The organism is Bacillota bacterium (assembly GCA_012839765.1).
In the GTDB taxonomy this organism is placed as follows: domain Bacteria; phylum Bacillota; class Limnochordia; order DUMW01; family DUMW01; genus DUMW01.
The window spans coordinates 1-48,544 of sequence record DUMW01000045.1 but is presented as its reverse complement, the minus strand read 5'-3'; the positions used below and the strand labels follow the sequence as shown (position 1 = coordinate 48,544).

At 53.1% G+C, this 48,544-nt stretch carries 45 protein-coding genes, 7 tRNA genes and 1 other RNA gene; 13 read left to right on the top strand and 40 right to left on the bottom strand.

Going from position 1 to position 48,544, the window contains the following annotated elements:
* Positions 1–440 precede the first annotated feature (440 nt).
* The 6 genes from GXX57_04805 to GXX57_04780 form a co-directional block, all read right to left on the bottom strand.
* Positions 441–1,937, bottom strand: coding sequence for a sulfatase-like hydrolase/transferase (locus tag GXX57_04805; protein ID HHV43966.1), 1,497 nt, complete (start codon positions 1,935–1,937; stop codon positions 441–443).
* 276 nt (positions 1,938–2,213) lie between these two features.
* Positions 2,214–2,450: an IS3 family transposase gene (locus GXX57_04800; GenBank protein HHV43965.1), complete on the bottom strand. Its 237-nt coding sequence runs from the start codon at positions 2,448–2,450 to the stop codon at positions 2,214–2,216.
* Between the two features lie 105 nt (positions 2,451–2,555).
* Positions 2,556–3,386: an arsenite methyltransferase gene (arsM, locus tag GXX57_04795; GenBank protein HHV43964.1), complete on the bottom strand. Its 831-nt coding sequence runs from the start codon at positions 3,384–3,386 to the stop codon at positions 2,556–2,558.
* A gap of 116 nt (positions 3,387–3,502) precedes the next feature.
* Positions 3,503–4,516 carry a permease gene (locus GXX57_04790; protein ID HHV43963.1) on the bottom strand — a complete coding sequence of 338 codons (1,014 nt, stop codon included), beginning with the start codon at positions 4,514–4,516 and terminating at the stop codon, positions 3,503–3,505.
* Between the two features lie 124 nt (positions 4,517–4,640).
* Positions 4,641–4,877, bottom strand: coding sequence for a thioredoxin family protein (locus GXX57_04785; GenBank protein ID HHV43962.1), 237 nt, complete (start codon positions 4,875–4,877; stop codon positions 4,641–4,643).
* A gap of 453 nt (positions 4,878–5,330) precedes the next feature.
* Positions 5,331–5,711 (bottom strand): winged helix-turn-helix transcriptional regulator, encoded by a 381-nt coding sequence (locus GXX57_04780; GenBank protein HHV43961.1) that lies wholly within the window; start codon positions 5,709–5,711, stop codon positions 5,331–5,333.
* A gap of 1,386 nt (positions 5,712–7,097) precedes the next feature.
* On the opposite strand from GXX57_04780, the gene GXX57_04775 reads away from it, so the two are divergent.
* Complete coding sequence (locus GXX57_04775; GenBank protein HHV43960.1) at positions 7,098–7,241, top strand: hypothetical protein; 144 nt, start codon at positions 7,098–7,100, stop codon at positions 7,239–7,241.
* 315 nt (positions 7,242–7,556) lie between these two features.
* On the opposite strand, the gene GXX57_04770 is transcribed toward GXX57_04775, so the two are convergent.
* The 5 genes from GXX57_04770 to GXX57_04750 all read right to left on the bottom strand — a co-directional run bounded on the left by GXX57_04770 (position 7,557) and on the right by GXX57_04750 (position 10,681).
* Positions 7,557–7,631 (bottom strand) — tRNA-Thr (locus GXX57_04770).
* Positions 7,632–7,636: 5 nt separating this feature from the next.
* A tRNA-Gly gene (locus tag GXX57_04765) sits at positions 7,637–7,712 on the bottom strand.
* Positions 7,713–7,725: 13 nt separating this feature from the next.
* Positions 7,726–7,800: transfer RNA gene (locus GXX57_04760), tRNA-Val, on the bottom strand.
* A gap of 161 nt (positions 7,801–7,961) precedes the next feature.
* Entirely contained in the window at positions 7,962–10,355 is a 2,394-nt protein-coding gene (locus GXX57_04755) for a copper-translocating P-type ATPase (protein HHV43959.1), read from the bottom strand.
* A gap of 17 nt (positions 10,356–10,372) precedes the next feature.
* Positions 10,373–10,681 (bottom strand): metal-sensing transcriptional repressor, encoded by a 309-nt coding sequence (locus GXX57_04750; protein HHV43958.1) that lies wholly within the window; start codon positions 10,679–10,681, stop codon positions 10,373–10,375.
* A gap of 375 nt (positions 10,682–11,056) precedes the next feature.
* Between GXX57_04750 and GXX57_04745 the strand changes: the two genes are divergently transcribed.
* Together GXX57_04745 and GXX57_04740 are read left to right on the top strand one after the other, a co-directional pair.
* Positions 11,057–11,132, top strand: a tRNA-Glu gene (locus GXX57_04745).
* A 402-nt stretch (positions 11,133–11,534) separates the two neighbouring features.
* Entirely contained in the window at positions 11,535–12,515 is a 981-nt protein-coding gene (locus GXX57_04740) for an NTP transferase domain-containing protein (GenBank protein ID HHV43957.1), read from the top strand.
* Here GXX57_04740 and GXX57_04735 read toward each other — a convergent pair.
* A complete protein-coding gene (locus tag GXX57_04735; protein HHV43956.1) occupies positions 12,512–13,273 on the bottom strand; it encodes a TatD family hydrolase in 762 nt (253 codons plus the stop codon). The genes GXX57_04740 and GXX57_04735 overlap by 4 nt on opposite strands.
* Positions 13,274–13,347: 74 nt before the next feature.
* Complete coding sequence (metG, locus tag GXX57_04730) at positions 13,348–15,261, bottom strand: methionine--tRNA ligase (GenBank protein ID HHV43955.1); 1,914 nt, start codon at positions 15,259–15,261, stop codon at positions 13,348–13,350.
* Between the two features lie 568 nt (positions 15,262–15,829).
* Here metG and galT point away from each other — a divergent pair.
* From galT to GXX57_04715, 3 genes are all read left to right on the top strand, one after another.
* Positions 15,830–16,819, top strand: coding sequence for a galactose-1-phosphate uridylyltransferase (gene galT, locus GXX57_04725; GenBank protein ID HHV43954.1), 990 nt, complete (start codon positions 15,830–15,832; stop codon positions 16,817–16,819).
* 17 nt (positions 16,820–16,836) lie between these two features.
* Positions 16,837–17,991, top strand: coding sequence for a galactokinase (locus GXX57_04720; GenBank protein ID HHV43953.1), 1,155 nt, complete (start codon positions 16,837–16,839; stop codon positions 17,989–17,991).
* 141 nt (positions 17,992–18,132) lie between these two features.
* On the top strand, positions 18,133–18,402 hold the full coding sequence (locus GXX57_04715; protein HHV43952.1) for an AbrB/MazE/SpoVT family DNA-binding domain-containing protein: 270 nt from the start codon (positions 18,133–18,135) through the stop codon (positions 18,400–18,402).
* On the opposite strand, the gene rsmI is transcribed toward GXX57_04715, so the two are convergent.
* From rsmI to GXX57_04680, 7 genes are all read right to left on the bottom strand, one after another.
* Positions 18,399–19,274 carry a 16S rRNA (cytidine(1402)-2'-O)-methyltransferase gene (gene rsmI, locus GXX57_04710; GenBank protein HHV43951.1) on the bottom strand — a complete coding sequence of 292 codons (876 nt, stop codon included), beginning with the start codon at positions 19,272–19,274 and terminating at the stop codon, positions 18,399–18,401. The genes GXX57_04715 and rsmI overlap by 4 nt on opposite strands.
* On the bottom strand, positions 19,255–20,196 hold the full coding sequence (locus tag GXX57_04705; protein ID HHV43950.1) for a stage 0 sporulation family protein: 942 nt from the start codon (positions 20,194–20,196) through the stop codon (positions 19,255–19,257). The genes rsmI and GXX57_04705 overlap by 20 nt, the downstream gene beginning before the upstream one ends.
* A 32-nt stretch (positions 20,197–20,228) precedes the next feature.
* A complete protein-coding gene (locus GXX57_04700) occupies positions 20,229–21,200 on the bottom strand; it encodes a DNA polymerase III subunit delta' (protein HHV43949.1) in 972 nt (323 codons plus the stop codon).
* Positions 21,201–21,271: 71 nt separating this feature from the next.
* Positions 21,272–21,901 (bottom strand): dTMP kinase, encoded by a 630-nt coding sequence (gene tmk, locus GXX57_04695; protein HHV43948.1) that lies wholly within the window; start codon positions 21,899–21,901, stop codon positions 21,272–21,274.
* Between the two features lie 52 nt (positions 21,902–21,953).
* Positions 21,954–23,366: an arginine decarboxylase gene (locus tag GXX57_04690; protein ID HHV43947.1), complete on the bottom strand. Its 1,413-nt coding sequence runs from the start codon at positions 23,364–23,366 to the stop codon at positions 21,954–21,956.
* Between the two features lie 56 nt (positions 23,367–23,422).
* The gene (locus GXX57_04685; protein HHV43946.1) at positions 23,423–23,623 is read right to left on the bottom strand and encodes a sigma-G inhibitor, Gin; all 201 of its coding nucleotides are present in this window, start codon (positions 23,621–23,623) and stop codon (positions 23,423–23,425) included.
* Positions 23,624–23,898: 275 nt separating this feature from the next.
* A complete protein-coding gene (locus GXX57_04680) occupies positions 23,899–24,123 on the bottom strand; it encodes a hypothetical protein (GenBank protein ID HHV43945.1) in 225 nt (74 codons plus the stop codon).
* Between the two features lie 246 nt (positions 24,124–24,369).
* On the opposite strand from GXX57_04680, the gene GXX57_04675 reads away from it, so the two are divergent.
* Positions 24,370–25,656 carry a tetratricopeptide repeat protein gene (locus tag GXX57_04675; protein ID HHV43944.1) on the top strand — a complete coding sequence of 429 codons (1,287 nt, stop codon included), beginning with the start codon at positions 24,370–24,372 and terminating at the stop codon, positions 25,654–25,656.
* A gap of 340 nt (positions 25,657–25,996) precedes the next feature.
* Here GXX57_04675 and GXX57_04670 read toward each other — a convergent pair whose 3' ends face one another.
* The 13 genes from GXX57_04670 to tadA all read right to left on the bottom strand — a co-directional run bounded on the left by GXX57_04670 (position 25,997) and on the right by tadA (position 35,187).
* The gene (locus tag GXX57_04670; GenBank protein HHV43943.1) at positions 25,997–26,686 is read right to left on the bottom strand and encodes a hypothetical protein; all 690 of its coding nucleotides are present in this window, start codon (positions 26,684–26,686) and stop codon (positions 25,997–25,999) included.
* A gap of 443 nt (positions 26,687–27,129) precedes the next feature.
* Entirely contained in the window at positions 27,130–28,218 is a 1,089-nt protein-coding gene (locus GXX57_04665; GenBank protein ID HHV43942.1) for a Gfo/Idh/MocA family oxidoreductase, read from the bottom strand.
* Positions 28,219–28,239: 21 nt separating this feature from the next.
* Positions 28,240–28,911: a hypothetical protein gene (locus GXX57_04660; protein ID HHV43941.1), complete on the bottom strand. Its 672-nt coding sequence runs from the start codon at positions 28,909–28,911 to the stop codon at positions 28,240–28,242.
* A 31-nt stretch (positions 28,912–28,942) separates the two neighbouring features.
* Positions 28,943–30,097 carry a Gfo/Idh/MocA family oxidoreductase gene (locus GXX57_04655; GenBank protein ID HHV43940.1) on the bottom strand — a complete coding sequence of 385 codons (1,155 nt, stop codon included), beginning with the start codon at positions 30,095–30,097 and terminating at the stop codon, positions 28,943–28,945.
* 25 nt (positions 30,098–30,122) lie between these two features.
* Positions 30,123–31,136: a LacI family transcriptional regulator gene (locus tag GXX57_04650; protein ID HHV43939.1), complete on the bottom strand. Its 1,014-nt coding sequence runs from the start codon at positions 31,134–31,136 to the stop codon at positions 30,123–30,125.
* Between the two features lie 70 nt (positions 31,137–31,206).
* Positions 31,207–31,806, bottom strand: coding sequence for a recombination protein RecR (gene recR, locus GXX57_04645; GenBank protein HHV43938.1), 600 nt, complete (start codon positions 31,804–31,806; stop codon positions 31,207–31,209).
* A gap of 21 nt (positions 31,807–31,827) precedes the next feature.
* Positions 31,828–32,151 (bottom strand): YbaB/EbfC family nucleoid-associated protein, encoded by a 324-nt coding sequence (locus GXX57_04640; protein ID HHV43937.1) that lies wholly within the window; start codon positions 32,149–32,151, stop codon positions 31,828–31,830.
* 19 nt (positions 32,152–32,170) lie between these two features.
* The gene (dnaX, locus tag GXX57_04635; GenBank protein HHV43936.1) at positions 32,171–33,841 is read right to left on the bottom strand and encodes a DNA polymerase III subunit gamma/tau; all 1,671 of its coding nucleotides are present in this window, start codon (positions 33,839–33,841) and stop codon (positions 32,171–32,173) included.
* 92 nt (positions 33,842–33,933) lie between these two features.
* An RNA gene (ffs, locus tag GXX57_04630) (signal recognition particle sRNA large type) lies at positions 33,934–34,199 on the bottom strand.
* Positions 34,200–34,230: 31 nt separating this feature from the next.
* Positions 34,231–34,419, bottom strand: a complete 189-nt coding sequence (locus GXX57_04625) for a ferredoxin (GenBank protein ID HHV43935.1) — start codon at positions 34,417–34,419, stop codon at positions 34,231–34,233.
* Between the two features lie 47 nt (positions 34,420–34,466).
* Positions 34,467–34,556 (bottom strand) — tRNA-Ser (locus GXX57_04620).
* A 60-nt stretch (positions 34,557–34,616) separates the two neighbouring features.
* Positions 34,617–34,706: transfer RNA gene (locus GXX57_04615), tRNA-Ser, on the bottom strand.
* Between the two features lie 4 nt (positions 34,707–34,710).
* Positions 34,711–35,187, bottom strand: coding sequence for a tRNA adenosine(34) deaminase TadA (gene tadA, locus GXX57_04610; GenBank protein HHV43934.1), 477 nt, complete (start codon positions 35,185–35,187; stop codon positions 34,711–34,713).
* Between the two features lie 721 nt (positions 35,188–35,908).
* On the opposite strand from tadA, the gene lgt reads away from it, so the two are divergent.
* Together lgt and GXX57_04600 are read left to right on the top strand one after the other, a co-directional pair.
* On the top strand, positions 35,909–36,691 hold the full coding sequence (lgt, locus tag GXX57_04605) for a prolipoprotein diacylglyceryl transferase (protein HHV43933.1): 783 nt from the start codon (positions 35,909–35,911) through the stop codon (positions 36,689–36,691).
* The gene (locus tag GXX57_04600) at positions 36,684–37,331 is read left to right on the top strand and encodes an SGNH/GDSL hydrolase family protein (protein ID HHV43932.1); all 648 of its coding nucleotides are present in this window, start codon (positions 36,684–36,686) and stop codon (positions 37,329–37,331) included. The genes lgt and GXX57_04600 overlap by 8 nt, the downstream gene beginning before the upstream one ends.
* A gap of 46 nt (positions 37,332–37,377) precedes the next feature.
* Here the strand turns inward: GXX57_04600 and GXX57_04595 are convergent, their stop codons facing one another.
* The 4 genes from GXX57_04595 to GXX57_04580 form a co-directional block, all read right to left on the bottom strand.
* Positions 37,378–38,391 (bottom strand): methyltransferase, encoded by a 1,014-nt coding sequence (locus GXX57_04595; GenBank protein HHV43931.1) that lies wholly within the window; start codon positions 38,389–38,391, stop codon positions 37,378–37,380.
* Positions 38,392–38,720: 329 nt separating this feature from the next.
* Positions 38,721–38,796, bottom strand: a tRNA-Arg gene (locus tag GXX57_04590).
* A 114-nt stretch (positions 38,797–38,910) separates the two neighbouring features.
* A complete protein-coding gene (locus GXX57_04585) occupies positions 38,911–41,703 on the bottom strand; it encodes a hypothetical protein (GenBank protein ID HHV43930.1) in 2,793 nt (930 codons plus the stop codon).
* A gap of 258 nt (positions 41,704–41,961) precedes the next feature.
* Positions 41,962–42,495, bottom strand: coding sequence for a nitroreductase family protein (locus GXX57_04580; GenBank protein ID HHV43929.1), 534 nt, complete (start codon positions 42,493–42,495; stop codon positions 41,962–41,964).
* A gap of 173 nt (positions 42,496–42,668) precedes the next feature.
* On the opposite strand from GXX57_04580, the gene thpR reads away from it, so the two are divergent.
* Positions 42,669–43,184: an RNA 2',3'-cyclic phosphodiesterase gene (thpR, locus tag GXX57_04575; protein ID HHV43928.1), complete on the top strand. Its 516-nt coding sequence runs from the start codon at positions 42,669–42,671 to the stop codon at positions 43,182–43,184.
* Positions 43,185–43,196: 12 nt separating this feature from the next.
* On the opposite strand, the gene GXX57_04570 is transcribed toward thpR, so the two are convergent.
* A complete protein-coding gene (locus GXX57_04570; GenBank protein HHV43927.1) occupies positions 43,197–43,616 on the bottom strand; it encodes a hypothetical protein in 420 nt (139 codons plus the stop codon).
* Between the two features lie 248 nt (positions 43,617–43,864).
* On the opposite strand from GXX57_04570, the gene GXX57_04565 reads away from it, so the two are divergent.
* Genes GXX57_04565 through GXX57_04555 form a run of 3 tightly spaced genes read left to right on the top strand, consistent with a single transcriptional unit; the run spans position 43,865 to position 45,265 of the window.
* Positions 43,865–44,251, top strand: coding sequence for a desulfoferrodoxin (locus GXX57_04565; protein ID HHV43926.1), 387 nt, complete (start codon positions 43,865–43,867; stop codon positions 44,249–44,251).
* Positions 44,252–44,274: 23 nt separating this feature from the next.
* Positions 44,275–44,718, top strand: a complete 444-nt coding sequence (locus tag GXX57_04560; protein HHV43925.1) for a transcriptional repressor — start codon at positions 44,275–44,277, stop codon at positions 44,716–44,718.
* Entirely contained in the window at positions 44,690–45,265 is a 576-nt protein-coding gene (locus tag GXX57_04555) for a rubrerythrin family protein (protein HHV43924.1), read from the top strand. The genes GXX57_04560 and GXX57_04555 overlap by 29 nt, the downstream gene beginning before the upstream one ends.
* A 368-nt stretch (positions 45,266–45,633) precedes the next feature.
* Here the strand turns inward: GXX57_04555 and GXX57_04550 are convergent, their stop codons facing one another.
* Together GXX57_04550 and GXX57_04545 are read right to left on the bottom strand one after the other, a co-directional pair.
* The gene (locus GXX57_04550; GenBank protein HHV43923.1) at positions 45,634–46,446 is read right to left on the bottom strand and encodes a sugar phosphate isomerase/epimerase; all 813 of its coding nucleotides are present in this window, start codon (positions 46,444–46,446) and stop codon (positions 45,634–45,636) included.
* Positions 46,447–46,523: 77 nt separating this feature from the next.
* The coding region (locus GXX57_04545) for a diguanylate cyclase (GenBank protein ID HHV43922.1) at positions 46,524–48,544 on the bottom strand (2,021 nt) is incomplete at its 5' end.

Genomic DNA, 48,544 nt, shown 5'->3' with positions numbered 1-48,544 from the left:
ATCTCGCCCAACAATTGGCATTATTGACCCAGCGCCACCGGGCCGCACGGCCTTTACCAATCCTGGACGGAAGGATTCTTCGGGTTCAAAGAAGCTGCCACTATGGCTTACGCAAGACGGCATACTGGCCATTACAGCATACGTACAAAAAGTTCCTGGGAGGCTCAGTTTGCAATAACGACGTACCATATTTTGGTGTACATCACCAATACACTTCACATGAGGAAGCAAGAAACCACGGAAAGAAGATGAAAAGATGCCCGGCATAGGCTGCTGACGACGGCTAGCACGAAGAGCTCTCTCTCCAAGGTCTGTCAGGGCAATATGCCGCCACATCCTCCCGGTTATTGAACATCGGGAATCAGCAATGCTCAAAAGGGATCAACGGGCACCGTCAATGGTGCCCGACTATTCGTTCCTAAACCAGGCCTCGCTAGGCCTCAGTAGTACCTGCGACCAAAGACGCCACCGGGCTGGGGAATTTTAAACTCTTCCCTGGGATACACCACCAGCTCACCGTTTTCCAACATGGACTGGTCTCCATTTTCAATACACCATTGCCGCAAGTATTCCCGCATGCGGTGCCGCACCACCTTGATGGGAGCATCTTTACTATCGGCTAGATTGTTTAGCTCATGGGGGTCTTGCAGTTGATTGTACAACTCTTCAACACCACCCAGCTGGTGATAGATGTACTTCCATTCTCCATCCACCACCATATACTGCTGTTGTGGATGATCCATGCACTGCCCGACGTAATACTCCCTGATCGAACTGTCGTGTCCTTCCAACACCGGGGTCAAATCTTCCCCGTCCACCGGCCGATGCAGCGGCGTCCCCGTCAGTGACATCAGGGTTGGTAAAATATCCTGAAGTCCAACCAGTTCCCTTGAAATTCTTCCAGCCGCAACCCGCCGGGGATAACTTACTATGAAGGGAATTCGCACAGAGCCGTTGTAAAAATTGCGTTTGAAGAAAAGGCCGAAGTCACCTAACATGTCACCATGATCAGCAGTGTAAATGATGATTGTATCCTCTCTCAAGCCCTTTGCTTCCAAGAAGTCCAAGACCCGACCGATCTGACGATCTTGGAAAGAGACTAGGCCATAATAATGGGCTTTGATTACCCGTTTTGCCTCCGGCGATACCTTGTCCCACATGTGGTTGAAGTATTCCCGGACAAAAAAGTCGAGGCCCCTGTTTTGGATCTTCGAGAAATCACCGACCGGCGGTGAAATCGAACGGGGATCGTACATACTGTCATAGGGTCGCGGCGGGTCATAGGGAGAATGGGGTTTAGGGAAGGACATCCAAAGGAAAAAGGGGGTGTCGGGTTGTCCCTCAAGATGTCTTTCCAGATGGTAGATGGTTCTGTCCGCCACCCAGGCATCCACATAGTATTCTTCCGGAATGGGGCTTGCGGCGGCGAAGATATCGTTGTTCCCCAAGCCATGACCTCTGGTATAGCCTCCCCAGCCTACCGTGTACAAGTAATCATGGTAATCTTCCAATCCTTTCAGACAACCGTAGGGATCATACTTTTGCACGATTCTTCCCGACTCAGCCAGTTCAACCGTCTCAATCCCGTAGGTAGTCCGTTTTTCCCCCGGGGGTGTATAGGGTAAGTAGTGGAGCTTGCCTAGGGCATAGGTGCGGTAACCCCGTTGGTTCAGTTCTTCCCCAAGTAGAGGAAAGCCCGCCCTAATGGCACCTTTGTTGTCCTTAAAACCCGTACATCTATGAGGATAACAACCGGTGGTAATGCTTGCCCTAGCTTGCACACAAATCGGGTCCGGTGTAAAGGCATTGGTGAAACAGACGCCGCTTTGGGCCAAGCGATCAAGATGGGGAGTTTTCACGTCCGGGTTGCCGCTGCACCCCATGGCATCGGCACGCATCTGATCACTGGTGATTAGCAGTATGTTTGGTTTGCTCAACAGATTTCACTCCTGTTCCCTCGAACTTCCGCTTCAACAGTCTCACCCTCACCAGCAGTCACGAAGATCTTTCACAAACAGGTTTACTCTCCAATACTGCTCTTCGATTTCAACTACGTTTCGACCTGCCTGTCCCCCAAAGCCCTGGTAGGGAACAAAGTACAACAAGGACTACACAGCTACAAGAAGGAAAGGCCTGTGGGTGCCCCATGGTAAAGTAGTTCCGCTACACACTATGTACCACGGAAGAGATACGGAGCGGTAATATACGCAAGACTAGATGTGATTGCAACATACAAGTGACCCGCGGGGGCTGCGGATGTCTTCTTGAACTTGCGTGCTGCCCCATACCGCCAACCCGAGGCTGCATCGGTAAGTGATGAGACTCATACCCCCTAGTGATATTTTGATGCGTTCCTCATTGTACCATCTGAGGTAGTTATCAAGCCCTTCGATGAACTGCTCTACCGACACATTGTCCCACCAGCAGTGATAGAACATCTCGTTCTTCATCCGAGCGCCTTGGCAACACCTTGTGACTCCCGTGAAAGCTGAGTGTACTAGAGTTGCCTGGCAGAGGGCAGGACAGCCCCTAGGCTTTAGTGCTTCTCTAGCCGATTAGTTCTCTGTCTTGCGGTCCCCGGTGTCCTTGGGCTTGACAGCTTGAATTAGACAGGGGCTGACATACTCTGACAAGGAGTAAGGCGACCATGAGTCAATTATCTCTCCACTGTTATCGGGAAACTGCATCTGGACATGCTGAAAACCCACGGAATGGAGCAGCTGCCGCAGTTCATCAACCAATATGGCACCAGCCACACAACCCGAGAGCATGGCAGGATCGTCTTTGAGTTCCCTTGGTAAAGGCTTTAGAGCAACTATATCGGAAATACTAAGTCGACCGCCGGCCCGCAAAACCCGATAGATCTCTTTGAATACTTGCTCTTTCTCCGGGGAAAGGTTAATCACACAGTTGGAAATAACTACATCAACAGACTCGTCACGGACCGGCAGATACTCTATCTCGCCCAAACGAAACTCGACATTATCGTACCCTTGTTGCCTTGCCGTCTCCCGGGCTCGGAAAACCATCTCTGGCGTCATATCCACTCCGATTACCTTACCGGATGGACCCACCTTCTGCCGGGCAAGAAAGCAGTCTAACCCAGCCCCGCTACCCAAATCTAGAACCGTCTCTCCCTCCTCGAGAGAAAGCAGGGCCAAGGGATTACCACATCCTAGACCTAGATTTACTCCTTGAGGAATCTTACTCAGATCATCCGCGGTGTAACCTAGTTGCCTCGCCCGTTCTGCAACTGTCAACCCTCCCTGATCCTCACTTCCATGGCAGCTGCATCCACTTGCGCAGCAGCTACTCTGTTCGCCCCTGGCGATCCGCCTGTAGGTATCGAGAACCTCTTTTTTGCCTCCCTGTTCGTGGGACATCATTATATCCTCTCCTCCCGCGTTTCTAGCTACCTTCACTCAAGTCCCTTGCTCTAATCCCTCAGCCAGCTGCCCACCTGAAAGACATTAACGCTCTCCCTCTCCTCGCAAATCACCTTTCACAGAAACCAATGACCAACAGCGTTAAAGACATACCCTATAATCACAATCCCGACTATGACGATTCCGGTGAAAACCGCTAAGAGTCTAGGTTTCACTAGTCTTCTTAAGAGAATAAGGGACGGCAGCGATAAGCTAGTAACCCCCATCATGAAAGACAAGACCGTGCCTAATCCCACGCCCTTAGCCACAAGGGCTTCAGCTATTGGTAATGTCCCGAAAATATCCGCATACATCGGCACACCTACAACGGTAGCTATCAAGACTGAAAAGGCGTTTTCTCTTCCTAGTATAGCAGTAATAACACCCTCGGGTATCCAATTGTGGATACCTGCGCCAATACCAACTCCCAGTAGGACATAAAACCAAACCCGACGGATGATGTCCACTACCCGCTCCTTGGCAAACGTGAGCCGTTCCTGGCTGGTCATCTCTGCTACCTCATCAGCAGCAACTGCAATCGCCTGGTTCCGATAAACAAAGGACTCAACATAGCTTTCCAGCTTAAGTTTACTGATAAGGGTGCCGCCGGCGACAGCCAGAAGCACACCGACCAATACATAGGCTATGGCTATCCTCCAATTAAAGACACTGGCCAACAGCAGAATTGATGCCAAGTCCACCAGAGGTGATGAGATCAAGAAAGAAAAGGAGACTCCGATCGGCAGCCCCGCATTGGTGAAACCAATAAAAATCGGTATAGAAGAGCATGAACAGAAAGGAGTCACGGTTCCCATCAGCGCTCCCACGATGTTGGCCCCCACCCCAGTGAATCTGCTTAGAATCCTCCTGGTTCGCTCTGGTGGGAAAAAACTCTGGATATAGGAAATCCCAAAAATCAGGGTTGAGAGCAACACTAGAATTTTGATTGTATCATAGACAAAAAAATGAATGCTGCCACCTAGCCTAGTGGAAGCATCGAAACCAAGCACGTTCTCAACCAACGTCTTAACTAATGCTGAAAGCCATTCCATCTTCAGAAGTTGATCGTTCAGCCAGCCAAGGATAGCCATACTAATCATCTCTCCCTGCGTCATAATCAATCATTGAGAGAACCATCGCCGAAGATATGCAAATCCCTATTCTGCAGGTATTAATAGCTGGGTGCCACCCTTCAGCAGCACCACAAGAGAAGACTCATTGCCTACCCAACAATTCCTTGAGCTTGTCTTTGTTTGGTAGGGTCCCACTGGATACCACCTTGTCATCAATAACCAAGGCAGGGGTGGTCATGACCCCATAGCCCATAATCTCAATGAGGTCTGTAACCTTTTCTACTGTTGCATCAATCCCTTCTTCTTCCACTACCTCCCGTACCAGTTGTTCGAACTTATTGCACTTCGCACAGCCAGAACCCAGCACCTTGATGTTCACTTCCCACAACTCCTTTACCTGGAATATCAAATACGCTTTTCTCAGTAAATATCGGAGCGGCTGGTGGTGTTGTTCCCAGCTATACCCCCAGCCCATATTGCCCTGGGAGACTCCTTGAGCTTTTGGGTGATGTCATCCCGGATTTCCCTAAACTTGTGCCAACTACCTTAACTGAATCATCAAAACGCCATTGGAACCTCACCGATAACGGAGTCTGTGGGCAATGGTTACCAGCAATTCTTGATTGATGAAATCAGAGGTATTGCGGGATATATCTATCCCGACCTCGTTCATCGCGTCCGCCGCTCTGGGACTTAAACCGTGGGCCTTTAGACCTGAGCTTAAGGCCTGCATCTTCCCCAAGGGCGTTGACCAGCTCCTCAGCCATCTGACTTCAGCAGGATTACCTGTACATAAGAACATGATGCCAACCAGCCGCGTTCCCATTGCCAACTAACAACTGCCTGTAGAGCCTGATTTGCACGCTATCACAACCGGGTTTTCATCCAGATGCTGTGCCTTTTCTAACTCCTTGGCCATTTCCGGAATGGATGCTAGATCAGCGCTGAGGAAGCGAGAAAGATCCGCCTGGAACCCCCTAAGGGCTCCTTCGTCGGCTTTGTAGTATACCCACTGGCCTTCTCTTCGTTCAATTACAAAGCCAGCTGTTTTAAGCTTTCGCAAATGCTGCGATATCCCGGGCTGACTGATATCGATGATCTCCCTCAACTCACAAACACAATACTCCCTGCCGATAAGCAACTTCAGTATTCTCAGCCTGGTAATATCTGCCAAGACTTTCAACCTTTCGACTAATGCCGTAATAGCAACCACCGCCTTATATAATCATATGCTTATATACTAATGCATTGGACCCGCTACGTCAATGACTATGTGATCCACGAAACAACCATTTTTCCGAGCAGTTTCTTTGCAGGAAACGCAGATTTGAGTAGGCGAGTCCAAGCCCCTGTATAGGCCACCATTTTGCATTCCAACAACTCCAAGACGCCGGAGCGTTCTGCATGCGGGAAATGCCTAGGACGGCCCCTAGGGCATCTCAACCTACAGATCTAAGAAGGCCCCTACGAAGCCTCTCTTCGGCTTTCCATGGGGACGTGACCCTTGACTTGAAGGGAACAATCTCACATTAAATGCTGGATGGACGTGACCTATTATTCCACCAGCGTCTGACTTCCTCCTCCCAACAGCCCTTGTTTCGTCGCAGGGCCCTCTGATACTGGGCCCACTCCCTACTTGTCCACGATTGCCCCTCCCAGTAGACATGGACATCGCCCGCTAGGCCGCGGTCTCCTTCGGATTCTTCGAGCTGACTCGAAAAAAGGACCCGGACGTCGTCCTTCCTTTCAAGTCTACATAGCCACCTAAGCACCTTGACCTCCCACCCCCCATCGCCAGGCGCGGGCTCTCGGCCAAACGCTTCGTAAAACTTGTCCGAGAAAACCTCCATGGCCAAGGATAGCTTCTCGTAGCCTTTCAGCCCAACCAGCATACCCGTCTTTTCCACCAGGAACCACATGAGAAAAACAAGGCGAAAAAAGCAACAAAAGCTAGAACGCCTAACACCTGGAACGTGAATAGAAACTCAAGGAACTGTTCCATGGGTTAAACCTCCCCATCAGGAATAGGCCCTGTTCAGCCACCCTAACAAGAAGACCCGGGATTCTTTTCGCGCCTTAGCCAGTGAGTAGTAGTACTCCGCGCTTGGTATCTGAGGACCTGCACCAACTTCGTCCGCATTGGTAGCCGTCAGCGTCAATGGCCCCAGGATGCCGACACCAACTACCAGACAGTACAAGAGGCCTACGCGAACACATTAGCCAGTACAGAAGCCATATAAACTTCGGTTCTACCGGCAACGATTTGAAGACGAACTATTGCCGGAACTAGGCACTAAACGCCGTAAAGGCCTGACCGTCTTACACCTTCGAAAAGCCTTGGCAAGGAACCCAAGAATTGACCGACACAACAAGAGAGCCTTACAAGCGTCCTTGAACTGGTGCGCAAACCGAGACAAATGCCACCGACTCGATTTCCGCAAATTGGAGGTGACGTCACGCCCTAGACGAGACAGGGAAAGACGTCTGGAGTTTTGACGATGTGCAGAAGGTGTATTCCTGCTTGACGTTTGAAACCTCTACGACATATTCATTGGTACTTGGAGTAAAGTTGGATTTACGCCCCGGCGAGATACTTGCTTTGCGTTGGGAACGAATGCACCACCACGATATCATCATTGATGCCGCAGTCAAGGAGCGCACACCGGAGAATTCCGTCATTGGAGTTACCAAGACGGGGCGTTCGAGGTGCCTACCCACCACACCGTTTCTGTGGCGGCCCTAGCCCGACACAAGGCAGAGAAAGAGATATTAGAGGGTACAATGTTGGGACTAATCTTGTGGTGACTGATCGAACGGGGAATGTACCAGACATTGGCTATATTCGCAAGGCCCTCCGCATTCTTGCAAGGAATGTCGGGATCCATTATATTCCTCCAACGAAGACGTTGGGCACTCAGAAGGACCTGTGCAATCGTCTCCACAACAACTGTCAATTGGACTGGTCCTGCTCAACCGATTTCGGCCAAATGACCGGCTGATTCTTCTTTCTCCCTTTCAGGACAAAAAAAGAAAACCCCTGTAGAATCGGGGTTTTATCTGGAGCCGGCGATAGGACTTGAACCTACAACCTGCTGATTACGATTCAGCTGCTCTACCATTGAGCTACGCCGGCACAGCTGGAGCGGGCGACGGGGCTCGAACCCGCGGCCCTCAGCTTGGGAAGCTGATGCTCTACCAACTGAGCTACGCCCGCTCAAAATAAATAATGGTGGGCACGGCTGGTTTCGAACCAGCGACCTCTGCAATGTGAGTGCAGCGCTCTCCCGCTGAGCTACGCGCCCGCCTTGTGTTAACATTATAGCTCCCCTAGAATCCCAAGTCAAGAGTCTATTGAGATCTGCCAGCGACAAAACGTGCGAACGGGATCGAAGATCTTGTCAAGCTTTGAAGGAAGGTTCCCGAACAGAGCCTAGTTCCGTTCGGGAACCCTTTGGGTTAGTGTTTAGAAAGCAAAGGGATCGAACCGTCTTAGGAGCAGGGAGTTGGCCACCACCGAAATGGAACTCAGAGCCATGGCGGCACCCCCAATCACCGGTGTGAACACACCGAAGATTGCCAAGGGAATCACGGCTGTGTTGTAAACCACGGCCCAAAACAGGTTTTGCTTGATCTTACGCAAGGTCTGCCGGGATAACCGCACCGCGGCCGGAATGGCTCGCAAATCCCCTCGGGTTAGGGTGATGGAGGCACTTTCGATAGCAATATCGGTGCCCGTGCCAACAGCCAACCCCACATCGGCCGAGGCCAGGGCCGGGGCGTCATTGATCCCGTCTCCCACCATGGCCACCACCCGGCCTTGATCCTTCAGTTGGTTCACCTGGACTGCCTTGTCTTCAGGCAGCACTTGGGCCACTACATGTTGAATACCTACTTGTGACGCAATGGCCCGGGCGGTCCGCTCCCGATCTCCGGTGAGCATGTACACATCGATGCCCATCCGGGCAAGTTCCCGAATGGCCTCCGGTGCCGATTCTTTGATTCTGTCCGCCACGGCCAGCACGCCAATGGCCCGGTCCCGGTTAGCCACCAACACCACCGTCTTGCCCTCATCTTCCAGACGCTGGACCAGGGAATAGTCAAATTCAACCTGTTGTTCTGTCATCAAGCGCTCATTACCCACGTACCAGAGAACATCCTGCACACTGAAGCGAATTCCCTTACCGGGAATGGCTTCGAAATCTTCAATGGAAGGGAAACTTGCCCCAATCTCCACCGCGTAATTGACAATGGCTTCAGCCAGCGGATGTTCGGACAGTTTTTCCGCGGCACCCACGTAGCCTAAGACCTCTTTTTCATCATGCGGCGGAAACACTATCACGTCGGTAACGGTGGGAGAGCCTTCGGTAATGGTACCGGTTTTGTCTAAGACCACCGTATCCACTTTACCCATCCGCTCCAGGTGCTCACCACCCCGGATCAAGATCCCCACTTCGGCACCGAGACCTGTTCCCACCATGATGGCTGTAGGTGTGGCCAATCCCATGGCACAGGGGCACGCCACCACCAAAACCGTAGTCATGTGCAGAAGCGCTTCAGTAAAACCAACAAAGGGATACCAACCAAGGAAAGTCAGCACAGCCAGGACGATGGCCCCGGGTACAAAATACCGGGACACTTGATCAGCCAAGCGCTGAATCGGAGCCTTGGAACCTTGGGCTTCCTCCACCAGACGGATAATCTGGGACAGAACCGTATCCTCACCCACCCTAGTAACCCGGAAGGTGAAACTGCCTTGTTTGTTGATGGTGGCTCCCACCACTTCGTCGCCGGGATTCTTCTCTACGGGAATACTCTCCCCAGTGAGCATCGATTCATCAACACTAGTTCTGCCCTCTACGATAACCCCATCCACAGGGATCCTTTCCCCGGGACGCACCAGCACAATGTCCCCCACCACTAATTCTTCCACCGGCACCTGTTTTTCCTCGCCGTTGTAGAGCACCGAGGCGGTTTTGACCTGCAGATCCATCAGTTTCTCAATGGCCTGGGAAGTACGCCCTTTGGCCACCGCTTCCAATACCCGCCCCAGGAGAATGATGGTGATCAATACCGCTGCCGATTCAAAATATAAAGTCTCCCAACCGGCAAAAAGGGCAGCCACACTGTAGAAGTATGCGGCGGAAGTCCCAAGGGCAATCAGTACATCCATATTAGGGCTACCAGCCTTCAAAGCGTGGTAGGAACCACGGTAAAAGGGCCAGCCGGCCACAAACTGCACCGGGGTGGCCAACAAGAACTGGATCCACGGGTCTAAGACCGCTGCCGTCATCCCGAGCATATGCATCAAGTGAATCACAATCAAGGGAAGGGATAAAAGCAGTGCACCCAAAAAGCGCAACCACTGCTTCCGGATCTCTGCCTCCCGGGCCTGTTTCCGTTGCTCATAGTCGCCAGCCCCCTGGAGGATGGTGGCAGGATAGCCAAGCCCTTCTACTTCCGCCCGGATTTCTTCCGGGGTAAGCACACCGGAAAAATACTCCACAAAACCTTTGCCGGTGGCCAGATTAACGGTGGCCTTCTTCACCCCAGACAAGCTGTTGAGGTGAGACTCCACCTTCCCGGAACAAGAGGCGCAGGACATGCCTTCAATCGCGAGCTCAACCCGTTTTGTACCCACCTGGTAACCCAGTTCCTCCACCGTCTTTACAAGTTCACCGGCGCTAATCACTGTATCATCGTAGGTGATGGTCCCTTCCTCGGTGACCAGATTGATCTGCACTTCCACAACACCAGGTTTGTGTTTCAGGTATTCTTCTATTCCCGCAACACAACCGGCACACTTCATACCACCAATGGACAGTCTGAGCACACTAAGTGCCTTAGTACTCTGAGCCATGGTATCGCCTCCTGTTTCTACCGCAACTTGAAAATCGTGTGCAGTAGCTCATCAATTACCTGTTCTTCCCCGGCTTTCAACCGTTCAAGAACGCAGGACTTCATGTGTTGTTTCAAAAGCAGCTTTGTCACGCTCTGCAAAGCGGATTGGGCGGAAGCGATCTGCACCAACACATCGTTGCAATAGACGCCTTCGTTTAGCATTCGGTTGATCCCCCGGATCTGACCTTCAATGCGATTCAAGCGGACGGTGAGATCTTTCAACAATTCTTCATCGGTCCACACCCGACATTTATCGCAAGCTGGAGTATGTCTCATATCCTCCATCGGCATCGCCTCCTTCTGTGTCTCGAATATACCATACCCCCCTACCCTATTGTCAAGGAAAAGGGAAAGCATTCCTATTCTACCCTGGACCAGCAAAGAAAGACGAAACAAGAGCGGAAAACTGAGCGGAACTATGCCGTTCCAAATCGGGAGTTGTCGTCCACTGGGCCTCCAACTCTCTGAGTTTATGGCTTGTACCAGTTGACAACCAATCCGAAACCTGATATGATTAACAACGTTTGCGGGATATTTCCCGCCTGTCGAACCTGGCGTCAGGTTTTCTTGACTACAGGGTATTGACATCAAGAAGAAAATAAGATAATATCATGCGTGGGCTCGGCCCTCGCTGAGCAAAGAGCAAACTCATTAAAGCGTGCCCCCATCGTCTAGCGGCCCAGGACACCGCCCTTTCACGGCGAAGGCACCGGTTCAAATCCGGTTGGGGGTACCATTTTTTTGTCTAGCACCTTGTCAGGTGCTGTTTTTTTGTCTGTCAGTCAAAATGGCGTTTGCTTTCTGGTATAATATACCAAGTACCAGCGGGTATATTCTCCCCTTTCCGTGACAAACTAGGACCAAGAGAGCAGTAATGTTTTACCCAAGCAGCTCGAACCGTAGGGTCGAGACGGATGAATCCCGATGTGTCATCGGCATTCTACCCGTTATGCTCGTAAGTTAGGGCATGTTGCTTTGGCTAGAACCTCTAACTGCTCTCTTTTTATGCAGGAATTGCCTATTGAAACCAGAATTACTTTCCTATACACCCGTACGGAGAGCATCCCTAGTTCCCTAGGAGCTGAAAGGAGGATAGGCAAAGTCCCCTCGACAGGGCTATGGCTTTGCCTAACACCAGATGAAAGCAATCTTACCTGTTGCCGGAATCGGTTCACGACTTCGTCCCCAGACCCACACTGTACCTAAGGCCTTGGTCCACGTGGCTGGCAAGCCCATTCTTGGGCATATTCTGGATATCCTGATTCCCGTGGGAATTACCGAAGTGGTGCTGGTTGTAGGGTATCTGGGCGAAAAGATCGTGGAGTACGTTCAGGCAAACTACGATCTCAAAGTGCATTTTGTCCACCAGGCCGAACGAAAGGGACTGGGCCATGCCATCTATCTGACCAAGGACATCTTCCCAGAAAACGAGCCTGTGCTTATTGTTCTGGGAGACACGGTCTTCGAGGCGGATCTAGCCACAGCGCTCGAGAGCGGCCAAAGTTGCATCGGCGTCAAGGCTGTGGATAATCCGGAAAAGTTCGGCATTGTGGAATTACAGGATGGGCTCATCACTAGGCTGGTGGAAAAACCGACGGATCCACCCACCAACCTGGCGGTGGTAGGGGTCTATTACATCAATGAATCAGCACCTCTCTTCGCTGTCCTGCAGGAAATCATGGATCGGGGGATTCGCTCCAAGGGCGAGTATCAACTAACCGATGCCCTCCAATTGATGGTAGAAAGAGGGTTCAAACTGTCGGTCTTTGATGTGCAAGAGTGGTACGACTGCGGTCAGCCGGAGACGCTCCTAGCCACCAACCGGTGTCTGTTGGGAAAGAACGGTCCACCACCGGAGATCCCCGGCTCCATCTTGATTCCTCCGGTCTACATTCCGGAGTCGGCGAAAATATCCAATTCCATCATTGGTCCCTTCGTCTCGGTAGCCGATGGAGCGGAAATCTCCAACTCCATCGTCCGAGACTCCATCATCAACGAAGGGGCCAAGGTAGAAAACATACTCTTGTCCAATTCCCTGATCGGCGAGCATGCAGCGGTAGAAGGCAACTTCACCCAGCTGAATATCGGCGACTCTTCCGCCATCAAGTTCACCTGTTAGCCAATCTTGAATAGGCTCTTAGCGTTAGCGGTGGTGATCCTGGCCACTTCGTCAACCTCCAAGCCTTTGATTTCCGCCACTTTTTGGGCAACGTAGGTTACAAAGGCTGGTTCATTGCGTTTTCCGCGATGGGGCTCTGGTGTCAGGTAGGGGCAATCGGTCTCCACCAAAATCCGCTCCATCGGGGCCTGGTTCACCACCTCCACAGGTTTGACCGCATTCTTGAAAGTGATGGGGCCAGCAAACCCCAGATAGAATCCTCTGTCCAGCAGTTTTTTCGCTAACTCCACGCTGCCGGAATAACAATGCATGACGCCCCCCACCACTTCCTGCCTTTGGAGGATCTCCCAGGTATCTCCATGGGCATCCCGGTTGTGGATGATCACCGGAAGACCCAATTTGCGAGCCAGTTCCAGCTGTTGCTTAAACACGAATCGTTGCTGATCCCGGGGAGAATTGTCGTAATAGTAATCTAGGCCCATCTCGCCCAAGGCCACCACCTTTGGATGCTTTGCCAGGCGCGCCAATTCTGCGAGAGCCTCTTCGGTGTAGGTCTTGGCATCGTGGGGATGAATCCCCACCGCGGCGTAGACCCCTGGATACTTCTCCGCCTGCTCCACGGCCCTCTTAGACGAAGGCAGGTCCCAACCCACATTCACTATCACCTGGACACCGGCAGCTTCAGCCTGGGCAATGACCTCCGCCTCATCTTTAAGCAAACGATCATTGTTCACATGGGCATGACTGTCCACAAACATAAACGGCGCCGGGTAGTTTACCTCAAGGTAAATACCCGGCTCCCTCCCTTTCTCAGTTACATATCAAGCAGTCCTTACCGCACAATACTTCCGGCGGGGAGGTCTTTATCCACGGTGATCAGGCCGAGATCCTTGCCATCCACAGCGGCCAACACCATTCCCTCGGAAATCTCTCCGCGCAGTTTGCTTGGCTTGAGATTGGCCACCACCACGACACGCTTGCCGACCAAGTCCTCAGGGGCATAATGCTGGGCGATCCCCGCCACAACCTGCCGCACCTCATCGCCCAGGTCCACCTTTAGAACCAAGAGTCTGTCCGCGTTGGGATGGGGCCCGGCCTGGATCACTTTCCCCACCCGCAGCTTCACCTTCTGGAAGTCCTCGATGGAAATGAACTCCTCTTCCGGCTTAGAGGCTTCGGTTTCGGCTTTACTGGCCTCTTTAGCTGCTAAGGCCGCTTCCCGTTCCTTAATATCGATCCGAGGGAAGAGGGGTTCGGCCGGGTTGGTGGCAGTCTCGGGTTTCAAACCACCCCACTGCCGGTGCTTAACGCTGAACTCTTCTTTCACCCCTAGTTGTTGCAGCATGCGTTCCGCCGTAGTGGGAATGAAGGGCCACACCAATTGTGCGATGAGCCTCAAAGCTTCGCCTAGGTTATACATGATGCGGGCCAGGCGCTCCCTATCCTCTGCCTTGGCCACATTCCATGGCGCACTTTCATCCACATACTTGTTCGTCCGGCCAATGAAGGCCCAGATCGCCTCCAAGGCCTCATTGATCTCCAGCTGTTCCAGATGCCTGTCCACCGTCTGGCAGGTCCGCTCCGCCATGGTGCGCAGATCACGATCCAGCTCCTCCTCCGGACCCGGTGTGGGAATAACCCCGTCGAAGTATTTTTTGATCATACTAAGACTACGATGGAGTAAATTCCCCAAATCGTTAGCCAAATCCGCATTGATCCTCTGGATCAAGGCCTCTACGGAGAAGTTCCCGTCGCTGCCGAAGGAGATCTCCCGCAGAAGGAAGTACCGGATGGCATCGGCCCCGAACTCATCAATGAGCTCATTGGGATCTACCACGTTGCCCTTGGATTTCGACATCTTATCACTATCCAGAAGCAGCCAACCGTGACCGAAGACCTGCCTGGGAAGTTCCAGGTCCAGGGCCATGAGGATGATGGGCCAGATGATAGTGTGGAAACGGGTGATCTCTTTACCCACCAGGTGTAAATCAGCAGGCCAGAAGGTCTTAAACAGTTCTTCATCCTGCAGATAACCACAACCGGTAAGATAGTTGGTCAGCGCATCAAACCATACGTAAATAACGTGGCCCGGTGCCATGGGGACTGGTACCCCCCAGCTAAATCCGGTCCTGGTGACACAAAGATCTTCCAGTCCGCTTTTGATAAACTGCACCATCTCGTTCTTCCGGCTTGCGGGCTGGATAAAATCGGGGTTTTCCTCGATGTATGCGAGCAGACGATCAGCATACTTGGAGATACGGAAATAATAGGCCTCTTCTCTCAGCAGCTCCACCGGTCGCCCACAGTCAGGACATTTGTGATCCTCCAATTTGCTTTCCAACCAAAAGGCTTCACAGGGGGTACAGTACCACCCTTCGTAGTAGCCTTTGTAGATGTCACCCCGGTCGTAGATCCGCTGGAAGACCTCCTGCACCACCCGCTGATGCCGCTCATCGGTAGTACGAATGAAATCGTCGTAAGAAATATTCAATCGCGTCCAAAGCTGCCTAAAGGTGGCCACGATCCCGTCCACATACTCCTTGGGGGTGACCCCGCGACTGGCAGCAATCTTCTCGATCTTCTGCCCGTGATCATCAGAGCCGGTAATAAACAGCACCTTCTTACCTAGAAAACGATGGTACCGTGCCAGGGCGTCCGCGATGACCGTCGTATAGGCGTGTCCGATATGCAATCGATCACTAGGATAATAAATGGGAGTAGTTATATAGTAAGTATCCTTGCTCATTGTACCTTGCCCCTTTCATCGGTTCTGTGCCGATCAAAAAAATCCCCTCTTGGAACAGGGAGGGGTGGAAAAGTCCCGTTGAGTATAGCAAAGCTTTCCTCACGATCAAAAAAACCAGGCATTACCCCTCTAGGGTAATGTTTGCCGCCTTTTGCACTACTATACCCCGCCTGCATTTATTTGTCAACCTCGGGCAGGATAAACCATAGACAAGCAGAAGTATTGATAGGGTGTCCAAGGTCTTCCACGAGTTTAACCCATCAACATCGCAAACTTACCTGGAGGCTGGTCCTTTTCTTACCTCTTATGTTAACCTATATAAGGGGCAGGCCGTACCGTCCGTCCTTAGCATGTGGGGGTTTTCCCCCGGTAAAGGACACCGCCGCCCCAAACCGATTGGACTAATGGATACGTCTAGGGATATACCGACGGAAAGGGGTTTGAAGTATGGAGAAAAGAAGGATTATCAAAGACGATGGACGCTATTTGATATACTACAGCTTCAAAGAGAAGTCCACCTGCAAATCCTGCAATAAGGAAGATCAGAGCAATAAGGAGGAAAAGTCCAGTGTCTGAGCTACGTTGGGATCCAATTCAGAGGGAATGGGTGATTACCGCCACCCATCGACAGGACCGCACATACAAACCCCCCCGGGATTTTTGTCCCCTTTGTCCCACGGAACCAGGGGGCTATCCCACGGAGGTACCTGAAAACTACGAGATCGTGGTCTTCCAGAACAAATTCCCCTCCCTGCAACCGAACCCTCCTGAACCTGCGGTGGAAGGAACCGCCCTCCACCCGGTGGATCTGGCCAAAGGCGTCTGCGAAGTGGTTCTGTATAGCTCTGAACATGACTCTTCGTTAACGGAAATGTCCGTGGAGCATATCACCAATCTCATTAAGGTCTGGACCGACCGTTATGAGGAGCTGGGCAGCCGCGAGGAGATCAAATATGTGTTCATCTTTGAGAATAAAGGCGACGCCATTGGTGTCACCCTGCAACATCCCCATGGGCAGATCTATGCCTTCCCCTTCATCCCACCCAAAGTGGGGCGCGAGCTGAACTCATCCAAGGAATACATGGAAGAAACAGGTAAGTGTCTGCACTGTGACGTTCTGGGAGAAGAACTGGCGGACGGACGACGGATCGTCGCCGAGAACCAAGACTTTGTGGCCTTTATCCCCTTTACGGCCCGTTACCCCTATGAGATACACATCTATGCCCGGGACCATCGCCGCTCCCTGTTGGAGTTCAACGAAGAGGAGCAAAGATCCCTGGCCCGCATCCTAAAGCTGGTGATCTCCAAGTATGACAATCTCTTTAGCTTTTCCTTGCCATACATGATGATCATGCATCAGGCACCCACCGACGGGCAAGAAAACAACCATGCCCATTTCCATATTGAGTTCTACCCGCCCAACCGCACGGAGACAAAGCTGAAATATCTGGCGGGGTGCGAATCCGGTGCAGGAACTTTCATCAACGATACGTTGCCGGAACAATCCGCAGAACGGTTGCGGAACACGCCACCCGCATCCTTCGAGGAAATAGACTAGCCTAGGGAGGTAATCGGATGCAACGTCTTATTGAAGCCTATCATCAGCGTTTTGGCCAGGCCGATGAGCTTTTCCATGCCCGGGGGCCCGGACGCGTAAACCTGATTGGAGAACACACAGACTACAACGATGGTTTCGTATTACCCATCGCCATCGACAGAGCCTTGAACATAGTGGGGGCAAGGCGTCCGGACCGGGAAGTCCACGTCTACTCCCTAGATTTCAACCGCAGCACCCGCTTCCCCCTGGATGACATCCAGCATTCTAAGCGGGAGACTTGGAGCAATTACATCCGGGGAGTACTGCTGTATTTGCAGGAACAATATAAACTGCCTGGCATGAACATGGTCATCTCCGGCAACATCCCCCGGGGAGCCGGGCTTTCCTCCTCCGCGGGGTTCGAAGTAGCGACAGCCATGTTTGCCGAAGCGGTGGCGGGGTTTTCCATGGATCCAGTGGAAATGGTGAAACTCTGCCAACGGGCGGAGAACGAATTCGTGGGTGTGGCCTGCGGTATCATGGATCAATTCATCTCCCGGTTAGGTGAGAAGGATCATGCTCTGTTCTTGGACTGCCGGTCCTTGGAGTATGAGTTGGTCCCCATGATCATGGATGACCATGCCTTTGTCGTGGTCAACTCCGGCGTTAAAAGGGGCTTAGTAGATTCAGAATACAATCGGCGCCGGGCCGAATGTGAAGAGGGCGTGGAGGTACTACGCACCGTCCTCCCCGGGATCCAAAAACTGCGGGATGTCTCTGTGGAGGATTTCGAAAAGCACCGTGATCTCCTATCTCCCACCGTGGCCAAGCGGTGTGAACATGTGGTAAAAGAGAACCAGCGGGTACTAGACACGGTGGAAGCTTTCAAGAACAATGATCTGGCGAAGGCAGGCCAGCTCATGAACGAATCCCATGCCAGCCTCAGAGACCTTTACGAAGTGAGCTGCCGGGAACTGGACATCCTCACCGAGATTGCCCTGGACACTGACGGAGTCCTGGGTTCCCGAATGACCGGTGCTGGTTTCGGGGGCTGCACCATTACTTTGGTAGCCCGAGAGCAAGTGGAAGAACTCTGTTCGAGAATCGAAAGGGAGTATCCCGCCCGGACCCAACTGGAACCGGAAATCTACATCGTCACTGCCGCCGATGGTGCCTCCAGCCGCAAACTGTAATGCCCTTCCGAGGTGGGCTTCGGCCCACCTCCCTTTGAAAAAACTTCAGCAATCCCCAGATTTTTCTTTACGACGTTCTCCCCCCTGTGGTATACTTTACTTACTAAAAAGGAAGATAATTCTTCCAAGGGAGGGATTTGCATGAAACCCACAGGTATGGTACGTCGCCTAGACAGTCTGGGTAGGATCGTTATTCCTAAGGAACTGCGGATGACCATTGGACTGGCAGAACGGGATCCCGTGGAAATCTACGTGGGAGATCAGAACACCATCGTTCTGAAAAAATATGAGACGTCCTGTGTGATCTGTAACAGTACCGATGGCTTGACCAGTTTCAAGGGGAAACTCCTGTGTGCTCGGTGTTTGGCAGAGCTCAAGGAACTGCCTGACAATAAGACAGAAACTGCCTAGTCTTTCTCCGTCCAATAAGGGGGAAGTTCCACTACTTGATTGTAGATTTCCTTTTTGGGGAGATTGGTTATCTTCGCGGTAACCGAAACAGCGGTTTTCTTGTCTACACCTGATTTCATCAGCTCCTGGATCAGGGCCAGGACGTCATGATTAGCAGTTGGCTGGGGAGTTGTTGTGCCCTGCACCAAGAGGACAATCTCCCCCTTAGGTGGCTGCTGTCTGGTGCGGTGGAGAAGTTCTTCCAGGGTACCGGTCCACATTTCCTCGTGGAGCTTTGTCAACTCGCGGACCAACACCGCGGGTCTAGGCCCAAAGACTTGGAGCAAATCTGTCAGACAGGCAACGATGCGATGAGGAGCCTCGTAGAAAATGAGGGTACCTACCTGTTCCTTCATCCTTTCCAGTTCGCGGATGCGCTTGCTTTCTTTTCGCGGTAGAAAACCATGGAAATAGAATCGATCGGTGGTTAAGCCACTCATCACCAAGGCCGCAATGGCTGCGCAGGCCCCCGGCAGAGAAGTCACCCGAATCCCCACCTCGAGCGCTTTCCGAACCACCACGAACCCAGGATCTGCTATGCCAGGGGTGCCTGCGTCGGATACCAAAGCCACATCTTGTCCTGCTTCCAAAGCCGCGATCAGCTCATCGGTCCGCTCCTGTTCATTATGCTCGTGATAACTCACCAACCGGGCGTTCTTGATCTGATAATGCTCCAGAAGCTGCCGGGTACGCCTGGTATCCTCGCAGGCAATTAGGTCCACTTCTTGCAATACCCGCAAGACCCGCAGGGTAATGTCCTCCAGATTGCCGATGGGCGTAGCGCAGATATATAAGGTTCCTTTTGATGTCCGTTTATTGTCCTTGGTTTCCATTTCCATTTCCCTTTTCTTTGGGACGCTTCTTCTTTTTTTTCCTGTACTTAGGACGCCGTTTCTTCTTGCCCTGCTTGCTTGGTTTTTGAGCCTTGGCCGTTTCTTCCTCCGCAGGGGCCGTCTCTTCCTGTTCTACTTCCACCTCGGCCTCTTCCGGCACTTCCACCTCCGACTCCATTTCCACTACTCCCTCACCAGTGTCCTCGACAATCTCCTCGGTACATTCCTGAGAGCAGGGACAGCTGCATTCCTGTTCCGCATCCTCCTCCCCTTTGGGCGTCTCCCGATATAGATCCCGTTCAAACTTGAGACAACACATCAGTCGTCCACAGATCCCGGAGATCTTCGCGGGATTCAGGGAAAGATTCTGCTCCTTGGCCATCTTGATCGAGACTGGTTCAAAATCCCCCAGGAAAGTAGTGCAGCACATGGCCCGTCCGCAGGGACCAAGGCCGCCAATCATCTTGGCCTCATCCCGCACCCCGATCTGGTGCAGCTCAATACGGGTACGGAAGATCGCCGCAAGATCCTTCACCAGCTCGCGGAAATCCACACGTCCTTCGGCAGTGAAATAGAAGATGATCTTGCTATTATCAAAGGTGTACTCTACGTCGATCAGCTTCATCGGCAGCTGGTGTTCCGCGATCTTCTTGAGGCCGATGCCGAAGGCCTCCTTTGCTTTCTGTTTGTTTTCCCGTATCTGTTGTTCGTCCTCGGAAGTAGCCTTACGGAGCACCGCCTTCAGAGGTTGACTGATTTCCTCTTCCGGTACTTCCTTCCGGCCGATAACCACGGTACCTGCTTCCATGCCCCGGGCCGTCTCCACGATCACCAGATCATTTTCCACCAGATCCAGGTCCCCTGGATCGAAATAATATATCTTACCCGCTTTCTTGAAGCGAACACCCACAACTGTTGCCATATATTCATTCTCCTATCGTGACTTACTGCGGATCAAAGCAGGGACAAAATCCTGTCCAGGTAGATCCGGTAATAGCCTGTACCCTGCCGATAGTTCAACGCCCCTTCAATGGCTTGGGTAATCTGCAACAAGTCGTCCAGCGCGTATCTCTTGGCCGCTTCCTCCAAAGGACCTTCCCAGTCAAAGTTCACCAGGTTCTCCCTGGTACCGGTCTTGATCAGAAGCAGGTCTCTGTACCAGGATAACATGATCTTTAAGGCCAACCGGCCCTGGACCCGTTCCTTCTCCCAGAGGGTGCTATCACTGTACAGACCCGCCCATCCATGTCCCTGCACATCCCGGAGATAACCCAGCATAGTGTTACGCATATCCAGAACGTCACTGGATAGCGCGTTCACCGCGGTGCCCACCCGTCCTTCGAAAAGTCGGGCCAGGATTTGGGCCTGGCTTTCGCTACTACCCAGGCTAATCAAATGTCGGGCCAACACTTCCACAGCAACGGGCTGAAAGGCTAACACCTGACAGCGGGATAGGATCGTGGGTAGAAACTGGGAAGGGCTTTCCCCGGTGAGGATGATCACGCTTTGCCCCGGGGGTTCCTCCAAAACCTTCAAAGCACTGTTGGCCGCCTGAACCGTTATCTGATCCGCCCCGATCATGATACAGACCTTGTACCCACCGGACTGGGCTTTATAGTTCAGCTGTTCTTGCATCCGGCGGATCTGATCGATTTTCAAAGCTCCCTCGGTCCCGTCCAGGACAATGAGGTCCGGATGGGCCACTCCCGCGTCATAGCGCTGGCAACTGGCACAGCCGTCGGTACCGGTTCCCTCCACACAATGCAGTGCCTTAGCAAAGGCGAAGGCGGTAGTAGTCTTACCCACCCCACTAGGTCCATGGAACAAATAGGCGTTAGCGACCCGCCCTTCGGCAATGGCCCGCTGCAGAACCTGTCGCACCATCTCATGCCCGACGATCTGATTCAGGTCTAATACCCCAGACATCCTATCCCCTTCCCTTTTGTGGGCCCGATTACTGATCATTATACCACGGCGGAACACCCTTGTCCGTCTTTCTAGGATGCATCGGACAAACCAAGGGCCCTAGCAATTACCGGCCGGACTTCCGCGAAGATCTCTTCCGGGGATTTGTTTACCACATCAACACGCACAATTCGCTGTGGTTCTCGCCGGTACAGAGCCAAAAAGCCCTGGCGCACCCGCTCTTGAAAGGCCCGATCCCTGCTCTCGATACGATCCCCAGGACGCTCCCCACCGAAGGAAAAGTCCACCGGTCGATCGAAAAGTACGGTCAACACAGGGATCAACTGCTGGGTGGTCCACTTGTTAAGCTGATCGATCAACTCCAAATCTAATCCCATTCCATATCCCTGGTAGGCCACCGAAGAATCGACAAACCGATCGCAAAGGACCACCATGCCCTGTTCCAAAGCCGGAAGGATCACTTCGGCCACATGCTGGGCCCGGTCCGCCATCATCAAAAGTAGCTCCGCCTTGGGATCTAGGGAGCAGCTACCGGACAGGATTAGCTTCCGGATCACCTCACCGGCCGATGTCCCCCCCGGCTGTCGAGTCATCAAGACCGGAATATCTTGCTTCGTCAACCAATCCTTCACCAATTCCAACTGGGTGGACTTTCCGGTGCGATCGATTCCTTCGAAGGTAATCAGTTTTCCCAAATTCATCTCAAACCCGAGCCTCCGCGTTCCTTACCGGATGGCTCCACACTCCTTCCCTCTATTTCACCACTCGGATCCTTAAGGGATCATGGTTAAAGCTCACCTCTAAAGCCAACGCCTGCTCCACATAGGCAATGATCTCCTCCGTAATCTCTTCCCCCGGGACAAGCACCGGTATACCGGGCGGATAGGGCGCTAGCACCGTCGCGGCGATCCGCCCCCGTGCACTCCTAATATCCAACTCTTCTCCAGGTGCAAAGAAGGCTTCCCGGGGAATCAACCGTTGGGGAGGCAGGGAAGGCCAGTGTAGTACGGGAACCGCGGCCCCCCTCCCCCGCAATTCCCGACTCAAACAGGCCAGTCCCCGGAGCAAAGTCTTGGCGGTCTTTTCATCATCCCCGGGGGTCAGGATAAAAAGCACGCTGTGGGGATCCGCCAACTCCGCTTCAATTCCTCGATCCCGGAGGAACCTTTTCGCCTGGATACCACTTATTCCCAACTGGTCCACGAAGATCAAAAGCTTCAGGGGATCAAAATCAACGATCCCCTTAGCCTTTAACTGCTCCGGCGTTGGGCACCAAAGCCCCGGGATCCGGGAGATCTCCTCCCGAAGCTCCTCGGCCAGTTGTAATGTCTGTCCGAAAAGACTGGGGCCTTCCTGGGCCAGTTGCCAACGGGCAGCATCCAAGGAAGCAAACAACAAGGGTGAGGGGCTGGTGGATTGGACCAGCCGGACACATGCTTCCAAGCCCTCCCAGGCCTGGACCAGATGTAACCAGGATGCACCGGTGAAGGCACCGAGGATCTTATGGGGGCTTTGGGCCACGGCAGTAGCCTCGGGCCAAGTCACCGCGGATTTTGGCAGATGCCGATGGGCAATGAAGTGGGGTCCATGGGCCTCGTCTACCAGCAACTTGACCTCACCGGCCCGGCAGAAATCCCGCAGCAATGTAAAGTCGTTCACAAAACCATGATAGGTGGGATGGACGATGAGGGCAGCTTCGAAACCCGGTGTGAGGTTCCTTAGGACTTCTAAATCTACCCCCACCACCAGGCCCCAGGATTCATCGTAAATAACCGGTAGCCATTGGGGAGTTGCACCACTCAGGATCAAGCCCCGCACCGCGGAAATGTGACAATTCCGGGAAAGAAGCACTCTCCGGCCAAACCCTGCCGCCAACAGCATCCCGATGATCCCCTGGCTTGTCCCATTAGACAAAAAAAGGGTGGAATGGACCCCATATAGCTCCGCGGCCAGTTTCTCCGCCGCCTGTAGCACCAACGGCTCGGCATGATCCAAGCTTGGACATTCCACCACATCGGACAGATCCAGCGCGGCCCAGTGTTCCTGACACTCGGCCAAGACACTAGGCAGTGCCCGCCCTTGTTTATGGCCCGGTGTATGGAAGGGAACAATCCCCCGCCTTACATAGGCTAAAAGACCAGATAGATATGGTGTCAAGTTCTGCAACCTATCAAACTCTCCAAAAGATACGAGAAAGTAATATACGGCGAAGCACCTGGACACTAAGCCAAGCTGATATAGGCTGGATTCCGCACCCAAAACTCCTTGATTTGCTCCACTATCCGTTCATACCCGGGATCCCCCGGGGAAATCTGCAGGATCAGCCGTTCACAGGCGCTACAAAGGGTGGTATTGCAGAATGTTACCCCTGTCTTGGGCTCCTCCCGACAAATCAGACAAGCATCCTTTGCTAGGCCATCCATAGGGTCACCGCCTCACTCTTCGCTTCCATACTACTATATTACACACATCTTCCCCTTTCCCTGCTCCCCGGAGCAAGCCCAATTAACCTGTTGTTCTATTCTATGCAGGAAAAGGGCGGCAGTGACTAGGGACGAGGGGATAAACTAAGAAAGGAAAGAGTCTTCGGATTGGCTGTCAACTTATATTGGACAAGGGGGTGACGCGTGAGTGCGTCACCCGACCATTGGACGGTCTGATCATAGAATAATGCGCTGTGAGTCCAACGAGACTATCTTTAGGCAGAAGCCGAGGAACCATCGCTGAAGGGCTTAATAGGCGGGATGGACATGCGCGCTACTTTTTCCTCTCCGAAGGGCTTGATCGGTGGAATGGACATCCGGGCCTGGGAACCTTCCACCATGGATGCTGCCTCCGGGGCGGAAAGCAAGATGCCTGAAAACACCGCTATAACCAACACCGCACTCAACAACAGAGCTGGCAGCCGCATTTTCAGCCGCAACGAAGCTCACCTCCGTTCCTATGTAAAGTGGCCTGGGGCGACTTGTCCCCACCGGCCCCCCCTTGCCGACACCCCTATGATAACAACCACTTTACCTATTGTCAAGACCTTCTGGACCATATTTCGTTTGACTCCCGTCCATTTATATGGTAAGTTGGATTTGCGTTCAGCTTTTATGAACATAAGGGCCAGATGAAGGTGGTGTGTCACGTGACCCAGGTAACCCTTGGTGAAAAAATACGTCGGATGCGCAAGCGCTTGAACATGACGCAGCAGGAATTGGCTGGAGATGATTTCACGAAGAGTTTTATCAGTCAGCTGGAAAAGAACGAAGCCAACCCATCCCTAAAGAGCCTGCAAATCATCGCGCAGCGGTTGAACAAACCCATAAGCTTCTTTCTCGATGACGAAACCACCACTCCAATCCGGGAACTTAATCATCGGTTAGAGAAGACCTTGGCGGTTGCCCGCAGTTGTGAAAAAAAGGAGCGGTGGAATCAGGCCATCGGTCTTTATGAAGAGGCACTGGAAGAGGTGGCCGTGGACGATTTCTATTCCCGGGGCCGCATCTATTTGAACCTCGCCCGGTGCTACATCGGGCAGGAGGATATGAACGGTGCTTTGGAACCCATTAAGAACGCCATCGAGGAATTAGAGCTTGCGGGGGATGACTTCCTCACGGTGCAGGCCCACTACCTTTACGGTGCAATTTGTCACAACTTGGGTTGGTACGACACCGCGAAGACTGCCTTTGAGCTTGCCCGTGAACTGATGAACCATGCGGACATCATCGAACCCCACTTGGAACTGAAGATCTTCATCGGACTGGGCAAAACCCACGCCCTTTTGGGCAACTATCCCGAAGCCCTGAATTATCTGCAGCAGGTCATGAAACTGAGCCGGGAAAACAACGATTACTTCGAATACGGTTCGGTACTGACCACCATGGGCTATGTCTTCCATGCCCAAGGCCGTCTGAAGGAAGCTCTGGAATACACCGTGGATGCCTTGGCTTTCCTGCAAGTGACCAAAGGACCGAAAAGGGAAATGGCCAGGCTTAACATTAACCTCGCGGTGATTCATCGGGAACAGAACCAGCTGGAAGAAGCCTACCGGCGATTGCAGACAGCGGAGGCTTTGTTGCAAGAAGAACCGGCAGCGGATCTTGAACCACTACTGTACGAAGAATACGGGTTTGTCCTGAGCAGCCAGCAAAAACACAAGGAAGCGGTAGAATATCTCGAGAAGGCTTTGGGTATGTTGGAAGATCCCGTCGCGCAGGTGCCGGTGCAGATCGCCTTAGGCAAGGTGTATCGTCAATTGAAGGACTACACCGCAGCCCAAAACCATCTAGAGACGGCTTTGGCTACCTTGAAGGCCCAGCAGCCCCATGCCCCGGCCCAAGCGGAAAACGCCAAACAGACCGCTGCAGCCACATACCAACTGGGATTGGTGTATCAGCAGCTAGGCGACACGGAAAAGGCTCAGGAGCTGCTTTCCAAAGCCGGAGATATGTTCGAAAGCATCAGTTAAAAAGAACCCCCCCATCACAAAAGATGCGGGGGTTTTTCTCTTTCTCTATTCCTCACTACCATCCACCGGCAGCGCCCGCAGTGCTTTGCGCCTGGCAAAGACCCCTATGGTCTAAGGCGATATGAAAACCGTGGACTCTTCCAGCATGTGGCTGGCCAGCGATGGGGCCTGCAATTCCTGGTCTTGTGGACCAAGTCGGCCCCCCAGGACCCGAAAGTCTTCCGCATAACCATGAGTAAGGGGACTTCCTTCCTTGCGAAGTCCCCCCTCCTCTTCGACGGTGGCTTGCCACCGAAACCGTTGGGAACAGACAGACCAAAAATCTTATCGGTTCCGTCCTTTAGCTCTTCCCCTCTTGCAAGGCCAAGTCTTTGCCCTCTGCGGCCCACAAAAGCCCTCGGCGCATGATGGTTTTCACCGGTTCGATGAGTAAAATGTCCGCATGATGTCCTAGGGAACAATAGAAGACCCGGCCTTTGCCCCAGCGTTTCGTCCACACCACCGGCACATCCACCGGCCCGTTGGCAGCGTGGGGGCCATCGACGGTAGGGAATCTAGTGGTAGCCAAGACCTCCACCACCGGGTCCACGTGAAGATAGTACTGCTCAGTTTTCACGGTAAAGTCCTCAATGCCCTCCACGATAGGGCTAGAACCCCGTTTGATGTTCACCACATACTCTACACCATCGTTTCCGGGATGGCCCACCCAATAGCCACCGGTCATGAACTGCCAGTCCACACATTCCTTGAAGGCAGCACACATACCGCCGTGACAACCTGCAATCCCCACACCACTGGCCACAGCCTTCAGAACCGGCTGGAGCTGCGCCTGGGTGATCTTGCCGTTGGTCCAGACCGGCACGATGAGATGCAAGGACAACAATTCCTCTTCGTCGAGAAAGGCATCAAGGGTTTCTTCTACCCTCACCGCAAACCCTTCTTCGGTCAGGATGTCCCTGAAGACTTCCGAAACCTCCACCGGCTGGTGTCCGTCCCAGCCGCCTCGAACGATAAGTGCCTTCTTCTCCATGACGTTCTCGCTTCCTTTCCAATGCTCCCGATTAGTCTCCTTAGACTCAACAACGATTTTCGCTGGATCTTGCCCCCGCGTCCAATACCTTCTGGCAGGCCACGCCGTCGAAAGACTTCGGTTCCGACAGGCGATGGCCTCCAGGAGGTATTTCGTCTCGAGAATGAAGGTATGTTCACAACCAACGATATGTCCAGCGGTCCATTAGGCCTCCATAAAGGGACAGGTAGCTTCGTTGGTTTGGAATTCGCCGAGAACCGGATAAATCCTTTTCGGAGTACTAAAACAGTTCGCTCATCCCTTCGAAGCTGTAATAGACACTACCCCTAAAGCCGTTGATTTCACAGTAGTTCCTTTTCCGGTATTCGGCGACGAACCGAGTAGCCTTAGAGATCCCCGGGAGCTTCGTTCGTGAAAGGATGCGGACGGTTTCTCTTGTTTCCCTAGTCTAGACTACCATCCACCGGTAGCGCCGCAGGGCGCTGGCAGGTGCTTTCCACCCGATAAAAGCCCCTTTGGTCTGATGCAATGTGAAAACCGTGCATCACTTCTAACACGTGATTGGCCAGTTCCCCGCTGGCCCGATGGGGCCTATTGTTTTTGATCCCGTGGGCCAAGTCAGCCACTCCCAGTCCACGATAGTTCTCCGCATAGCCATGGGTGAGGGGCACTTCCTTCCATTCGGAGTCCCCCTGTCTCTTCAACAATACCCGACCCCCGAAGTTGTTGGGATCAGGCACAGCAAGACTACCTTCACTACCGTAGATCTCAATCCAGGGCAGATGGGCTCCCCAGACGTCGAAGCTGGTAATGATGGTCCCAATGGCCCCGTTGGCAAATTGCATCAGTCCCGTCACATGGGTGGGAACCTCCACTTTGATCTTTTGTCCGTACTTGGGAGCGCTGGTGATCGTCCGCTCGGGGAAGGTAATCCTTGTCATGCCCGTCACTTCCCGGATGGGCCCAACGAGGGAAACCAGCGCAGTAAGGTAATAGGGGCCCATGTCAAACATGGGACCGCCACCGGGTTTGTAATAGAACTCGGGGTCAGGGTGCCACCCTTCATGGCCTGGACAGGTCATGAAGGCGGTAGCCGCCACAGGAGTGCCTATGGCCCCATCGTCAATCAATTTACGGCAGGTCTGTAGTCCCCCGCCGAGGAAGGTATCCGGGGCAGAACCCACCCGCAACCCCTTTTGAGCTGCCAGCTCCAGGGTCTTCCTTCCGTCCTCCAAGCTGATGGCCAAGGGCTTTTCCACGTAAACGTGCTTGCCCGCTTCCAAGGCCGCTAGGTTCACTTCCGCGTGGGCCTTGGGGATCGTCAGGTTAAGGACGATATCGATCTGTGGATCTGCTAGTAATTCCTCCACACTGCAGGCTTTAATCCCAAACTCAGCGGCCTTGGCCTGAGCCCGTTCGGGGATCAGATCACTACAAGCCACCAGCGTCACTCCAGGCAATCGCTGCAGGTTAGTAAAGTAGATTCCGCTGATGTTACCGCAACCAACCACACCGACCTTCATCGGTTCCATCCTCTAGCTCCTCCCCTCTTGTCAGGCCAAATCCTTGCCTTCCGCGGCCCACAAAAACCCCCGGCGCATGATGGTCTTTACCGGTTTCATGGCCACGATGTCCGCATGATGTCCCAAGGAACAATAGAAGACGCGGCCCTTGCCCCAACGCTTCGTCCACACCACCGGCATATCCACCGGCCCGTTGGTTACGTGGGGGCCATCTGCGGTGGGAAAACGAGTGGTGGCTAAGACCTCCACTGCCGGATCCACGTGGAGATAATACTGCTCACTTTTCACGGTAAAGTCCTCAATCCCTTCCACAATGGGACTAGAACCCCGTTTGATGTTTACCACATACTCGGTGCCATCGTTTCCAGGATGGGCCACCCAATTGCCTCCGGTCATGAACTGCCAATCCACACACTCCCTAAAGGCATCACACATCCCTCCGTGACAACCGGCGATTCCCACACCGCCGGCCACAGCCTTCAAAACCGGGTTAAGCTGCGCCTGGGTAATCTTGCCCATGGTCCAGACCGGAACGATAAGATGCAAGGACAACAATTCCTCTTCGTCGAGGAAGGCGTCGAGGGTATCCTCAACCCTTACCGCAAACCCTTCCTCCGTTAGAATGTCCCGGAAAAGCTCCGAAACCTGCACGGGCTCGTGCCCATCCCAGCCACCTTGAACGATAAGTGCCTTCTTCGTCATGATACTCTCGCTTCCTTTCTAAGTTTGCTGATTAGTCAACTTTGACCCAACAACGACCTTCGATGGATTTTTCCACCGCGTCCAATACCTTCTGGCAGGCCACACCGTCGAAGAAGTTCGGTTCCGGCATGCGGTCATAGACGATGGCCTCCAGGAAGTCTTTCATCTCGTGGATGAAGGTATGCTCATAGCCAATGATGTGTCCAGCGGGCCACCAGGCTTCCATATAGGGATGGATGGCTTCAGTGGTCTGAACCCGCCGAAATCCTTGTAAGCCCTCTTCATCTTCGGTGGAGTAGTAGAGCAGCTCGTTCATCCGTTCGAAATTGAAATAGACACTACCCTTACTGCCATTGATCTCAAAACAGTTGCCGTTCCGGTGTCCGGCAGCGAACCTGGTGGCCTCAAAGGTTCCCAGGGCTCCGTTCTTGAACCTGGCGAGGAAGGCCGTAGCATCGTCCACGGTAACCTCCCCCAGCTCCGCATCTTGAGAACTGGCGGCACTAAGTCCAGCCATTTCTGTGGGCAGGGGCCGTTCTTTAATGAAGGTCTCGCTCATCCCCACCACTTCGTCAAACTCCCCAACCAGCCACCGGGCCAGGTCAATGGTATGGGCACCTAGATCCCCGAGGGAACCAGAACCGGCGATCTCCTTCCGCAGCCGCCAAACCAGAGGGAAATTGGGATCGATGATATAGTCCTGTAGATAAGTACCCCGGAAATGATAAATCTTCCCCAGTTTGCCGGAATCGATCATCTGTTTGATTAGCATGATGGCGGGCACCCGGCGGTAGTTGAACCCCACCATGTGTTTCACACCCGCAGCGGTCACCGCTTCCAGCATCTCCTCTGCGTCCTCCAAGGTCAAGGCCAAGGGCTTCTCACAGAAGATATGCTTGCCGTGTCGGGCCGCGGCGATGGCAATCTCCTTGTGGGCATTGCTCGGCGCGGTGATATCGATGATCTGGATGTCGTCCCGGGTCACCAACTCCTCCCAGGAGGTGGTGAACTCCTCCCAACCGTACTGTTGGGCCGCCTTAGCCACTCCCGCTTCATCCCGACCGCAAATGACTTTCATCACAGGCTTCACCGACAGATCGAAAAACATCCCAACATCCTTCAGAGCATGACTATGTGCCTTCCCCATGAACTTGTACCCAATTAGACCCACATTCAAGGTTTGCATCATGGCTGCTCCTTTCTGTTGATGTTTATCTACTACCCACCGACTGACGAGGCACCAGCCAAGTGGGCAAAAGTCGTTGCACGGGAGAGTATTCCGGCTCCCCTAACATGTCCAGGACTATCTGTGCACCATGGATTCCCATTTCATATAGGGGCACCCGCACGCTGGTCAAAGGCGGTTCCATGGATTGGGCTAGTTCGGAGTCATCGTAGCCTACCAGACTGAAATCCTCGGGAATCTTAATCCTTCGTTCCCGCAAACCCTGATACACACCAAAGGCCATCCGGTCGTTGGCAGCAAAGATGGCGTCCGGTGACCTGGCCAGGATTTCATCCACCAACTGGTAGCCGCTAGTGCGGCTGTACCGACCGGTGAGGACAAGATTTGCATCCACCGGCAATCCGGCAGCTTCTAAACCCTCCACATAACCCGCATAACGATCTCGACTGTTGGAGTATTCCCAGGGACCGTTAACAAAGCAAATACGACGATGACCCAAGCGCACTAGATAATCCACCACGTCCCGCGCACCCTGTCGGTGGTCTCCGTCCACAAAGGAGACATTGGGGCAGGTCGATACTCCACCAATAAGAACAAAGGGAACCGCAGCATCACAAAGTTGTACCAGTTGAGGATCATCAGCGAAGGCTCCCAAGATTAGGGCCCCATCAGCCTTCTTTTCACCGAGGATGCTAAGGCAACTGAGCGCAGGACTTTCGCCGATGGGATAGAATTTGACCAGCATGTCGTATCCCCTGTCGTTGGCAGCCTGGGCGATACCACTTAGGATCTCGGCAAAATAGTGCCGGTAAAAGATATGTACTTTGTCCGATACATAGGGAACCAACACCGCCAGGGTATTGCTCCGTTGGCTCACCAACCGCCTTCCGTTGCTGTTGGGATAGTAGTTCAACTTTTGGGCCGCCTCTAAAACCAGCTTGCGGGTCTTTGAAGCCACTCCCGGTTGATTGTTGAACACCCTGGACACAGTGGCTCCAGAAACACCAGCTAGTTTTGCAACCTCATCCCGGGTAGCCATTGCTTTACCTCCACCTAGTACACGTGTACATTTTCATGTACATAAAACCGCTCAAATTGGTATCAATAGTCTACAGTTCATGCCGCCCTTGCAGGGCCTTGGCCAAGGTCACCTCATCCACATACTCCAGGTCTCCACCCACCGGCAACCCACTGGCCATCCGGGTAACCTTCAGGCCCATGGGCTTCAGGATCCGGGCTATATACATTGCGGTAGCATCCCCCTCCACATCGGGGTCCGTGGCCACGATAACCTCCGCCACGCCACTGTCCTTCAAGCGGCTCAACAGTTCACGGATGCGGATATCATTGGGGCCGATACCGTCCATGGGGGAAATGACACCATGCAACACGTGGTACAGCCCCCGAAACTCCCTAGTCTTCTCCATGGCAATGACGTCCTTGGGCTGTTCCACCACACAAATGGAGCTACGCTCCCTATTAGGATTACTACAAATCTGACAGGGATCCTGCTCCGTCAGATTAAAACATACAGAGCAATACCGCAAAAGGGTTTTTGCTTCCACAATGGCCTCGGCCAACTGCTTCACTTCCCCCGGAGACCAACTGATAATCTCAAAAGCTAGCCTTTGGGCCGTCTTCGGGCCAATCCCCGGGAGCTTAACCAGTTCATCAATTAGCCGGGCCAGGGGCCGTGCATACGCCACCATTGACGGTTCATCCCCTCAAGACTATAACAGACCGTCTAGTCCAGGAAGACTAAGACCGCCGGTCAGGGACTGCATAGCCTCTTCGGACATCTTTTGGGCGCTGCGGATGGCCTCGTTTACCGCAGCCAGAATCAGATCCTGCAGCATCTCGATATCTTCCGGATCAACAATGTCCTTGTCAATTTTGATCTCTAGGATCTCCAAGTTACCATTGGCCACTACTTTCACTACACCGCCCCCGGCGGTGGCCTCCACGGTCCTCTGACTAATCTCTTCCTGGAGCTTGATCAGTTGATTCTTCATCTTCTTTGCTTCTTTCATCATCTTGCGCATCTGACTGCTCATACTACTTCCTCCTCAAAACCTAATCCCCAGGCTCGTCAATCTTCGTCACTGTTCCCGGGAAAAACTTCAAGGCCGCCTCCAGTACCGGATCGTCAATCAGGGCTTTCTCCTCCGGATCTTTTGGGGTCTTTCCTTCCTTCATGAAACGGCATTGCACGGTGATGCGCTGGCCAGTCACCTTACTGAAAAACCGTTCCACATATTCCTTGTTCTTCTGCTGTTCCACGCTAGCCTTATGGAAACGTTTGTCCTGGGAAAAGGATAAGACCAACACCCCGTTGGCTAGATCCGTCGGAACCGCCTCCTTGAGGAAGGCCTCAATATCTACCCGCCGATCTTCCCTGCACCGACGGATGATCCGTTCCCAGTCCGTCTGCAGCCGGGCAAGCACCTGTTGCTCCGTCTTCCCCCCTTGCCTCGCCTCGGCGGCCGGGGTCGGGGTCTCTTTCCTTGCCGCAGGCTCCTGGGGGGCTACAGTCGATGGTTTTTCGGTTGCGGGTTTTTCCACTTCAACCGCAGCCACCCGGGCCTCACACAAGGAGGCCACCTGCTTCTCTAATTCCTCAATCCGCTGCAATAAATCTTCCATCGAAGGCTGGCTAGCCTCATGGGTAGCCCTAATCACTGCCCGCTCCAGGGGCAATCTGACTTCGGCAGAACGTTTAATCTCTGCTTCCGCCTCCGCAAACAGATCATAGATCGTCAACAGTCGATCCACCGTCACCGTGGGGAACCGCTCCAAGAGCTGCCCGATCTCCTGGGAAGACATCTCCATCAACTCATCGGTCTGTGCCCCCACCACTTTGGCCACGGTAAGATCCCGCAGACAACGATCCACATCGATAATGAACTGGCGGGCATCGTGTCCGCCATCTAAGACTTCTTTGACGATCCCCAAGGCTGTGGCCACATCGCCACCCAGGATCACCGCCACAAACCTAAACAAAGTGTCCTTGGATACAGTTCCCAGCACCTGGAGTACTGAGTCCAAATCCACTCGGGTCCCCGCGAAAGAAACACACTGATCGAGGATTCCAAGGGCATCCCGCATACCACCTTCGGCCCGTCGACTAATCAAACGGAGGGCCTCTTCTGCAATCTCAAAGCCCTCCTGCTGGGCGATATAGGCCAGGCGCGCATAGATCTCTTGACTGGAAAACCGACGGAAATCAAAGGTTTGGCAACGGGAAATGATGGTAGCTGGAATCCGATGGAGCTCAGTGGTGGCAAAAACAAAAAGCACATGGGCAGGAGGCTCTTCCAGGATCTTGAGCAGTGCGTTGAAGGCCTCGGTGGTCAACATGTGCACCTCGTCGATGATATATACCTTGTAGCGTCCGGCGGCCGGTGCATATCTGGTCTTTTCCCGTAGATCCCTGATCTCGTCGATCCCTCGATTGGAGGCACCGTCGATCTCGATCACATCCATTGCGTAACCCGAGTTGAGGGCTGTACAATTCTCGCACCGATTACAGGGCTGACTGGTGGGACCTTCGACACAATTTAGGCCCTTAGCCAGGAGCCTGGCCAGGGTCGTTTTCCCCGTACCCCTGGGGCCGGAAAAGAGATATGCGTGGGCGATGCGTCCTTCGTCCAGTGCGTTCTTCAGGGTCCGCACCACATGTTCCTGACCGACCACATCGTCGAATCCCTGGGGCCGCCATTTGCGATATAAGGAAAGATATGCCACGAACTGGGGACCTCCCTGTTGCTGAGCATCATTCAGGCAACAGTGTAGTACTTCGCTATCTCCACTGCATATTCCTTTGGGTAAAAAAATGACCGTGCACCCGTCATCGATTTGCTTATCCGGGCGATACCGAAGCAGTTAGCTCTTAGCAGGCACCCTTGCGGCACACGGAAGGACTTGCTTACCGCTGCTTCCTCCCGGACCTGACGGGGTTCACAAGGTTCCGTTGCGCAAGACCCACTCGTCAACACCACTTACTCCGGCCAGACCCCACATAAGACAAACCTCACGACGGGAATTCGACCCCGCTGCAGCGGATTGCGGGTACAGGGCACCGCTACCTCCCCGTCTAGCACGGTCAAACTCTTTGGTCAAACAATCTCGAAATGTTACTCTAACTCGATAGCATCCGTTGGGCACGAACTGGCTGCTTCTTCAAGACAATCCTGGTCAGCTTCTGCGGCATTGGCAGTAGCTCGAGCTACGCCAGCCTCGTCGTCCATCTCGAAAGCCTCAGGACATATGTCTACACACAGACCGCACCCGATGCACTTATCGGGGTCTACGTGAGGGTTCATCCGTTAAGCCTCCTTCTTAATGGCAGTACCATCCATAGACGAAAAAATGGCGGAGAGAGTGGGATTCGAACCCACGGAGGAGTTACCCCCTCACACGCTCTCCAGGCGTGTGCCTTCAACCACTCGGCCATCTCTCCGCAGAACACACAATAGATTGTACATCAAAAAAGGTCTTCTGGCAAGCACCTATCAAAATATGGCGGAGAGGGTGGGATTCGAACCCACGAGGCGACAAGTCGCCTAACGGTTTTCGAGACCGCCCTGTTCAACCACTCCAGCACCTCTCCACGCCTACTTGCGCCGTCTGGCAAAGAACTCTTTCATGACTTGCCCGCACTGGACATTCAGTACCCCGGGGATTACTTCGACATCATGATTGAAAAGTCCTGGCTGGAACAAATTCACTACGGAACCAGCTGCCCCAGCTTTAGGATCGTCGGCACCATAAATCACCCGTCGTATCCGGGCCTGAATTAGGGCCCCAGCGCACATGGGACAAGGCTCAATGGTAACATACAGGTCACAATTGGTCAATCGCCAACCACCCAAACGGGCCGCAGCCTTGCGCAAAGCCACTACCTCGGCGTGGGCAACAGGATCCCGATTAGTCTCTCTCAGATTGTAGCCCTCGGCAATAATCTGGTTGTCTCGGACCACCACCGCGCCAATAGGGACCTCCCCATGCCGGGCTGCTTCCCTAGCTAGTACCAAAGCCGCTTCCATGAACATTTCATGTAGTTCTTGCTCTTTACCATCGGAGAAGACCATTGCGATACTATGATACCATAATTTCAACGAAACGCAAGACCGAAAGCCCATTCGCCATTGCCGCTCGATTGACCTCACAAGACCCGACCGGTCTGTATAGTCCCCAAATATGGCCTAGGCCTTTGGCCTTCCAACCCTGATAGAAAGATCCAAATCCAAAACTGGTTACACTGGGGTTTTGTTGTATGGACCGAATAGTTGTTCTCCTCGCGCCAACATGGGTAATCTTCGAAAAGCGCTTGATAGAGCCCTTCCATCAATTTTACCATCCTTCTTGCTCCACGTCGCGCCCCGGGCTTTTCCGCTATTGGTGGTCGACGCACGAGCTTGGACAAATGATCGACAATGTCCACAGACTAATCAGTCGTTTGGCTTGAAAGTGTTACAGCAACCATATCTATGTCTTCATCTTCGATCGAAAAAGTCCTACCAACAAAGGGCCGGGATAAAGGTGTTTATAGGTACCTTACTGGGTTTCAGAATCGGAAAACACCATTGGAAAAGAGGGCCGTTCTTAGCCCCTGTCTAGCAACGTTTAAACAGAATAGCCTCCACTTAGCCCGTTTCGCCAGGTCTTACCAAGCGGTCAGTAACTAACGAATCCCTGAGTTCCCCAATTGGCGAGTTGTTGCTACATCGGTCCTCTCAGCTATGGCATGTTCCCTGTATTTTCGTTATAATACAAAAAGGATTTCACTTACTCTTCCTAGGAGGGGATAATGTGCCGGTTAACATAGACCCCGTTCTGATTGATCTGGGTCCACTCTCCATTCGTTGGTACGGTGTCTTGGTCACTGCAGCCCTGTTGATTTCAATGTTTGTTACGGAATACTATGCCAAGAAGCTCGGCCAAGATCCAGATAAGGTGGCCGATCTTTATGTGCCCATGATCTTGGCCATTATCATTGGGGCCCGTTTGGGACATGTGGTAACCAATTGGGAATACTACAGTCAAAATCCTTTGGACATCTTCCGAATCTATAAAGGCGGACTGGCCTCCCATGGAGCCTTCATCCTCACCGTCATCGTCGGGGTCTTCCTTTCCCGCCGCAAGGGACTTGACACCTGGTCCCTTGCCGATGCCATCGCTCCATGCATCGCCATTGGGCACATCTTCGTCCGGCTAGGCAACTTCATCAACGGTGAACTTTACGGCTCATCCACCAATCTCCCCTGGGGCATAGTCTTCCCGGGCACCTATACACCCCGTCATCCGCTTCAGTTGTATGAGATCATCACATCGGTGATCCTGCTGGGGCTAATCATCGGGTTGTTCCACCGGCGCCGCTTTCCGGGACAAGTGTTTCTCCTCACCCTGATTTACGTCTCGGTGGTTCGAGCCCTCTTGGACATTCTTCGCCCCGAGTTTCGGGTCACCCAGTACTTATCCTTAGGTCAGATCGCCAGTATCACCACTGCAGTGGTAGCCCTGATTTTGCTAATCTTCCAAAAAAGGAAGCATAGACTAAGATCAAATCTTGGAAAGGAAGCTGACCATGTCTGAACTTGCCACGCGATGGAGTCAAAATGACAAAGTCCTCTTCATTGGGGACAGCATCACCGACTGCGGAAGACGGAGTTGTCCCCAGGGACTAGGTTCCGGTTATGTCAGTCTAATTAACAACGTAGTCACCATCGCAGCTCCCCAGCTGAACATCGAGATCGTAAACCGGGGAATCAGCGGAAACACCAGCCGGGATCTTGTACGCCGGTGGGAAAGTGATGTCATCGCGGAAGCCCCCGACTGGCTCTACATCATGATCGGCATCAATGATGTGTGGCGTCAGTTGGAAAACCGCCATGAAGAAGCTGTTTTGGTCGACGAATTCGAAGAGAACTACCGGACCATGTTGGAGACCACCTTGGAAAAACTACCTAATTGCCGCATTCGGCCCATGGAGGCCACGGTACACGGCGAGGATCTCACCAGCGAAGGCAATGCCTTGCTGGCACCATACCTTGAGGTCATTCACAGACTGGCGGACAAGTATGGTCTGACGGTGGTACCCACAAACCAAGTCTTCCGGCAGAGCATCCAGACGCGTCCAAGCCTTAAGCTCACCACCGACGGGGTACATCCTAACGCCTATGGCCACGCGTTGCTCGCCCTTACCATCCTAGGGACAAGCGGTCTTACCGTTTAAAAAAAAGGCGGGGGCACCCCCGCCTTTATCATCTGTTACTCCTCATTTACATCCTATCGTAGAACTCCGCTACCGCCGCAAAGAAGGCATCGATATTCTCCCACTTCGACATAGGCGGGATATCGCAGCCAGAAGAGATCACAAAGTTTGGATACCGATGGCATCGCTCCAACAGGGACAGGGTAGCTTCCCGTATCGACTCGGGAGTACCATTGCGGAACTGTCCCGCCGGATCAATGTTCCCCATGGCAATGGTCTCCGGCGGAATGCGCTGCATCATTTCTTCCATATCAATGGCATTACCAAAGTGATAAGCCGCTGCGCCTGTGGCCAGGATGGTATCCACGATCCTCAGTACCGCATTGCCACAATTGTGGTAGATGACGATGAAATTCTCATCCTGCACTGCATCAACGATCCGCTTCACATAGGGGGTATGAAACTCCGCCGACATATCCGGGGAAAGGAGGCCTGCCAAAGGTTCTGCCATTACCACACCGTTTGCTCCCGCTTCTTTGTAAGCCTGGCAATATTCGATCTGGAAGTTGGTGACAATATCCAATAGACGATGAACCAGCTGAGGATCCTCCCAGCTGCGCACCATGATCTCTGTCACATCCATCAACCGCCCGGCTAAAGTATAGGGACCAATAATGCCAGCGAACACCGGTCGGTCGGTGATCAGTTCCAGAGCCTTTTTGCAGGCCTCAATGTAGAGGCCGGTGCGTCCATCGCCCACCTTGGGAATCTGAAGACTGTCCAAGTCTTCATGGGAAGTAATGGTTTTCCCCACCACCGTCGGCACTTCATCGTCGGAAACACGGATCTCGGCGCCAAAACATTCCGCCTCTACCGACAGGTCCATCATGCTCACAGAGGCAGCAGAGTCGGTATGATCCGCCACGTATTTCATCCCTTCAGCTTGGCGGTCCTTGTTGGAAATGAGCTCTGCGACAGTGATACCTAGTTTCTGAACGGCTGGAAACGAAAGAATGGGCATCGCCTTCTTCCGTGGAGAAGTCCGCATTTGTTCCAACCAGTCCATCATATTCCGTTTCATACTCGCATACGACCACCCGGTAGGATTTCTACCGGGGATGGTCTAGCCCCCCTTTCAGACAGTTGGTCAGATATATACTCCATGTAGAAGACTACAATAATCTCTCATAATTTCTTGCGTTAATCTTTTCGTCCTTATGGTATCACAGGCGGAAAACAAGGGCATGAGAGCATTTTGCGATTCCTGGTACATTCTTGTGGTCAGAGTTCAAGAACAGGTTTCCATGGCAAAGATTGCCTGTCAAAGATCGAACAAAGGGGGAGTTATCGTAAACGGTAAAGGGATTTGCCTTTGAATACTGGATGGAAAGCATTGAGGGAACAAAAAAGTGGCGCCCCCGGCAGGAATCGAACCTGCGCATCGAGGTTTAGGAAACCTCTGCCTTATCCGCTTGGCTACGGGGGCGCATGAGCTGTTTATATGTTACCATAGCCGTCAGGAGAAATCAACGTCAAAAATGGAGTGAAAACAGAAGGGCCCCTGAGCCTCCAGAAAGGATCAGAGAACCCCTCTCCTTTCTCAAAAGGAAAAGCCGGCTCTAATGTAAAACTCGAAGGGAGCGCTGGCGTCCATCCCCACCGCGACCCCCACTGCCATGGTAGACTTGTAAAGATATTGATAGACCGTCTGAAGGACCAGCTCGCCACCAATGGCCGTATGTAGCCCGCCGAAGTCCACATCCCAAGCGTTGCCCCCTTCGACAAAGACCACCCCAGTCAGCTGATCGAAAACACCCCGGCGAATATCCATCAATTTGCGTCGATACTCCCCGGTAATAAGAACAGCCTTGTTCCCTCGGAACAGGTCTGTGGGATAACCCCTCAAGTCGAAGGCAACATCGCCGATATAACCTCCACCCACAGCAAACATCTCCGCGGTGGGACTGTAGGCGGCCTCGGAAGCAAACGCCAAAGTCCGATCCTGATCCAACCTAATCTTCCGCTGGTAGTGTCCAAACAGGGTAAGGCCGGATCGCTCCGGATGCTCTTTCCAGGCCCCTTCCACCACTAGGTTGTTGGTGATGATATTTTCGTCCTTACCACCAATCCAGGTGGAGTTCAGGGTAGCATGGGCCCGCTTGAACTTAATATCCCATTCCGCAAAATCAAGATACTGAGCCTGGTACCCCAATGTGAGATCAGTCCCCCGCAACAACTGCAAGCAAAGAGGGATCCCCAATTGCACATAAAAGCCGCCCATCCTCTTCTCTGCTAACACTCCCAACTTGCTCAGTTGCAAAGTCACGATGGGCGCCCGGGGGAGTCTGCTTAGCCTTTGCTGGTACTCCAAATTCAACCCCAGGGTCGCTGGTCCACCAAGGAGAAAGTCAAGGTAGTAGGTGCGATCTCCCAAAGCGTCCATGCCCATTGTCACAAAGCCAAGGGCTATCCCCTCACTGGTGAAACTTAGGGTGGGCGAAATAAACTTGGGTGCCAGACTGTCCCAGGGGTTATAGGGCTGAATCGGCAAGTCGAGATCCTTGCTCGGCAAAGGATGTCTGCTGACCAAGGTGTCCGCCTCCAGCAAAACTCCTGCTGTCGGTTCTTCCATCACCACCGAGACCCACTGTTGGGGCATCAAGGGCGACATGTAAAGATCATATCCGGCGGCAGAATACCCTACATAGGCAATGTTGGTACCGTCGGGGGAGACAGTGGGCGCAAAGGCTCCGTATAGCAGATTAGTCACTTGCCATGTCTCGCCGGTTTTCGGGTCCAGAGCATAGAGATTAAAAACTCCAGTGCGATCGGAGGTATAAACCAGCCACCGACCATCGGGGGTCCATACGGGGTCCAAGTCCGCACTGGGGCCCGTAACCAGGGGACGAAGCAGTTTCTCTGCCACATCATACTCATAAAGATCATACCCGGACCCATAGCTCCACAGAGAGATCACCAGGCGATCCCCTTGGGGCGACCAGCTAAGTTTGGCCACTTGCACACTCTCGTCCACCGCCAGCATGGGCGTACTGGTGCCGGTAGTCAGGGAATAGCTCCAGATTTCAGTCTTGTACCCAAAGCGCCTGATGTATGTAATTTCATCGCTGCCCGGACGCCAGCTGGGACTATCAGCCCGTTCTCCAAAGGTCAAACGTTCTTCGCGGCCCGTTACCAGATCGAAGATGTACAGATCATTGAACTCCTCTGTGAAGTCATAGTAATCCAGCTTCGGATAGACCAGTTGAGTGCCATCGGGACTCCAGCTATAATCACCCGTAAGGCCGATATATCCCGGGACCAGCTGCTGGTCTTTACCTTCTTCCAGGGAAAATAATCGCAAAGCAGGAAGCAGTCTTCCATAGGCCACGTAGGCAAGCTGTCTTCCTGCCGGGTCAAACTTTGGATGCCCCACCATGTACCCATGGAAAGTAAGCTGCTGGGCTGGGGTAAGGCCCTGGGCAGTAATCCCTCTAGCCTCTTCCCGGTAATACTCCTCCAATTCCAAAAGCCACTCCTCCCAAAGCTCATCTAAGGTGTGGCCGGTCAGTTCTGGGAAGATGGGTCGCGGATCCACAAAGGCCTTGTTCACTGCTTCCCAGCTCATATCTGCGATGAACCCCTCACCAAACCGGGCGACTAAGTAACTGATAAACCTGCTGCCAAAAAGATAGGGGATCGTCCCCCGGGGCCATTCTTCTAGAGTATAGGCCCCAGCGGCCTCCTCCAGGGAGGGGATCGCACCCGCAAGAATGGCCGCCCGCATATACATGTCATAGATCGAACCCTCGGCCCTGCCCCCGGAGGTATATTTCGATTCCTGGAAAATGGCAGTACCCTCCAACATCCACAAGGGCAAGGCACTGTTAGGATGGGTAACAAGGGGCAGTTTTCCAAGGATATCTCTCACGACCAAGATCCGGTCTGTCGCCATATCCGTCTGCAAAATATGGGTGTATTCGTGGAACAGCACATAGCGTAACCATTCTTCGGTGCCTACATCTAGGTCCCCGCCGGCAGCGGGGTAAATCAAATTGATGCCAATCACATTAAACAAGAAAGAATTGGCGTAGCCATTGGCCAGATCCGTATTGTCAAACAGCACAATATGGGTCTTCTCCCGAGGACTATACCCAAACTCCGCAGTGAGGGTGGCGTGCACCTCCTCGGCGATCATGGCGGTCCTAAGTGCATATTCCTCGTAACCTTCGCCAAAGTGAATCTTAAAGTGTTCCGTTTCCACGGTGGACCACTGGGCAAAGGCCGGTTGGACCAAGCAGAGGAAGAGAACAACTGGCAATAACTTGGGAAAACAGGAAAACAGGCTGCGAAGGCCTGCAACGGTAGTTCTGGGAGGAACCGGCATTGAATTCATCGTCCTCACCCCTATGCAGCGTTGTTCGACGAATACCTGTAAAGACTTCCTTACAACAGCCCCCAAAGGGGCTTCGGGAAGTCACCCTGTCTCGGGTCCCGATTGGAATCCGCCCAGGACCAGTTGAAACCGTCCTCTTGGTCGTACATGATATACTTCCTGGGAACCAAAGCGATGGTCAAACAGGGTGATTCCTGCCAGCTAGTTCTTCAACAGGAAAACACCGATACTCCATTAGTAATTCTCTAGTCAGTCATTCTACTCCTGTCCGTCGACGAAACTCACGATTTCTTCCACACCACGCCGTGGTCTTTCCGCCCCTATTTTTTCAGGATAACCAATAGGGATAATGGCCACGGGCCTCCGTCCAGAGTCCAGCCCCAAGGTCTCCTGGACCCCTTGTTCCTGAAAGGCCCCCACCCAACAGGTACCCAGTCCGTAGGAGGTGGCCGCTAACATGATCGCATAGGTCAGATTGGCCGTATCCTGCAGACAGTACAACTCTCTACCCCGGGCTCCATACCGGGCGGCAGAACGCTCCGGTTCGGCGCAGACCACCAGTACCACCGGAGCTTCCTGGACGAACCGCTGCCCTAAAGCAGCTTGGGCCAGCGCGATCTTTTTTTGCTGGTCGGTGACCACGTAGATGTGCCAGGGTTGTAGGTTACCGGCACTGGGGGCACGCAGGGCAGATTGAATGATCTCCATCAACACTTCCCGGGGAACTTCCTTGGTAGAATACTGACGGATGCTTCGCCGTTGTTTGATGGCTTCGATGCAACTGAGGCTCATGGCTAACCCTCCCACTGCTAAGTACTCTTACTTAAGTATCTTTCCTTCTTGCGGCAATTTTCCTGCTCAAGATGCACAAAGTGGTAAATTACTTCGTAACACAAAGGATACTGGACAAAAGGGCATCCAAAAGGTAGGATTTGAGGTAGAAAACTGACAGGAGCTGGTTAGAGATGCGCGCCTTCTATGCCGTTGGCCTTTGGGACTTGCTGGATATCAGTGAGCTTCATCAAGACTTTCACTGGAGTCAGGAAGTACGTTGGGTACGTCAACCCCATGTGCATCTTACCTTGAACTTCCTGGGGGAGATCACTCCGGCCCAGGTTTCTTCAGCCTCTGCTCTGCTTCAAGAAACCGCAGCGACAGTCTCAGCCTTCCATCTGGAGTGGAGTCGAACCGGGGTTTTTCCCAATTGGCACCAGCCGCGAGTACTGTGGGTGGGGTTGAAACCCGCCAGCGAAAGGATCGTGATACAGCTGTCAAAAGCTTTAGGAAACCACCAACCAAAGCCCCACGTCACTATGGGCAGATTGCCCAAGGGAGGCTCGCCAGAATTACTGGATCAATGGAGGAATTACAAGATCACTTGGCCTAGCATCCCCGTCACCAAGCTATTGTTGGTGAAAAGCACCCTGACCCGAGAGGGACCAATCTACGAAGTGGTTGAGGAAGCGTCCTTGGGGAAATAACCTCCCAGACGGTCATTTATCCAGTCTTGCCAGGAGCCAGGGAAGAACTAGACCGTAGACCATGGATGTCACCCCATCGGCGACGGTGGTAACGGGCGAAATGATCAGTAACGGAGAAAACTGAAACAGACTTACCACAACGTAGGAGGAAAACCAAATCACCAGGCTGAAGAGTACCCCTTTGAAATACAGGGCCCGGGAACTAGTAAGAAGAACGAAATAGGCAAAAAGGATCCCCATGACCCCCGCAAAGAGTAGGTGCCCCGCATGGCCGATGATCCGCGACAAAAGACTGCCTGCTTCATACCCGTTAATCAAAATGGCAGCCCAGTCCCGATAGAGAACTTCGGTAAAACCAAGATACGTGAGTATTAGGTCGGGGATCGTCATCGCCACACCCGCCCCCAACCCCGAGATAAAGCCTCTGAGCACACGGTCCTCAACAACCATCAGGTTCCCACACCCTTCACAAATTGCTCTGCCTCTGTAGTATCTACCAGCCGGCAACTGTTCTATGCCTGATAGAGCCCGTGCATAAGGAAGATTTCGCAAACACATCGGTCCTCTTTTTAGCTAGTCAAGGTCATCGTCGCAGGGAAAAATGAAGTTAACCATTGACAAAGGACAGACCATAGGTTATATTGATAATGATTACTATTACTGGTGATGGAGGTGCGGTGATGGCCAAGATTCACGAGGTATACAAGTGTGAGATCTGTGGAAACATTATTGAGGTAGTATTTGCAAGCCAGGGACAGTTGGTCTGCTGCGGTCAACCGATGACTTTACAGGTGGAGAACACGGTAGACGCCTCACAGGAGAAGCACGTACCGGTAATCACTAAGATCGATGGTGGAGTTCGGGTCACTGTCGGAAGCGTTGAGCATCCTATGATCCCTGAGCATTACATCGAATGGATTCAAATCATCACCGAAGACGGGAAGTCCTACCGGAAGTTCCTTAAACCCGGTGAGCCGCCGGTGGCGGAATTCTGTGTCGATGCCGAAGTGGTCACTGCCCGGGAATACTGCAACCTGCATGGTCTTTGGAGAGCAGATGGTCCCTAGGTGGTAGAGGAGGTTCGGAGGAATTGCGGGATGATTCCCAGCCACGATTAACCAAACAACGGCGAATCATCCTCGAAGAGTTGCGGAAAGTACAGACTCACCCTAGTGCCGATGAGGTCTATGAGATGGTGCGCAAAAGACTGCCGAAGATCAGTCTGGCCACTGTCTATCGCAATCTGAACTTATTGTCGAGCTGTGGGCTCATTCGGACCTTGACGTCGGCCAGTTCCCAAATGCGGTTTGACGGCAATCCGGAAAACCACTACCATCTACGGTGCGTCAAGTGCGACCGAATCGTGGATTTGCCCATAGAAGTGTTTGCCGGGCTTGATGAGTGCGTGCAAAACACTACAGGTCATGTAGTGTTTGAACACAACCTTGAGTTTCAAGGTATTTGTAGAAGTTGCCATGAACATCATCACAACGAAGGGAGATCAGATCATGTCGTTGAAAGGCACAAAAACTGAAAGGAACATCTTGACTGCTTTCGCTGGTGAGTCCCAGGCACGAAACCGCTATACCTACTTTGCCAGCCAGGCGAAGAAGGATGGATATGTACAGATTGCCGCGATTTTCGAGGAGACTGCTGATCAGGAGAAAGAACACGCCAAGCGGTTGTTCAAGCTGTTGGAAGGTGGCGAAGTAGAAATCACCGCCAGCTTCCCCGCAGGCGTCATCGGGTCCACGGCGGACAACCTCTTGTCCGCGGCCCAGGGTGAACAGTACGAGTGGGAGGACATGTATCCCACCTTTGCCAAGGAAGCTCGGGAAGAGGGCTTTGAGGAAGTAGCCGCGGTCTTTGAAGCTATTGCCGTATCCGAGAAGTTCCACGAGAAACGTTTCCGTGCCTTGCTGAACAATGTGGAAACCGGCAAGGTGTTCGCCCGGGAAAACCGGGTGGTCTGGCGCTGTCGCAATTGTGGATATCTCCACGAAGGCAACACTGCTCCAGAGATTTGCCCTGCCTGTGCTCATCCCCAAGCACATTTCGAGTTGCTCTGCGAAAACTGGTAAGTCTAAAGGCCCCGAATCCGGGGCCTTTTTTCCCTTCGTTAAACCCTCATTCTGGGTTAACACAAGCTCCACATCGCTAGGAAAGATGAATGTTACCTTTGTTCCCACCATCCTATACGGGGATACTGGTACCACCTTCGCTGGCCTTTTCCGCCATCGGCCCGGCAAATCTCACCCGGTTTGTCCAGACGAAAGGTGCCATTGCTTGGGGCTAGATTCCCCCTGAATATTGATGACGCCAATTGGCCCAGAGCAAAAAGCCAATGTCGATCGTAAACCAGACGGTGTCCGGACCAAATCTCGCAAACGGACACCGTACCCAGCAACAGGAACATCACCAGGGAGACTTTCGGAGAGGTCCTCCGTCCTTAAGAGTTTAGCTGGTTCAATAGCCAACGGAGGCTAAACTCGTATCCTCCTTTGGGATCGGAACCTTCATATTCCACGCACCATACACCGTCATAGCCCACATCCTTCAGGCACTTCATCGCGAAGACCAAATCGATCTCGCCCTCGCCCAAAGCGGTGCCCCGATACTCTCCTCGGGTACCAAAGCCGTCCTTCAGGTGGGTATGGAGGACGTAGGGAGCGATCCGTTGGTATACGCTATGGAGTTCTGACAAGTCATACCCGAACCAGCGGTAGTTCATGGTATCCAGGTTAGCTCCGATATTGGGGGACTTCACCGCCTCAAAGACTTGCAGTTGTATATCCACACTATTGGTCACTAACCCATGGTTGTCCACCGCTAGGTAGAAACCTTCGGTCTCCACGAAGCTCTTAAGTTTAGAAAGACAGCCGGCAATAGCCTCAGCCCACTGCTCTTCCGGGACCCTTTCCTTCGGCTGCCCTCCTTCGGTGCGGATCACGTCAGTACCCAAAAGGCGAGCCAGGCGACACACCTTCTTCATTCGCTCCACTTGGTACCTTACCGCGTCCTCATCGAGTACAACGAAATCGTTGTAGGCGGCCAAAGCAGATACCTGCAGACCACGCTTCTCCAACAGGGCTCTCACCTCATGGGCACGCCGCTCCGCTTCCAGATCGGACTCCTTGCCTTCTGCCCACACATCCCCGATGGACAACTCCACATACTTGTAACCTGCCTGTTGTGCAAAGTCCGCGAACTCCTCTAGGGTTTTCCCCGGCGCATTGTAATGGATAATGCCGACTTTCGCCATCTAGGTCTCCTCCTCGGTAGATCATATTAACTCTAATATTGTTCTCGAGCTGCTCCAGTATTCCTGCCAGCCATAGTTCACATCCCTTGTCCCTCATGGTCATCGCTGGCCGCTGACTCCGCTGAAGATTGTTCCCAATCCCTGATCATTTCCACAAACACCTTTGCTAACTTCGGATCGAACTGACTGCCGGCACAGGCCATGATTTCCTGCAAAGCCTCTTCGGTGATCATTTTCTCACAATAGGGCCGGCCACTGGTCATCGCTTCAAAGGCATCCACAATGGCCACGATCCGGGCGGAAAGGGGGATATCCTCTCCCTTCAGTCCCCGGGGATACCCTCTCCCATCCCAGCGCTCGTGATGGGAAAGGATTCCTTCGGCCACCACAGCCAAGTCAGGGGAAGCAGTGGCGATCCGATAGCCAATCTCCGGGTGTCTTCGGATGATTTCCCTTTCTTCCATCGTCAGCTTGCCTTCCTTCATGAGGATCTCCTCGGAGATAGCCACTTTGCCGATGTCATGAAGTAACGCCAGCAAGGACACTTCGTCCAACTGCGCACCGGAAAGCCCCCACCGTTCCCCCAAGGCTACCGCCATCTGCTGCAGCCTCCGGGCGTGGTGCTCCGTCTCGTGGCTCTTCTCACCCAAGGCCCGTTGCAGAGAGGTCACCAGGGCACTCTTATTGCTGAGGGCTTTATTCATTTTCCGTTGATACATAGCGTCTTCCGCGGCCTTGATGACCTCGTCTATGCTTTCTTCTTCCCGTTCCTTTACCGCATAGCCCACGGCCAAACTGATGTAGAAGGGGACGAAGCCTTCTTCCTCACAGGCCTGTTCGATTCTAGTGCAGATCTCCCGAAGTCTCGCCTCGGTGGTATGGGGCAATAACGCAACAAACTCGTCACCGCCCCAACGTCCAATAGTATCGGTGGGATGACAGGCCTCCTGAAGGATCTGACCCACCCGTTTGAGTAGAACGTCCCCCTGTTGATGGCCTAGGGAGTCGTTAATCACCTTCAACCCGTTCACATCGGCCATCAGCACTCCCAAAGGAAGACTGGCCTCGGTGTCCAGCTCCTTCAGTTTCTGTTCCAGGAAGGTCCGATTATACAAACCGGTGACGGGATCATGGAAGGTCAAGTACCGCAATTGCTCCTCGGCCTGCTTCCTTTGGGTGATATCCCGCGCATATACCAAGGCACCCCATTCCGCCTGGAACTGGATGGGTACCGCAGCCACTTCCACATCCACCCGGGTACCATCCACCTGCAGAAAGACTTCCTCGTTACGGGGGACCCGTTCCCGTTCCACATTCAACTTGTGTAGCCGTTGGGCTACAGTCTCCTTGTATTCCGGGGCGATTCTGTCCAGCACCGGTTTTCCAATGAGTTCCTCTGGCCTGGTAACTCCAAAAAGACTCAACGCGGCATCGTTGAGGTAAGTGAACTTACCGTCGATCTCCACGAAGATCGCATCGGGAGCCAGTTCCACCAGTTTGCGGAACCGCTGCTCACTGTTCTGCAGTTCTACCTCTGCCTGCTTACGCTCGGTAATATCAACCATATTGCCCAATACTTTGGCCACTTTGCCCTCATGATCAAAGACAGCATAAGCAACCACCCGCACCCAGCGGGGGTCACCGTCCACGGTCGTCATGGGCAATTCCAGATCATAGGGAGTCCCTGTCATCTGACAACGGAGAAAGGCCCCTTCGATGATGGTCCGTTCCGGCTCCGCAAAGCATCTGAAACTAATCTCCATCAATTCCCTAGAAGACAAAGAGACATTCTCCGGGTCCAAACCATGGATCCGATAAGTCTCCTTAGTCCATAGCAATCGCTCTTCTTTCACATCCCATTCCCAGCCCCCCAATCGGCCTAGGCGCTGGGCATCCTCCAACAATTGGGTACTCCTGCGCAACTCCTCTTCGGCCAGTTTTCGGTCGGTGATGTCGTCGAAAATCACGGCTAACTGATCATCGGATGTTGAATAAAGACTGACGTAGTAGTATCGCTGTAGGGGGGCAAAATACATTTCTATGGTTCTTGGCTTCCCGGTACGCAATACCTCGTCGCTAATCCCAAGCAACCCTGTTT

Coding starts and splice junctions, on each gene's coding strand:
- GXX57_04800 (HHV43965.1), bottom strand. CDS start 2,450: ATGAAGAACGAGATGTTCTATCACTGCTGGTGGGACAATGTGTCGGTA.
- arsM (HHV43964.1), bottom strand. CDS start 3,386: ATGATGTCCCACGAACAGGGAGGCAAAAAAGAGGTTCTCGATACCTAC.
- GXX57_04790 (HHV43963.1), bottom strand. CDS start 4,516: ATGGCTATCCTTGGCTGGCTGAACGATCAACTTCTGAAGATGGAATGG.
- GXX57_04755 (HHV43959.1), bottom strand. CDS start 10,355: ATGGCTCAGAGTACTAAGGCACTTAGTGTGCTCAGACTGTCCATTGGT.
- GXX57_04750 (HHV43958.1), bottom strand. CDS start 10,681: ATGGAGGATATGAGACATACTCCAGCTTGCGATAAATGTCGGGTGTGG.
- GXX57_04740 (HHV43957.1), top strand. CDS start 11,535: ATGAAAGCAATCTTACCTGTTGCCGGAATCGGTTCACGACTTCGTCCC.
- GXX57_04735 (HHV43956.1), bottom strand. CDS start 13,273: ATGTTTGTGGACAGTCATGCCCATGTGAACAATGATCGTTTGCTTAAA.
- metG (HHV43955.1), bottom strand. CDS start 15,261: ATGAGCAAGGATACTTACTATATAACTACTCCCATTTATTATCCTAGT.
- GXX57_04720 (HHV43953.1), top strand. CDS start 16,837: ATGCAACGTCTTATTGAAGCCTATCATCAGCGTTTTGGCCAGGCCGAT.
- GXX57_04715 (HHV43952.1), top strand. CDS start 18,133: ATGAAACCCACAGGTATGGTACGTCGCCTAGACAGTCTGGGTAGGATC.
- rsmI (HHV43951.1), bottom strand. CDS start 19,274: ATGGAAACCAAGGACAATAAACGGACATCAAAAGGAACCTTATATATC.
- GXX57_04705 (HHV43950.1), bottom strand. CDS start 20,196: ATGGCAACAGTTGTGGGTGTTCGCTTCAAGAAAGCGGGTAAGATATAT.
- GXX57_04700 (HHV43949.1), bottom strand. CDS start 21,200: ATGTCTGGGGTATTAGACCTGAATCAGATCGTCGGGCATGAGATGGTG.
- tmk (HHV43948.1), bottom strand. CDS start 21,901: ATGAATTTGGGAAAACTGATTACCTTCGAAGGAATCGATCGCACCGGA.
- GXX57_04685 (HHV43946.1), bottom strand. CDS start 23,623: ATGGATGGCCTAGCAAAGGATGCTTGTCTGATTTGTCGGGAGGAGCCC.
- GXX57_04675 (HHV43944.1), top strand. CDS start 24,370: ATGCGCAAGCGCTTGAACATGACGCAGCAGGAATTGGCTGGAGATGAT.
- GXX57_04670 (HHV43943.1), bottom strand. CDS start 26,686: ATGGAGAAGAAGGCACTTATCGTTCGAGGCGGCTGGGACGGACACCAG.
- GXX57_04665 (HHV43942.1), bottom strand. CDS start 28,218: ATGGAACCGATGAAGGTCGGTGTGGTTGGTTGCGGTAACATCAGCGGA.
- GXX57_04660 (HHV43941.1), bottom strand. CDS start 28,911: ATGACGAAGAAGGCACTTATCGTTCAAGGTGGCTGGGATGGGCACGAG.
- GXX57_04655 (HHV43940.1), bottom strand. CDS start 30,097: ATGCAAACCTTGAATGTGGGTCTAATTGGGTACAAGTTCATGGGGAAG.
- GXX57_04650 (HHV43939.1), bottom strand. CDS start 31,136: ATGGCTACCCGGGATGAGGTTGCAAAACTAGCTGGTGTTTCTGGAGCC.
- recR (HHV43938.1), bottom strand. CDS start 31,806: ATGGTGGCGTATGCACGGCCCCTGGCCCGGCTAATTGATGAACTGGTT.
- GXX57_04640 (HHV43937.1), bottom strand. CDS start 32,151: ATGAGCAGTCAGATGCGCAAGATGATGAAAGAAGCAAAGAAGATGAAG.
- GXX57_04625 (HHV43935.1), bottom strand. CDS start 34,419: ATGAACCCTCACGTAGACCCCGATAAGTGCATCGGGTGCGGTCTGTGT.
- tadA (HHV43934.1), bottom strand. CDS start 35,187: ATGGTCTTCTCCGATGGTAAAGAGCAAGAACTACATGAAATGTTCATG.
- GXX57_04600 (HHV43932.1), top strand. CDS start 36,684: ATGTCTGAACTTGCCACGCGATGGAGTCAAAATGACAAAGTCCTCTTC.
- GXX57_04595 (HHV43931.1), bottom strand. CDS start 38,391: ATGAAACGGAATATGATGGACTGGTTGGAACAAATGCGGACTTCTCCA.
- GXX57_04585 (HHV43930.1), bottom strand. CDS start 41,703: ATGAATTCAATGCCGGTTCCTCCCAGAACTACCGTTGCAGGCCTTCGC.
- GXX57_04580 (HHV43929.1), bottom strand. CDS start 42,495: ATGAGCCTCAGTTGCATCGAAGCCATCAAACAACGGCGAAGCATCCGT.
- thpR (HHV43928.1), top strand. CDS start 42,669: ATGCGCGCCTTCTATGCCGTTGGCCTTTGGGACTTGCTGGATATCAGT.
- GXX57_04565 (HHV43926.1), top strand. CDS start 43,865: ATGGCCAAGATTCACGAGGTATACAAGTGTGAGATCTGTGGAAACATT.
- GXX57_04550 (HHV43923.1), bottom strand. CDS start 46,446: ATGGCGAAAGTCGGCATTATCCATTACAATGCGCCGGGGAAAACCCTA.